This window comes from Thalassospira sp. (assembly GCF_002709775.1).
In the GTDB taxonomy this organism is placed as follows: domain Bacteria; phylum Pseudomonadota; class Alphaproteobacteria; order Rhodospirillales; family Thalassospiraceae; genus Thalassospira.
Genome location: NZ_PAQR01000007.1, coordinates 173015 through 226316, shown reverse-complemented (window position 1 = coordinate 226316; position 53302 = coordinate 173015). Strand labels below are relative to the sequence as shown.

The window sequence follows — 53302 nt, the reverse complement described above, 5'->3', positions numbered from 1 at the left end:
CTAAACCAAATCGATCCGTCGTCTCCAGGATGCACAGACTTTAGCGCCATAACGCTGCCCGCGCATCCCTTCCTTCTGATCTACAATGTCAAAGAACTCCGGGGCCGAAGCCCCGAACCGTCCGTTCCGCGTCGCCGTCTCGTTAGCGCCGCACCCCGTCGGTGGAGGCGGGTTATAGGGCCCCAATACAAACCTGTAAACACCTTTTTCGGAAAAAAGTGCATTTAATCGGCATTTTTATAAATACTGTTGTTTTTCAAGGCGATAGCCAAAAAGCCATATCCAACCATAACAGTCAGACAGCATTACACCGAAGACCCGTGGTTGAAAAATCCCGCAAAGGCCCTGAAAACAGCCCCTAAAGCCTAGGCTTTTAGAAGCCAAAAAACATTGCGCCGGATCAAAATGATTCGAAAAAGACCTGATCGCAGCAGCTGTGATTCTTCGTAGATCGTCAAATCAGGGGCAAAACCGTTTGATTTGGTGCAATGCGCAACGTCATATTGCCCCTGATAGTTCAAAGCGCGCTTTGCCCTTACGGGCATCGGATCCGGGTAAGGCCGCAAAATGCCGCAAAAGCGAATATGTGAACCTTTCCTTTACATTATCGCCCGATGATAAGGCGAGATAGAGATACCCCTCTTAGACGATGGGCATCAGGGGACCGAAGGAAGATGATGAGACTGCGACAATATCTTATATGTGCCGCCGCCTTTGCGGGGCTCTCTCTTGCCGGGTGCTCTGGCACCAATCTTGTGCCCAACACGGGTACGGGCAGTAGTGATGGCAAAGGTGGCCAACCGGGTCCGTCCTTCACACAGTTTACCGATATTCCGATGCCGTCCAATTCGTCACTGGATATGGATAGAAGCATCATCTTTGGCGCATCCGATGCCTGGCACGGACGTCTTGTCCTGAATGCCGGTGGCTCGCAGGCACAGATGTATGATTTCTATGAGCGCGAAATGCCCAATTTCGGCTGGAGCAAGGTGACCGTGGTGCGTGCCGATATTTCGGTTCTGGTCTATGACCGCGAAAATCGGGTTGCGACCATCAAGCTTACCGGCGGTTCCTTTGCCGGATCGGTGGTCGATATTACGGTGTCGCCGAAAGGCTGATCGCAAACCCGATCAGATCAAAAAACAAAAGGGTGCCAAACGGCACCCTTTTCTTAATGCAAAAGCATCGGCTTTGATCACGTGGTTTAGCGCGTCCCGAACAGACGGTCACCGGCATCGCCAAGGCCCGGCACAATATAGGCCTTTTCATTGAGCTTCTCATCAAGGCCGGCGGTAAAGATCGGCACATCCGGGTGCGCGTCCTGAAAGACTTTGACACCTTCAGGTGCTGCGACCAGCGCCATGAAGCGGATGTCCTTGTCGGCCACACCATATTTATTGAGCGTATCGATCGCTGCCACTGCCGAGTTGCCGGTTGCCAGCATCGGGTCGACCAGAATGAAGGTACGGCCTTCAACTTCCGGCAGTTTGACGAGATATTCGACCGGCATGTGGGTTTCCGGATCGCGATAAAGGCCAATATGACCAATGCGAGCCGAGGGCATCAGTTCGATCAGGCCATCGGCCATGCCCGAACCGGCGCGCAGGATCGGCACGACCGCCAGTTTGCGGCCCTGAATGACCGGCGCCTTCATCGGGCAGATCGGGGTTTCGATGTCTTCGAAGCTGACAGGAAGCTCGCGGGTGATTTCATAGCCCATCAGAAGGGCGATTTCCTTGAGCAACTGACGGAAAGTCTTGGTCGAGGTGCTGACCTTGCGCATGTGGCTCAGCTTATGCTGGATCAGCGGATGATCAAGAATATGAAGGTTCGGGAAATCCTTGTGCGTGCTCATGTGCTTTCGGCCATCCTGTCTTGCTTTGCAGCCGTCCGAAACATGCGGCTGCCCATCTGATGTTTGCGAACCTAGCGCGTAGCGCCTTTGTCCGAGGATGGCAAGTAGAATGCCCCAATCAGATGACAAAAACAAACCCGATGAGATGAATTTGGCAATTGAAGGCGCCAAGCCCAATAGAAAAGCGGGGTGGCCTCTATGACCACCCCGCTCTGCATTCTGACATCACTGTATATAAAGTGTGTGCGTTAACCGTTCCCGCGCATCAATTCACCACGCGGTCGTTCGGCTCTGCCCGGACCGGGAAGCCATCAAGCGAATGATCGGCCTTGATCTTGGCTGCGTCGTCACGCGCAGCAGCGAGCGTGGCGTATGATCCGATGCGGACATAATACCAGGCACCTTCATCTTCCGGACCACGAACGACGACAGCGACTTCAAGTCCCTCGCCGCGCAGTTCCTCTGCCCGCTGGCTGGCATTTTCATGCACCTTGAAGGCGCCGACCTGAACCGAGAAGGGTTTGTCAGCATTCGCAGCAGACTCAGTCGCCGGAGCAGATGGAACCGACGGGGCCGGTTCCGGTGCTGCGGCGGTTTCGGTTTCTTGTGCGGCCGGTTCTTCGGCTTCTGCCTCGGTCGCCTCGGTTGCGGCGCTATCCTGTGCGCTATCAACAGCCGGTGCTTCCGGGGCCGCCGGTGCGGCGGGCGCATCATCGGTCGTACCGGTCACGTCGCGGATTTCAGGTGCAGCGATTTCGGTTGAAGCAGTTGCTTCGGCCGCGGTTTCTTCTGCGGTCTCCGTTGCTTCAGTTGCCGCCTCTTCGCTGTTGGCAGCATCATCTGCAAGGGCCTCGGTGCGCTGGGCAATCAGATCACCGACCGGATCGTCGCTATCCGCGGCTAATTCCGGGGTGGTGGCCGGCTCAGAGGCCTCGGGGGCTGCCTCTTCGATCACGGCAGGTTCTTCCGGGGCGGAGGCCAGCATTTCGACTTGTGGCTGTTCGGTTTGCGTGGTGCGGGCCGCATCATCAGAATCCATAAACAGGCCTGCGCCGACCAGCATGCCAGCAAAGAACAAGACAAGGCCCAGCATGCCGGCGCCCGTGACCAGGCCAAGAAGGGTTTTGCGATCCATATCCGCTATCCGTGCATTAAGGTTTTGCCGATCACCGGGGTTCTTGCCCCCGCGTGCGTTGCCGTCACCCTGCCCGTCCCGGCCATAGATAAAGGCCGGAAGTGGTGCATCCTTTTGCCCGGCATCCGGATCACCTTGCGGTTCCGGGGTTGCGCGCAAATCAGGTTTGTTGGTGTGGTCTTCGCCAGCCATGGATTTGGCCATCCTTCACGACATCAAAGTTACCCTGCGTTTTTAACCGCCAGCACCTTTATAAAACGCTAAAGCCGTGCGCAGACCTGCAACCGCACCGCTCGTGCCCTGCCAAGTGGTGGTCGATATGGATCGTTCGTTTTGGATAAAAAAAGGGGGACTGGTATGTTCCCCGGCATTGTCCCGCACAATGATCCGGATACCAGCCCCCTCGAGTGAGAGAGATCGACCTTCGGGGAGAGAGAGTCCCGAAGATAGAAGCCATCAGGCACGCCATGTCAGCCTGATGGCCGGTCACAAACGACGTTGTCGTCTGCATTTGACAAACACAGTCATAGAGCATCGATTTTGCAAATGCAAACGATTATCACACACATTCGCAGAAAAAATTTTAATGCGTCGAAAACGCGCTCGCAAATCGGGGCTAAGCCCCCCAACCAAAACGAGAATTTCGAAATTGTAGACAATTTCGAACCGGCTGTAAGCCGCAGCTATCCTCAAGAACAGCGAACTAAGGGATTGTTTTCCAGATCAAGCTCTGTTTGGATCAGGGAAACTACTCATAGAAGTAGCGGTGTGAACGGGAGCGACGCGAGCCAACTGAACCAATACAAAAATAAACACGGTTTGCTCTGGAGTGACGAATATGACGGGAGACAAGGCCGCGAAGACGGCTATTGCAGGGGGCGCTACCAGCCTTCTGACGTTACGGCGAATCTTGCTTGTAACGGGGTTACTGGTTTCGGGTGCTGTTACATGGATGCTGCTTTGGACCGGTGACACCTATCGCAACTTTGCGATTGAAACGCTGAACAATTCAGTCAGTGGTACAGTCAATTTCTTTGTCGGGTCGCGTATTGCCGCCGACTATGCCGACAAAATCACCCCCATCGCCAATGAATGGTCACGCCTTGGCAGTCTGGTCAAAAGCTATCAGGAAAATGACCAAACCCGCATGAAGGCCGAGCTCAATATCCTGTCGAATGCGCGTGAAGTGGTTCAGGGGGATGTGAACCTTCTTGATGCGGTTTCCTATGATCAGGAATTCAATCAACTGGCCACGTCGGATGCCAATCTTGGCGCCAGCGTTACGGATAATCCCGACGTCAAAGCCTTTCTGATCGGTCGCGAAAAGGCCGAAGCCCGCAAACCGGCAAGCTTTATGTGGGCGACCCCGGACGGGCGCCCGGTCTTTAGCCTGATCCTGCCGGTGGGTGGTTTCCGTGCGGTCGGCTTCCTTGAAGTCATTACCGATCCCCTGCCCCAGCTTGAAGGCATCGGCAAGGTTCTGGGCGGAAACTTCCAGATTCTTGATAATTCCGGCACGGTTCTGTTTGAAAGCCTTGAGGCCCCGGCAGAAGCACAAGCCGAAGCCGCTCCCGCCGGTGATGCCGCCGCGGAAAATGCCGATGCTGCAGCACCAGCGGAAAGTGCTGAGGCACCTGAGGGCGAAGCCAAACCGGCTGATGTCGGCGGGACACACCGCGCAGCAGTCGACGTTGTCATCAGCGATGGCCGTGGTGGCGTCTGGGCCGAGGCCCGCTTTGACCGCGATGTGTCGGACTTCTATGCCCAGACCGATAGTCTGCGGTTGCTGTCGATCGAGATCCTGGTCGGCGTGCTTCTGGCGGGCTGGATTGTCGGCTGGATCCTGTTGCGGACCACGGTCTTGCGCAACCTGCGTGCCTTTGCCCGTGCGATGACCTCGATCTCGAACGGGGACACCAACGTGACCCTGCCCGATGTCGGCAAGGACGAGATCGGCGAGATGAAAAAGGCGCTGATTGCGCTTCGTGAATCGGTGCGTCAGGCCATGATCCTGCAAAACATGGTCGAAAACACGCCGACCATGACGGCGATGATCCTGCCTGATGGCAAGCTGAGCTACCTTAATGCTAGTGCGCAGGACTATCTTGGCGGCACGACTGAAACGATTTCGGGTGATTTCCTCCATCTTGGGGCGGAGTTCCAAACCAAGCTTGCCAACCCGAACAACCTGCCGTTCTCCGAGATCATACAGACCGAGCGTGGCTATCTGGATGTTCTGGCAGCCCCTGTGCGCGACAAGGACAATGTCCTTTTGGGCACCATGCTGGCCTGGAACGATGTCAGTGAGCGCGAGGAAAGCAAGATCGCGGTCACCGAGATGATGGCCGAGGTCGCCCGTGTCGCGCAATCCGTGACCGAACAGTCCGAGGGGTTGCTGAGCCTTGCCAACGAATTGACAAGTCAGTCGGAAAACACCGTGCAGCAATCTGGCAGTGCTTTGGAGGTATCGCGTGACGCTGCATCCAACACCCAGAACGTTGCCACGGCAGTCGAAGAACTTTCATCCTCGATTGCCGAGATCAACCGTCAGGCAACCGAGGCATCCAACGTGACCGGACGGGCACGGGAGGAAGCCGAGGAAAGCCAGCGCAATATCGGATCGCTTGAAAAGGCCAGTGCCGAGATCGGATCAATCATTGATCTGATTAACGATATTGCGCACCGCACCAAGCTTCTGTCGCTTAACGCAACGATTGAAGCCGAACGTGCTGGCGAACTTGGCAAGGGCTTCGCCGTGGTAGCCAACGAGGTCAAATCGCTTGCCGATCAGACCGCGAATGCGACCGGACAGATCGGTGATCTGACCGCGGCCATTCAGCAGGAAGTGCAAAAGGCTGCGCAGTCGATCAGCACGGTTGGCGAGGTCATTCATCAGGTCAACGACATTCAGTCGACCATCACCCATTCGGTGGATGAGCAGCGCCGCGCAACCGGCGAGATTTCCGAAAACGTGCAGCGGATTGCGGCCGGTGCCGGATCAATGGATGAAATGATCACGTTTGTGAATGACGGGGCACAGGGAACGGGCCGCAACGCCCATGACCTGAACACAGCAAGCCACAACCTTTCGGAAGTGGCGCGCAACCTGTCAGAAAAAATGCGCGAATTCAGCGAGCGGATGAAGCTGACCTGATCAGCCTTTCGATCAGAATGCGCAACAATAAAGGGCGGCACTTTGCGGTGCCGCCCTTTGTCATGTTCAACTGGTCCTGTGATCAGCTTGCAACCGACTTCGATGCGATTTCATACAGATCGCGCGAGAGTTCCGGTTTGGCGAGGATGCGGTTCAGGGCCGCCTTCATCTTATCCGCCCGATCCGCATCATATTTCGCCCATTTACCCAGCGGCGAGCACAGGCGTGCTGCGACCTGCGGGTTGATGTCATCAAGCTCGATCAGGCGATCGGCATAGAATTCATAACCCGAGCCGTCCTTGGCATGGAAATGACGCGGGTTGGCCATGGCAAAGGCGCCGATCAAAGCGCGCACCTTGTTGGGGTTGCGCATGGTAAAGGCCGGATGGCTCATCAGATCCTTGACGCGCGCCAGGGTATCGTCACGCGATGACATGGCCTGCAGCGAGAACCATTTGTCAAGCACGACCGCATCACTGGCAAAGCGTTCCTCGAAATCGGACAGTGCAGTTCCACGGCCCGGATGATCAAGGTTATTCAGCACCGAAAGGGCTGCCATCTGATCGGTCATGTTATCGGCTGAGCCATATTGCGCGGCAGCGATATCGGCATATTCATCCGCACCGCTTGCCACCAGATAGGCCAATGCCATTGCCCGCAAGGCGCGCTGCCCCGCCGATGCCGCATCCGGGGTAAAGGCCGCATTTGACGCATTCTGGTGATAGGTGTTGGCGAAATCATCGCCAAGCGCCTGGCCGATGCGTTTACGAAGGGCCGTGCGGACCTGATAGATCGCCTCGGGATTGGCGGGGCTGCGTTGTTCAGACAGGAATGCCTCGCCCGGCAGGACAAGCGCATCAGCACGAAACGCCTTATCAAGATCGTCATTGATAAGCGTTGCGCGCATCGCAGCGACAAAGGCGTCCACCCGGTCCTGCTCGCCGGCAAAGGCAGAATCGACATCGCCGCCATTTGCTTCATACGCCGCAATGACCGACAGCATCAGTCGGGTTGCGTATTTCTGCCCGGCTTCCCAGCGGTTAAAGGCATCGCTGTCATTGCCCATCAGGAAGACAAGTTCGTCATCAGGCTGATCGGTGGTGATGTTGACCGGTGCGGAGAATCCCCGGTTAAAGGACAGCACCGGCTTTTCAGAGACGCCGTCAAAGACGAATTCCTGGCTTTCCTTGGTGAGTTCGACCGTTTTCGCCACCAGATCAGAACCATCTGCCCCTAGAAGACCGATTGAAATCGGCATATGCAGTGGCTTTTTGTCTGGCTGCCCCGGGGTTGGGTCGGTTTTCTGGGTGATGGTCAGACGGTATTGTTTGGCATCCGCATCATATTCGCCCTGCCAGCCGAGTTTCGGTGTACCGGCCTGTGAATACCAGAGTTTGAGCTGCGTGAAGTCCGCACCATTGGCGTCTTCCATTGCCTTGGCGAAGTCATCACAGGTCACTGCCTGCCCGTCATGGCGATCAAAGTAAAGGTCGATACCCTTGCGGTAGTCATCCGGGCCCAGCAGCGTATGCATCATGCGGATCAGTTCCGCGCCCTTTTCATAGACCGTGGCGGTATAGAAGTTGTTGATTTCCATATAGCTGTCCGGGCGTACCGGATGGGCCAGCGGCCCGCCATCTTCGGGGAACTGGGCCGCGCGAAGGGCATTGACGTCCTTGATGCGCTGTACCGGGCGGGAGCGTTGATCGGCCGAGAATTCCTGGTCGCGGAAAACGGTCAGGCCTTCTTTCAGCGACAGCTGGAACCAGTCGCGGCAAGTTACACGGTTGCCCGACCAGTTATGGAAATATTCGTGTGCAACAATGGATTCGATGCGTTCATAATCAACATCGGTCGCGGTATCGGGCCGTGCCAGAACAAACTTGGCGTTGAAAACATTGAGGCTTTTGTTTTCCATTGCGCCCATGTTGAAATCAGACACCGCGACGATATTAAACAGATCAAGATCGTATTCGAGGCCATAGACCTCCTCATCCCACTTCATGGATCGCTTGAGGCTGTCCATCGCATAGTCGCAGCGATCTTCATTGCCATGTTCGACAAAGATACGAAGCGCCACATCCCGGCCCGACATGGTCTTGAAGCTGTCTTCAACACAGGCGAGGTCACCGGCCACCAGCGCAAACAGATAGGACGGCTTGGGGAACGGATCTTCCCACACCGCGAAATGACGGCCACCTTCCAGATCGCCACTATCGATCAGGTTGCCGTTTGACAGCAGAACCGGGCAGCTTTCCTTATTCGCATTGATCGTGACCTTATAGGTCGCCATGACATCCGGGCGATCCGGGAAATAGGTGATGCGTCGGAAGCCTTCGGCCTCGCACTGGGTGCAAAACGCACTTTGCGAAACATACAGCCCTTCAAGGCGGGTATTGTTGGCCGGTGAAATCTGGGTCTCAAGCTCGGCAATGAAGGTTTCGCTTGGTGCCTTGAAACGCAAACCTTCCTGATCGACACTGAAATCACTTGAAGCCAGACGCGCACCATCGAGTGTCACGGAAAGCAGCTTCATATCCTCGCCATGCAGGAAAACTTCGTCGCCCTTGCCGGTACCGCGCACAGGATTCGCAGCCATAAACAGGCGCGATTTGACATTTGTGACGTCCCGATCAAGGTCAAAAACCAGTTCGACCTTTTCGACAATAAAGTCAGGTTCCTTATAGTCTTCGCGACGGATCACTTGCGGCTGTTCAGACATTGAGGTGTCCTTTTTTCCTTGGGCTGCGCGGTTTTGGAACGGATTGTATAAATTCGCCAATTTCGCATTGCAGTGTGGTGTTTCAGTACTGAATTTCGGTCAGTGATATCACTGATAGGATAAATTTCATTTTTCCTCAAATGCGGAGTTTACGGCACCGATTTTAATGGGCATACTCTCAAACGGTGGCGCGAGGGGGGCCAAGGTTTCACATTTCGTGGGGCGAGAGTGATCTTTGGTTTCCCTCAACCTTTCTGCCCGTTTTTCCAGACAAAACCTTCGATGCAGATTGGCGCCAACCGGGTCGCATCCACACCCAAATCAAAATATCCCAACATTTTCTCACCTATTTCTTTGTGAGTTCCGATTGATCGGGATAGAATAATTGCGACCTGTCGGGGAACGATAACTTTCAGGGGAACATGGCCAATGTCCGATAACTTCCAGATTCTGATCGCCGATGACCATCCGCTCGTACGCGGAGCACTCAAACAGGCCTTGAGCTCAGAACTGGAAAATGTATCGGTCCTCGAAGCCGGAAGCCTTTTTGAAGCCATCGATCAGGTCGAAGCTCACAAGGGCGATATCGACCTTGTCCTGCTGGATCTGCATATGCCCGGCATGAACGGCTTTACCGGCCTGTTTACCCTGCGCGCATCCTATCCCGACATTCCGGTTTCCATCGTTTCGGCCAGTCAGGAACTCCCGGTCGTGCGGCGCTCCATAGAATATGGTGCGTCGGCCTTTGTGCCAAAATCAGCCCCGGTTGATCAGATCGGCCTTGCGGTCAAGACCGTGCTTGATGGTGGCATGTGGATGCCCGATTGGGCACGTGAAGCCATGGAAAACGGCCCGGCCGATGATGAGGCAACCGGTTTGGCCGAAAAGATCGGCCAGCTCACACCGCAGCAATTGCGTGTGCTGAACATGCTGACCGAAGGCAAGCTCAACAAGCAGATCGCCTATGAGCTTGATGTTACCGAGGCGACCGTCAAGGCCCACGTATCGGCCATCCTGCGCAAACTTTCGGTCCATAGCCGTACCCAGGCCGTGATCATCGCCCGCGAGCTGCAGCTGCAGGAACCGGCGATTGATGCCTGAGGCACCCTGCTCTCAGAGCTGATCCACGCCTGATCCAACACTGATCCTCCTCACATAGCTGACGGAACCTTGTTCCGATCAGAACGTTTAACGCAGATAGACCTTTATCTGCGGGCCTTGTCCCGTCCAAGCAGGAGCTTCTGCATGACAACGCCCGTGGCCGGGAATGATCCCGCCAGTACCAACACCAGCAATACAGAGAACGACACCGCAACGCCAAGCAGTCGCGGCACGACATCCGAGGACCGGATGCGGACATCGCGGGCGCTTGTTTATCGCCGGGCGCGGACGATCTCGGTGATCGGGACGTTTGGCATTCTGTTTCTCGGCTGTCTTTACATTGCGCAAAGCCTGCTTTTGCCGGTTGTGCTGGCCTTTTTGCTGTCGCTTGTCTTCTCGCCACTGGTGCGCACACTTGCGCGGTTTCGCATTCCTCGCGCGATCAGTGCGCTTGCCATTGCACTGACTCTGAGTGCGTCGGTCATTGCCGGGATTTACGGGCTGAGCGGGCCGGTATCAGGCTGGATCGAAGAAGCCCCGCAGATCGAGCAACGCCTGCGTTTACGTCTGGCAGACCTCAGCGAGCCGCTTGATAAGCTCCGCGATGCCCAGCAGCAGGTGACCGAAGCAACCGAACAGAATGATGGTGATGAGGATGTGCAAAAGGTCGTCGTGACCGAGCCCAACCTGATCAGTCAGGCCGCACAGGGTGCGCCCGATATTCTTGCCGGGATCGCGATGATGCTGGTGTTGCTGCTGTTTATCCTGACCGCTGGCGATCTGGTTTACGAGAAACTGGTGCGTGCCCTGCCGACCTTTGGCGACCGGCGCAAGGGTTTGCGCATTGCCCATGATATTGAACGCGAAGTCTCGCGCTATCTTGCCACCATCTCGGCGATCAATATTGTGCTGGGTATTGTCATTGGCACGCTGATGGCGGTGATTGGCCTGCCCAACCCGGTTCTATGGGGGATTGTTGCGGCGGTTCTGAATTATGTGCCGGTTCTGGGGGCGCTGACCGGGGTGGCGATTGTTGCTGTTGTCGGGCTTGTTTCAATGCAGACCACGGCCGAGGCGCTTCTGGCCCCTGCCCTTTATTTCGCCTTTACCGCCCTTGAAGGCCAGATCATCACCCCGGCCCTTGTTGGCAATCGGCTTCGCATCAACTCGATCGCGATTGTGCTCGGTGTGGCTTTCTGGGGCTGGATGTGGGGTGTGATGGGCATTCTGGTTGCCGTCCCGCTTCTGATCGTGACGCGTGTGATTGCCAATCACGTTGATGGCTTGGGCGGATTGCGTGAATTGCTGGGGCCACATGCCATGGGCAGCGGGTCGGAGCGAAGCCTTCCCGAACGCATGCCGCCACAGCGATCATCATAACGCGCACGAACTCGTATCGCGCATTGCCAAACGGGCCAAACACTGCCACCTTTGGCCGATGAACAAGGTCGAAATCGTTGCCCATGATTGTTTGGGTGTTGAAGCCGTCATGGCCGAAACACGCCATTCCTTTGCCAAACACACCCACGAGGCGTTTGGCATCGGCTTCATGTATTCCGGTGCGCAAAAATCCCTATCCGGGCGCGGCATGGTCGAAGCCGGGGCTGGCAATATCATCACGGTCAATCCGCGCGAAGTCCATGACGGCCATCCGATTGGCGATGGGCCGCGCGGCTGGAACATGCTGTATTTTGACCCGGCCCTAATTGCGCAGGCAGCACACGACCTTAGTGACGCTGCGACCGATCAATACGAGTTCGCCCGTCCCGTGATGGACAGCCCGGAAGTCCGGCAATGCTTTGGCGCATTGTTTGATGCCATCACCAATGGATCGGAAGAAATTGCTGCGCTTCGGCGTGAAGAAATGCTGTTGCTGATGCTTCATCACGCCATGATTTCACCGGGCGAGCCCGAACCAAAATCAAGCGCGGGCACCGCCGTTGCGCACGCCCGGATCAAACGCGCCAAGGCGTTGCTTGATGACAGCCCAACACTTAGCCACAGCCTTGATGACTTGGCAGACGCCGCAGGACTCAGCAAATTTCAAACACTGCGCAATTTTACCCGGGCCACCGGGCTTACCCCGCACGCCTACCTGATCCAGCGGCGCATTGATCTGGCACGCGCCATGATCAAATCGGGCGAAACGCTTGCCTATATCGCGAGTGCCGCGGGCTTTGCCGATCAAAGCCACCTCAACCGCCACTTTGTCCGCGCCTTTGGCCTGACACCGGGCCGCTATGCGCGGGCGATCCGCACGAACTACCCCATCTGCACGTCCTGCAATTCCGTTCAAGAATGCTTGGCTCACCATCCGTAGATTGAGGGCAACACAGTCAAACGAACGGATGGACCATGATCAGCCTCGACTTCCTGATAACCTCCCTCATCATCGTCGCCCTGCCCGGCACCGGCGTGATCTATACTCTTGCCCTTGGACTTGGGCGCGGCATGAAAGCAAGCATCTGGGCGGCCTTTGGCTGCACCCTTGGCATCGTGCCACACATGACCGCCAGCATCCTTGGCCTCGCCGCCCTGCTGCATGCCAGCGCGGTTGCCTTTGAAATTGTGCGTTATCTCGGTGTGGCCTGGTTGCTTTATATGGCCTGGGGCATGTGGCACGGGACGGGTGCGATGAAAGTCACCGCCAATGAAAGTGCTGCGGGCGTTCTTAAAATCATCCGCGACGGGATATTGCTCAACCTGCTGAACCCGAAACTCTCGGTCTTCTTCCTCGCCTTCCTGCCACAGTTTGTTAGCGCTAACACCCCCGAGACAACACTTGAGATGACCCTGCTCGGCCTTATCTTCATGGCAATGACATTTGCGGTGTTTGTGGTCTATGGCTGCTTTGCAGGCGCACTTCGCAGCCACATTATCGAACGACCAAAGGTCATGGCCTGGATCGGCAAAAGTTTTGCCGGCACCTTTGTTCTGATGGGCCTAAAGCTGGTGCTTACGGATCGTTAAAGTGGCAGCCAACCAAAGTAAATGTCGAACATCTATTCGACATTTACTTCCAATTTCTTCTTCAACCTTCGGTTAATATCCTGTTGAGACTGTGATTTTTTGAAATAGTTATTTAAGTTTACCAGTGGCTCAGCATTTTCAACCAACATCATTTGCATTTCGTTCTTTGCTTTTTCGTATGCTTTTTCAATTTTCTCGTCATCTGATCTAATTAAATTGACCAAGTCCAAAATTGGTAATGCGGACATTTCGTCATCTTGCTCAATAAACCACCAGAGAACCCTAGTTATGTGAAATACGCCGTAGTTGAGAATACTTCTTGTCGGATCCGAGTCCGCCAATTCACGATATGCCCTACGACCACGAACATCGCAAAACTTGTACAACTCATGCGCCAATACTAATTGAGAAGGCTTAGCTTTCCCAAAGATGTCACTGTATAGCTCGTTAGAATACACTTTGTATTTCTGAGCACGGCTTACGGTTGGCTGCCTCAAGAATACGGCAAGGTACGCTTGACCTGCCTTCTCCAACTTAATTACGTCACTTGGAGAAACCCTAGCGCTTTTAGATTCGCCACGCTTTCGCTCATAAAACAAACCAAATTCTTCGTGAATTTTTTGCTGTATAAGCTGCTGTATTTCGTCGTTCGCATGAAGATCTCGTGTATTAATGGAATTTTGATTATTTGTTGCAATCACAACATTATTAACAAACGACTCGTCGTTTGAAGAGTATATTTTGACCTGAAGTTTAACCTCTCCACGCAAAACGCCATCTTCGTAAGCCGATCGAATGGAAGACGTAGTTTGACACCCGTTGATTATCTGAAGGTTTTTTATTTTAACGCTCGGGCTATCTGGATCTCTAACAATATCAAAATGGTCGCATACCATTGTTATCCCATTATTCATGAACCAGAAAAGCTTTGACTTGTCCTCCACTGTTGAAGACTCATGAATATTTTTGTTCACTTGACCACCAAGCCCAAGGTTTCCCCTTACGTTGGCATCGAACACCGCATCCCTAGGCTCGGATTGAGCAAGTTTAGCCAACTCGATACCACTAACCGTACATAGAAGACTTTTGACCCCGGCAGCATCAAACTCGACTACAGACGCACGGTTTGCATCATATACAATGGGCAAATTGTAGTTGATGGTTCTCTTCTGGTTTCGACGCAAATTCATCAGCCTATTGAGTTCATGCGCCCCCACAAAATCAAAGCTAAAATCACCGAAAACTTGAGATTCTGCGAACTCGCGGCGGATGTTATCGGCATTTTGCAACGCTTCTTCTGAAATCCCCTCTTCATCACCTAACGTTACGAACATACAACGGACAGAAACGCTTGTATTACCATACTCAGCAATGACTTCCCTTACATTGCTGATTTTTTCAACAAACAATTTATTGGAAATTTTTTGGTATTCTGCTCTCTTTACTTTAAATATAAAGTCCAATGCTGCCTTCATTAAAGACACTGTATTGGCAGAAAACCCCGAAGTATTTTTTACTTGTATAATATCGACAACTACTTTTTGCGTAGATTCATCGACACCAATATGAAAGATGTCCGTTTGCCGTTCACCAGAACCGTCTACTATTTCATCCAAGGGGACATCGTCATACTCAACATCGTAGATCAGACAATAAAACCAATACATGAAGGCATCATCATCATTAAGACCCGTTTCATCTGAAAACCTTCCGATTGCATCGGAGACGAACCCTAATTTCAGATCAAAAGACATCTCTCACCCCGGACTAGCTATTGAAAATTGACATACACGCTTTTCTTGAGACTAGTCGGATCAACCAATACATGTCCAGAGCATAGCGCCCACTCGTTAGGGTGGTCATGCCACCGCATCACTCTCCAACCGGTTAAGCGCCCGTGTCATCAGGGCGCGCAGCTTGGCCGGACGGAGGGGTTTGTTAAGCAGGGAGAATCCTTGCTCGGCGATCAAGTCGGCGGTTTCGGTTGAGCGGTCGGCGGTGATGATGACGCCAGGAACGTTAACACCGTGAACATCACGCAGCCGCATTAAGACATCTAGGCCGGTTTGGCCGGAATCAAGATGGTAATCGGCAAGGATAATATCCGGTGCAAAGGGTTGTTTACCGTCCTCGGCCTTGGTCAGGGCATCTTCGGCCAGCTTGCCGGATTGGGCGGTGACAACGACGCAATCCCAGTTTTCCAGCATGGCGCGCATGCCATCAAGGATATCGGGTTCGTTATCAAGGCACAGCACGCGTAAGCCGCCCAACTCGCCCGCCATGCGACGTTTGGGTTTTGGAGTGGCGGTTGTGTCGGCAACACCAAGCGGCACTTCGACCGAGAAGACCGTGCCACGACCGGGGCGGGAGCGCACCGAAACCGGGTGACCCAGCGACTTGCCAAGACGGTCCACAATGGCAAGGCCAAGGCCAAGTCCCTTCACATCCGCGGTTTCCGGGCCTTCAAGGCGATGGAATTCGCGGAAGATGATTTTCAGTTTGTCTTCGGGGATGCCCGGCCCGCTATCCCAGACTTCCAGTTTCAGCTTATCCCCACGGACACGGCAGCCGACCACCGCCCCACCAGTGCGGGTATAGCGCATGGCGTTGGAAATGAAGTTCTGCAGGATACGCCTAAGCAGTCGACTGTCACTGCGCACCCAAAGATCGCGTTTATGGACCTTGAAGCTGAGCCCCGCATTTTCGGCAATCGGGCCGAATTCGGTTTCAAGCGCGCCCAACACATCATTAATGGCAAAGTCCCGCACGGTCGGCTGCATCGCACCTGCATCGAGCTTGCAGATATCAAGGAGTTCATTGAGCAACTCCTCAACGCCCTTAAGCGATAGGTCGACCTTGCCGACCAGATCCAGCACGTCTTCGGCCAAGCCCTGCTTGCCGCCAAGTGCTACCGTAAACAGGCGCGCGGCATTCAGCGGCTGCAAAAGATCGTGGCTGGCGGCGGCAAAGAAGCGGGTTTTGGTGTCGTTGGCGGTTTCGGCCTGCTCCTTGGCATCCGAGAGTTCGGAGTTCAGGACTTCCAACGCGTGCGTTCGTTCGGTCACGCGGGCTTCGAGGCCCTCGTTGGCTTCCTTGAGTGCCTGTTCTGCCGTCTTGCGCTCGGTGATGTCATGATAGATGCAGAAATAGCCCAGCACTTCGCCGGTTTCATCAAAGTGCGGGATATAGGTGCCCTCGGCATAGCGGCCTTCGCGCACGCCAAGGGTGGCGCGTTCGTCATTGCGGTTGCGCGTGATGGCGGGGAATTCGATCTCGAAACTTTGGCGATAGCCCTGCAGCACCAGCTCGATCATGGGTGCGAGATGGACATAGCGCTCCTCGCCCACCGCTTCGCGGACCGACATGCCGTGTGCCTCAACCCTTCTCAGGCCAAACATCCGCTCATAAGGGCGGTTGGTAAAGCGCAGGCGCTGATTTTTATCGGCATAGGCAATCATCACCGGGATGTTGTCGGTATAGATCCGGATGTTGCGTTCACTATCACGGAGCGCTTCTTCGGTGCGCACGCGCGCAGTGATATCGGCAATGGTGGCGACAAAGCCGCCATCAGGCATCGGGTTGGTGCGGACTTCAAGCACCATGCCATCGGCACGCTTGCGCTCATAGGTGTGGGGCAAACGGCGCATCTGCGGGGCGGCATTCCGGCCAAGCAGGATATCAATGTCGACCGCCCGGTTGCCGTTATCGCGGCAGATATGAACAAGTTCGGAGAGCGGTAGTGTTACCTGAATATCGCTGGTCGAAATGCCCAGCAGATCAATGAAACGATGGTTCCATGTCGCAAGGCGCAAGTTCTGATCAAACACCCCTACCCCTTGCGAGATGTTTTCAAGCGTGTTGAGCAGAAGGTCGCGGTTGAACTTGATGGCCTCGGACGCTTCATCAAGCAGCTCCATCGCATCACGGCGTGAAACAGCCTTATCCGGCAACAACAACGCCATCACCACGCGCGAGGATGCAGCCCCCACAGCACCCGACAGCAAATGTTCGGTAAAGTTCGCGGCATCGACGTCGGCAATATCGGAACGCTTGGTTTCACCGTCACGTGCTTGCAGGTAATTGCGAAAGGCGCGCTGTGCCCAGTGTTTACCCAGGAAACGCGCAGCCAAGTCTTCAAGATCGCCCAGCGTCACCCGGCCCGGCCAGGTATCATTGCGTGCCCGCGTATCCTTGCGCCAGACATCGACAAAGACCTGTGCCTGACGGCGTTGGGTAACACCCTGCACCCCAACGGCAGAGCCAACAAACATCAAAACGAAGTTGACCCCAAGCGACCAGACAACCCCGTGGGTCAAATGATCTTCAATCCCAACCCCCAAAAGCGCCTGCGGGTTCAAAATGCCAATGCCAAACGGTCCGTCTGTCAGGATCGAGGATGGCAGCAAGCCCCCCTGCACAAAGGTCGGCATCAGAAGCGTATAGGCCCAAAGGCCGAAACCGGACAGAAGCCCCAACCGCACCCCGGTCCGGTTGATGTTTTTAAGATAGATCGCCGCCAGAACCGCCGGGCCGAACTGCGCCATGGCGGCAAAGGACAGGATGCCGATATCGGCCAGTGCATAGTTTTCCGCCAAGAAGCGATAGAAGCCATAGGCCAGAAACAAGATGACAATGATGGCCGCACGGCGGATTTTCAAAAGCACCTGACTGACATCGCCAGACATGCGTTTCTGAAGGCGCTCGGAACGCAGCAAAAGCGGCATGACCAGATCGTTACAGACCATGGTCGACACCGCGACACAGGACACAATCCCCATGCCGGTGCTGGCCGAAAGCCCGCCGATAAAGGCAAATACCGCCAGCCAGTTCTGCCCGCCCAGCAAGGGTAAGGTCAGAACAAAGGTATCGGGATTGACCGCCGGGTTATGGCCAAACATGAACAGACCGGCAATCGCAATCGGCACGACAAAGATGTTGATCGCAATCAGATAGGCCGGGAACAGCCAGCGCGCGCTGGTCAGGTTGCGGCTGTCATCATTTTCAACAAAGGTGACGTGGAACTGACGCGGCAGACAGAAAATGGCAAAGCCCGCCAGCATGGTGGCGATAAAGAAGTTCGATGTCAGCCAGGTATCAGGCAGGAAAAGTTGCCGTACCGTTGGATCAGCCAACGCCCGTTTATTGATATCGGCAAAGCCATCAAACATCCCGTAGACAACAAAGAAGCCGACCATCAAAAGCGCAGCCAGCTTGACCAGGCTTTCAAACGCCACCGCCAGAATAAGTCCGTCGTGATGTTCGGATGCGTGGATATAACGTACACCAAACAGGATCGCGAAAACCGCCATCAGGATGGTGACATAAAATGCGGTATCCTTGGAAAAATGGCCTTCGGAATGGCGGACAACCTGTTCGCCAAGATCGCCGATCAGCACATCAAAGGACATCGAAACGGCTTTGAGCTGCAGCGAAATATAGGCAAGCACACCCACCACCGCGATGAGGGCCACCAGGGCGGCGAGGCTTTGGCTTTTGCCATAGCGCGAGCCGAGGAAATCGGCGATGGAGGTGATGTTTTGCTTATGACAGACGCGGGCGATCTTGGTCATGATGCCAAAGCCGACAATCATCACCACAATCGGGCCGATATAGATCGGCAGGAACGCCCAACCGTCTGTCGCAGCCGACCCCACCGAACCAAAAAACGTCCAGCTTGTGCAATAGACCGCCATCGACAGGGCATAGATCGATGGTTTGAGCTTGGATGAGCGCCACTTGTCGGCGTATTTGTCGCCATAATGGGCAATGGCAAACAACAACCCGATATAGGTCATGGCAACAATAAAGATCAGTCCGCCCTGGATCATCCGCGCGTAGCCCTGTGTGTCATTCTGTAACCGGCTTCTATTCCGGCCGCCAATTCAGGCGGTTAGGATAAACTCTGATCGGGGACTATACCACGGGGGCGTTATTGTCTAAAACGGCGCAAATCGATTTGAGACCAAAGATCAAGGAAAGCGTGGTTCAGATGGCTTCTGATTATGGCTTTTACGCCGGTATCCTGCGGTTCGTTGCCAAGAAAACCGAAACCGATGACGCGGAAATCCGTATCATGATGGGCCATCTGGCCGGGATTTCCGATGCGATTGAACAGACCGGCCGCTTCATGGTTGAGCGCAACAATTGCGAAAGTGCCGCACGCGCCTTTGCCGGTGTCGCCAAGTTCCTGCAGGAACGCATCCTGCCAGAGGCGCTTAATGCCGGGAATGAAGGCGCTGTCGAACAGCTTAAATGGGCGATTGAAACATCGCTGGTGCTGGCCGCCGAACTGGTCAAACGTGCTGCGAACGAAGATCTCAAGGATCAGGACAGGTTCACCTTTGACCTGCCCGCCGCCCCGAACGCGCCGACAGTTCACTAAGCCCGATTAAATCGCGAAAACAAAAAAGGCCGACATCCGAAGGTGCCGGCCTTTCTCATTTGGATGTGCGTAAAGCTTAGTAGTTGCCGTTGGCAAAGACGTTGGCGCGCTGGTTAAGCGCGGTTGCCTCGAATTCCTTGCCGTACGGGGCGGCTTTCTTGGCGAAGTCCATCAGCGACGCATAGATGCGGCCATTGAGGTCATTCTTGCCGGCAATTTCTTCAACCGCTTCTTTGGCAGCACCGGCAAAGGCATTGATCAGATCGTCATTGAAGTGACGGATCTCGGTACCTTTATCAAGGATCGCCTGATAGGACTGAACGTTGTTAAACGTGAAGTCCGACAGGGTCTGCTCAACATTGGCCTGCGCGGCAACAGCAACGATTTCCTGCAGGTCTTCGGGCAGTTCTGCGAACTTGTCCTTGTTGATGAAGACTTCGATGCCCGAACCCGGTTCGGCGAATGCCGGGGTGTAGTAGTATTTGGCAACCGATGCGAGGCCAAAGGCATAATCGTTCCAGGGGCCAACCCACTCGGCCGCGTCAATCGCACCAGACTGCAGGCTTGGCAGGATGTCTGCAGCCGGAAGCAGCGACGGGGGCGCACCCAGACGGCGCATGGCTTCGCCACCGATACCGGCATAACGGACTTTGAGACCTTGCAGGTCTTCGACCGAGTTGATTTCCTTATTGAACCAGCCACCGGCCTGAAGGCCCGTGTTACCAGCCAGGAACGGCTTGACGTTGAACTGGGCATACAGTTCATCCCAAAGCGCCTGACCACCGCCAAAACGCAGCCAGCCGGAAAGCTCCCACGCCATCAGACCAAACGGAATGGTGGTGAAGAACGAAACAGCCGGGTCCTTGCCAAACCAGTAATACGGGGTGGCATGTGCCAGATCGGCAACGCCCTGCTCGACCGCATCCATGCATTCAAGAGCCGGAACCAGTTCGCCCGCACCGTAAACGGTGATGTTCAGGCGACCGCCGGACATCTTGTTGACACGCTCGGCAAACAGTTCGCCGTTCGCACCAAGACCCGGGGTCCCTTTTGGCCAGGGCATAACCATACGCCAGTTGATGGTGTCATTGGCTTTGACGATCGATGGTGCGGCGGCAGTGGCGGCAAATGCGCCTGCGGCAACGCCAGCGCCGCCCAGAAACGCGCGACGTTTCATTGTGGGGCTCCCAATATTGGTAAAATTTTGCGTAAAAAGTTCACGAAGCTAATTTCGTAACCTTGTTTGCGGCCAAAGTTACGGTTTTTGGCGCAGGCAACAATTAACGATTGCGGGATGCTGCATCGCACTGAGCGCATGACATCGACATTTCATCGACAAATCTTCAACCATAAGACCAAACAAAAAGGGACTGCCAAGCTGGCAGTCCCTGATCGGGGGTCGAACCGTTAGGTCCGACAAAGATTTAAAGTCTGGTCTTAGTAGCCCCAGACCTTTGCACGGTGCAGAAGTCCGGTAGCTTCGAACTCCTTGCCATAACGTGCAGCTTTCTTGGTGAAATCAAGGTAGCTGGCTGCAATCCGACCCGACAGATCGTTTTGGGCAGCGATTTCATCAACAGCAGCCTTGGAATGTTCGGCCAGCGTCATGATGACTTCATCAGGGAACTGACGCACTTCAACGCCCTTGTCGATCAGCGGCTGATAGGACTGGATGTTGTTGAAGGTGAAGTCGGCAAAGGTGTTTTCGGCAATCGCCTGTGCGGCAAAGCGAATGATCGCCTGCAGATCAGCGCCAAGTTCGTTGAACTTGTCCTTGCCAACGAAGATCTCAAGACCCGGGCCAGGCTCATGGAAGGCCGGGGTGTAGTAGTATTTAGCAACCTGATAGAGGCCAAAGGCCATATCGTTCCACGGGCCAACCCACTCGGCCGCGTCAATTGCGCCCGACTGCATCGCCGGCAGGATTTCACCCGGCGGGATCATGGTGGCGTTGGCGCCGGCACGGCGCATTGCTTCGCCGCCAAGACCGGCATAGCGCATTTTCAGGCCCTGCAGGTCATCAAGGGAATTGATTTCCTTGTTGAACCAGCCACCGGCCTGCATGCCGGAGTTACCGGCGTAGAACGGAACGACATTGAATTCGTTGTAGGCTTCTTCCCAAAGCTTCTGGCCATCGCCAAAGCGGATCCAGCTTGAAAGCTCCCACGCGGTCAGACCGAACGGAATGGTCGAGAAGAAGTTGAGAGCCGGGTTTTTACCCTGCCAGTAATAAGGGGTACCGTGCGCCATTTCGACCACGCCCTGTTCGACCGCATCCATGCATTCGAACGGCGGCACCAGTTCGCCAGCACCATAAATGGTGATGTTCAGGCGACCACCCGACATCTCCTTGACCATGGCGGCGAATTTTTCGGCATTGGTGCCAAGCCCCGGCGTGCCTTTCGGCCATGGCATAACCATGCGCCAATTCAGCGTTTCCTGCGCGGATACGACAGCCGGTGCTGCAACAGAAGCAGCAACCGCACCTGCACCCAATCCCGCCCCTTTAAGGAACTGACGACGTTTCATTTCGATCCCCTTAGATTCTTGTGTTTTGGTGGTTTTTTGCGCAACCACCGGCCTGCGGAGGGGGATTTTGGCTAAAACGGTCGCCGTTTTCCACTATTTTTGCGGAAAATGGGAAATATTTTTCCGTGACGCTACGGAATTAAGGCTTTCGGGCCGTCTTGGTACTTTTACGACCCAAGGTAGCGATTGTAATCGGCGACAAACTGTTCAACCGTCCCGGCGCCTTGGGGGGTGTTGTAGTACTGCTTCCAATAGGCAGCCAGCCCGTTGACGTCATTCGGATCGGTCGGCATCGCGGTCGGTGCGCGGTAATAACGAATGCGGCACAGGGCGGTCGCGTAAGCCAGATTGGTCGCCAGTTGGGCATCCTTGTTCGGTGTGCCATCCGACTGTGCCGGTTGAGGAGCCAAAAAACCATCGACCTTGGCTTTCAGGTCAGCACGGTAATCAAGGTAATTTTCATAGCAATCATGAAGGGTTGCCGGCTCCATCTGAAAAATTCCAAGGGCCGGACCTCCGCCGACCTGTTCGATGTAATCGCCAAGATGGCTCTCATGGGCAGCCGTCCCCATGATCAGGTTTTCCGCGACATCAGGTGCAGGCAATCCAAGAGCGGCCAGAACCGGTTTGACAACAAGGGTACGCAGCTGCGTGGCATTGATAGGCATAGGGGCCTCCGATCAACCAAAGGTATACACACCCCTATGACGTCGCAGCGTTGGAAATGAGAAATTTTTTCCAGATTTTCGCGCTATCCGGGCAAATTTATCGAAAAAACCGCATCCAGCCCCCCTTAAAAACATAAAAATATAACCTTATGTATAGTCGAACTATTCATCTTCAGACCAACCTAAAGTTAGATCGCCCCGTTTTGAAGTGTTCCAAGCTATTCGCCGTTTGTGGGGGACCAAAAGTGATGCATCCAGAGCTAAAACGCCGTCTTGACTTCATTGGACTGGACGAACCGAAGATCAAACAGCTCATTCGGGCATGGCCAGTGATCGAGAAAAACCTGCCCGCCATGCTTGATGAATTCTATCGAAAAGTGATGGGTAACGCCGAGCTGGCCAAAATCGTTGGCGATCCGTCCAATATCGACGGCCTCAAGAACGCCCAGCGCAAGCACTGGGCAAAACTCTTTGACGGCACTTTTGACGAGGAGTTCTATGAAGAGGTCCGCCGCATCGGCAAGGCCCATGAACGCATCGGATTGACGCCGGAATCCTATGTGTCGGCCTATAATTTCATGTTGGGCGAAATCACACTCGTCCTGTGCAAAAACTTCCACCGCGATGCCCAACTCCCCACTATGGTCATCGCTTGCACCAATGCCCTGTTGGTCGATGTCGAAATGGCCATCACGGTCTATTACGAAGAGACCGAAAAAACCTATTACAAGAAGCTGCAGGAAATGTCCGATGAGTTCGAAAAGATCATCGGGACAGTTGTTTCTGCCGTTTCCAGCTCGGCCTCGGATATGTCACAGGCATCTGAAACCCTGATGACCAGCATGCAGGAAACCCAGGGCGAAGTTGAAAAAGCCCGCGGTGCTGCAGAGATTTCCGCCGACAACGCGACCACGGTTGCCGGTGCGGCGGAGGAACTTGATAGTTCCATTCGAGAAATCTCAAGCCAGGTCTCGCGCGCATCGACCATTTCCAGTGATGTCGAAGATTCTGTGCGTCAGACCTCGGATACGATTGAGGCCCTTAATACCGCCGCAGAGCAAATCGGAACTGTGGTGGACCTGATCGACAAGATCGCAAGTCAGACCAACCTGCTTGCCCTTAACGCGACAATTGAGGCCGCGCGTGCAGGCGAAGCCGGTAAAGGTTTTGCCGTTGTCGCAAGCGAGGTCAAAAACCTTGCCAACCAGACAGCCAAGGCCACTGGCGACATTACCGAACAAATCAACAATGTGCAGCAAAGCACGGTGGCGGCGGTTAATGCCATCCATGGCGTTGCCGGTCAGATCAGCAGTATTGTTGATTCTGTTACGGCGATCTCGGCCGCCGTCGAACAACAGGCTGCAGCAACCACGGAAATCAGTGGCAACATCAACGCGGTATCGTCGGCCAACCGCGAGGTCAACAGCAGCCTTGAGACCGTCAATGGCACAGCAACCCGAACCAGTTCGGTCGCCTTGAACGTTTCAGAAGTATCGCAGACACTAAAACAGAATTCCGAGCAACTGCGTAGAGATGTCGATGCCTTCATCACCAAACTGACATCTTAAACCTCCCCTGTTCCGAGGTTTGCGACCCTAGCGGTCGCGCGCCTCGGACGGGGTAATGCCAAACAAAAACGCCAGCCCCGAAAGGCTGGCGTTTTTTGGTTCTAGTGCAGCTGATAGGCCACCGGCACGGTCCAGGTGACCTGTTGCTCGGTCATCTCATCGGGGAATGGCGGGAATTTCCGTACCCGTTCGATTAGCCGTTCGGTTTCGCGATCAAGGATGCTTGATCCGCTCGACGTCACCATGGTTGCTTCAAGCACCGTGCCGTCACGCGCAATGACAAGACGAATGCGGTTCTCGCCTTCGATCCGGCGGCGCATGGCGCGTTCGGGATATTCGCGGAAGCGCGCCAGTGTCTCAAGCACCGATGACTGATAATCGACCATCATCGCCTGACTTGCGGCACCGCCACCACTACCGGTCGATGAGCTTGCTGCCTGGCTTTCCGATGTCTCGCCAACCGTCCCCTCAGACTTGACCGAGTTCGTCAGCCCGGAGGGCTGTGGCGTTGGCTGGGCGGCCTGTTCGACCGGCTCGGGCAGCTTGGGGGCTTCGGGCTGTTCCACAGGCGGTTTCGGCTTCATCCGCACCGGCAGGACTTCGGCCAGCTCCTGTTCGACAACCGGCTCGGGCTCAGGCTCCGGCTCGACGACCTCTTTGACAACCGGTTCGGGTTCAGGGATCGGCTCGGGCTGTTCTTCGACGATTTCGGGTTCCGGCTCCGGCTCAGGCTCCGGGATCACTTCCGGCTCGGGTTCCGGTTCAGGCTCGGGCTCGACCACTTCTTCGGGGACCGGTTCAGGTTCTGTCTCTTGCTCGGGATCGGGTTCGACGATTTCCTCGGGCACCTCGGCCGCGGTGCTGTCCACCGCCTCGGCACTTTCGGCATCGGTTTGGGCCTCGCCCGTTTCGGACTGCCCGGCACCAAGCGAAATGCTGATGCTTTGCACGGCCCCTGCCCCGCCCCAACCCGATGGCTGCGGGTCTGGCATGGCAAGGACGATGCCACCCGTCAGGACAAGGCCGGTCAAACCGGTTGCAATCAAAAGGTCAACGCGTTTGGACATGCTATTCCTGACCCGGCTGCATTGCAGTCATCAACTGGACCTTCTCGATGCCAAGTTCCTGAAGGCGTGCCAGAAGGGTCACGACCTTTGCCCCTTCGACCTCACGGTCGGCACGGATTTCAACCGGACGGCCGATATAATCAGCGGGCAACATCGACGACAGGCGATCAAGCCCGCCGGTCAGATCATCAATCCCGATCTCGCCATTGCTGCCAAACCAAAGAACAATCGTGTCTTCGGGTTGGCCTTCAGCGGTCTGGCTGGCCGGTGGGTCGACTTCAAAGGGGCCAAGCTTTTGCAAACTTCCGGCAATCATGAAAAAGATCAAAAGCAGAAAGACGATGTTGATCAAAGGCAACATCGGTTCCTGAACCGGTCCGTCTTCGGCAATCTGGATGCGGCGCTTCATTCGATGAACTCCACATCCGTCACACCACCACGCCCCAGCGTATCCATCACTTCGACCAGTCGCTGCAGATTGGCGCCATTGACCGGGCGCAGGCGAACCGGTGCGCCGTCATGATTGCGCAGAAGTGTCGGTGCCAGGTTGGATAGCGCAATCGCATTGCCATTGATCGACAGGCCGCCATTCACATCGACCTCGACCGTGACCGGGCGGGTATCGCTTTGGCTGGTGGATCTGCCATCGGTGATACTGACCGACATCTCAAACCCCTTCCAATCAAGGAAGCTTGAGGCCAGCATGAAAAAGATCAGCAGGATAAAGACAACATCAATCAGCGGGGTCAGACCGATCATCGGTGATGAACCGCTGTTGCGTTCGCGCAGCTGCATGGGGCGACTTCCGGAAACGGGGGTTATTCGGCGGCGTGGCGCAGTTCGGAAACGTTGGAAACGCGGTGCAGTGCCTTCTGGGCCAGTTCACCACGATTGACCACCAGCGTGCAGACATCTTCCATGGTGGCCGCTGCACGGCTAATCACACCCTGCATCCACATATGGAACGCGGTTGCCGGGATCGCGACCACAAGGCCAATGGCCGTCGTCAGAAGTGCCAACCAGATACCACCAGACAGCACAGACGGGTCAATACGGCTTCCGGCCCCCTCCATGCGCTGGAACGCCTCGATCATGCCCATAACCGTCCCCAGCAGGCCCAGAAGCGGGCTGAGCACCGCAATAGCAGACATAATGCGCAGTCCACCATTCAGCCCATCGATTTCCTTGCGTGCACGTGCTGCAATCAGATCCGATGCTGCTTCACGGTCATCAGCAGAATTTACCGGCAGCGTCATGCCCGAAAGACCGATACGGGCCGCCGGATGGCGACGACGTGCCAGAACCTCGGCAGCCTGTTCTTCGTCACCTGAGCTCAGGTGACGTTCGACGTCCTTTACAAAGCCATCGGCAAAAACACCGCGCCGCAGGAAACCCACCAGCTTGTAAAAGAAAACCACCAGGCCGATCAGGGCCATGGCCGCCAGCACCCAGCCGACAACACCGGCCCGGTCGACCTGTTCGATCACCGGCAGACCGACAAAGCCGTCAAGCATGCCATTTGACTGGGTCGTTGCACTTGCATCAATGGCAAGCCCGGTATTCGGGTCCACCATGACAGAGCCGTCCGCATTCAGGTTTCCGGTCGCAGTGTCAGCGCCCACCGGGGCCAGTGCGCCATCGGAAGAAAGCGGGGTTTGCGCATCCGTGGATGCGGCCGATGAATTTACAGGGTCAGACATGTAACTTTCCCGATCACAAAATTGATCATCACCAGAAGTCCTGCTCTGGTGCATTTGAAACTGATTTGCATTCTTTACAGTAAACGGCATTGCGATGCAATCGCAACCAGCAAGCCGGACAAGATTTTCATGTCATTGCTCCCTGCCCCAAACGGATCATGCAGGGACGTACCGGACAAGGCGAGAATGGCGTTATCGGACGAGGAAACAGGGTGGCAAAAGCCGGATATGCAAAACCCCCGGAACTTCTGGGTTCCAGGGGTTTTGAATTGGTGAGCCCGACAGGATTCGAACCTGTGGCCAACTGATTAAAAGTCAGTTGCTCTACCAACTGAGCTACGGGCCCTCAACGTTGGTGAGCGGCGTTTTAATGGGCTGGGCGGCATCGGTCAACCCCCCTTTTTATGCGAAGATGCACATCAGCCATGAAAAGATCGAAAATGCCGAAAAATCACCCTCAAAAAACATCCTGAAATGCCATGACGAGGATCGTGATATCACCACGGCGAAAACAGCGCCGGGCCATCAGGATCGGAAAATTCGGGAAGGGAATTTTGAACAAATAAAAAGCCCCCGAAACCGGTTAGGTTTCAGGGGCTTATTGGTGAGCCCGACAGGATTCGAACCTGTGGCCAACTGATTAAAAGTCAGTTGCTCTACCAACTGAGCTACGGGCCCTCAAGGTTGGTGAAGCGCGTTTTAATGGCACAGGCGGCATCGGTCAACACCTGTTTTCCATATTTTGGCTCTTTTTGCGCATTCAGCCCCAAAAACGCGAAAGCCGCCCCACAAAGGGACGGCTTTCGGTTGCAATGATTTGATAGCTGCGATTATTGCGCGTCAGCAGCAACCTGCATTTTGACGATCTGATCCGGGTCGGCAACGCTGCCATTGGCCCAAGGTGCACCCTTTTTGATCATGTCGACATATTCCATGCCCTCGGTCACTTCGCCCCAGATGGTGTACTGGCCATCAAGATGCGGTGCATCGGCAAAGACGATGAAGAACTGGGAATCCGCGCTGTTCGGATTGGCCGAGCGCGCCATGGAAACGGTGCCACGCACGTGACGTTCGCTGGAGAACTCGGCATCGAGTTTCTGGCCCGAACCGCCGGTACCATTACCCTTGGGATCACCCGTCTGGGCCATGAAGCCTTCGATCACACGATGGAACTTCAGCCCATCGTAAAAGCCTTCACGGGTGAGTTCCTTGATCCGGGCAACATGGTTCGGTGCCAGATCCGGGCGAAGCTGGATCACAACGCGGCCATCTTTCAGGTCAAGATAAAGCGTGTTCTCCAGATCCTGTGCGACGGCGTCGTTTCCAGTGGACATGGTGATAAATCCTAGTACGAGTGCGATAATTGAAAATAGACGAAAAAGACGCATGGCCTGCGTTATTCCTTTTCTTCTGCCAGCTTTTCGTGCAGGCGTTTAAGCACGTTCGCGGGCACAAATTCAGTGACATCCCCGCCCAGACGGGCGATTTCCTTCACAAAGCGCGAAGAAACAAACTGCTGTTTGTCAGACGCCATCAAAAACACGGTTTCAACTTCCGGCGACAGCCGGGCGTTCATCCCGGCCATCTGGAATTCATATTCAAAGTCCGATACGGCGCGCAGGCCACGGATAATGGTGCTTGATCCGTTTTCCTGCGCAAACTGCATCAGAAGCGAAGAAAATGGCTTTACTGAGGTACGGGCGGCAACTTCACCGCCCGCAGCCTTGAGCGCACCTTCAACCAGTGCGCAGCGTTCCTCGACCCCGAACATCGGGCCTTTGCCGGCATTGATCGCAACACCGACAATCAGCTGATCGACGATCCGGGTCGCCCGACGAATAATGTCCATATGCCCCTGGGTTACCGGGTCAAAGGTGCCCGGATAAATCCCGATACGCGATACGGTAGAAGACGTTTCAGTCATCAGACTTTCCGTTATTCGTCGCGGTCCGCTTCATCAGATGCCGATGCCTCAGCAACATCTTCATCAGATGCCTCTGCGGCCGGGTCGGCGTTTTCAACGGCACCTTCGGCACCCTCGATCACACCTTCCTCGCCATCGATGATCTCATCATCTTCATCGCCAAGGTTTGACAGACGTTCGACTGCGACGACCTGTTCGTCCTCGGCCGTACGGAACAGCGTCACACCCTGCGTCTTGCGCCCGGCAATACGGATGTCATGGGTCGGCATACGGATGACCTTGCCACCATTGGTGACCATCATCAGCTCGTCGCCTTCTTCGATGACAAACGATGCGGCAACCTGACCATTACGTTCAGACATCTCGATATTGGCAAAGCCCTGACCGCCACGCCCCGTCACACGATATTCATAGGCAGACGTACGCTTGCCATAACCGTTTTCAGTGACCGAGAGGATCAACTGATCACCATCATAGATTTCCTGATAACGCTCAGAGGTCAGAATTTCGAGCGGCAGGCTGTCTTCGGTGACTTCCTCGCGGCGCAGTTTGCCTGCGATCGAGAGGTATTCGTCACGCTCTTCCATGGTGACATGGTTGCCAAACAGTACCGACATCGCAATGACGTCGTCCTTATCGGCCAGACGGATACCACGCACACCGACCGAGTTACGGCCGGTAAAGACGCGCACGTCACTGACACGGAAACGAATGCACTTGCCCTGACGGGTTGTCAGAAGAATGTCGTCATCATCGGTACAGGTCTGAACCGCAATCAGCTTGTCGCCACGCTCTTCTTCAAGCTTCATGGCAATCTTGCCGTTTGATTTCACATTCACGAAATCAGCAAGGCTGTTACGACGCACGTTACCGGTCGAGGTGGCAAACATCACATGCAGGTTCGGCCATTCTTCCTCATCGGGAAGCGGCAGCACGGTTGTGATATATTCACCTTCAGACAGCGGCAACAGGTTCACAAGCGCCTTGCCGCGTGATTGCGGCGTGCCCATCGGCAGACGCCAGACCTTCATTTTGTAGACCATACCTTCGGAGCTGAAGAACAGAACCGGGGTGTGGGTGTTGGCAACAAACAGCTTGGAAACGAAATCTTCCTCGCGGGTTGCCATGCCCGAACGGCCCTTGCCACCGCGACGCTGTGCGCGATAGGTCGACAACGGAACACGCTGGATATAGCCGCTGTGCGACACGGTCACGACCATGTCTTCGCGGGCAATCAGATCTTCGATGTCATGCTCGAATTCTGCTTCCTGAATTTCGCTGCGACGCGGGTCGGCGAATTCATTGCGCATTTCGCTCAGTTCGTCCTTCAGAATCGTAAGCTTGCGCTCTCGCGAGGCAAGGATATCAAGGAAGTCCTTGATCTTCTCACCCAACTCGGTCAATTCGGCCGCGATCTTGTCACGTTCCAGACCGGTCAGGCGATGCAGGCGGAGTTCAAGGATCGCACGCGCCTGCGCTTCGGACAGGCGATACATGCCATCAGATGAACCAACCTGGTTCGGATCCGCAATCAGTTCGATCAGCGGAACGATATCGCCCGCCGCCCAATCGCGTTCCATCAGCTGTTCACGTGCAACGGTCGGATCGGCTGCGTTGCGGATCAGCTTGATGACTTCGTCGATGTTGGAAACCGCAATACCCAGACCAACCACGACATGGGCACGATCACGTGCCTTTTTCAAAAGGTGGATGGTACGGCGGGTAATGACTTCTTCGCGGAACTCGACAAAAGCCTGAATGATGTCTTTCAGGTTCATCAGTTCCGGCTTGCCGCGGTTAAGGGCCAGCATGTTGACACCAAACGAGGTCTGAAGCGCTGTGAAACGGAACAGCTGGTTCAGGACAACGTCGGAATTGGCATCACGCTTGAGCTCGATCACCATGCGGACACCCGAACGGTCGGACTCGTCACGCAGATCGGAAATGCCTTCAAGCTTCTTGTCACGGACCAGTTCGGCGATCTTTTCCATCAGGGTGGCCTTGTTCACCTGATAGGGAACTTCGGTCACAATGATGGCTTCGCGGTTGGCACGGATTTCCTCGACATGGGTGCGTGCCCGCATGACGACAGAACCACGACCGGTCTTGAAGGCCGAATGGATGCCGGAACGGCCGAGAATAAGCGCACCGGTCGGGAAGTCCGGACCGTGAACGTATTCCATCAGGCCTTCGACGGAAATATTGGGATCATCGACATAGGCCATGCAGCCATCAATGACTTCGCCAAGGTTATGCGGCGGAATGTTGGTCGCCATACCGACCGCAATACCACCGGCACCATTGACCAGCATGTTCGGGAAACGCGCCGGGATAACAGACGGTTCCTTGGTGGTCTCGTCATAGTTATCGCGAAAATCAATCGTATCCTTGTCGATATCATCAAGCAGGAAGTGCGCGGATTTCGCCATGCGTGCTTCGGTGTAACGCATGGCGGCGGCTTTATCGCCATCCATGGACCCGAAGTTCCCCTGCCCGTCAATCAGCGGCAGGCGCATGGAGAAGTTCTGCGCCATACGGACCATTGCGTCGTAAATCGCGCTGTCGCCGTGCGGGTGATATTTACCCATCACATCCCCGACCACACGGGCCGATTTGCGGAACGGTTTGTTATATTCAAACCCGTTCTCGTGCATGGCGTACAGGATACGACGATGTACCGGTTTCAAGCCGTCTCGGACGTCAGGCAGTGCGCGGCTCACGATCACGCTCATCGCGTAATCAAGGTAGCTCCGACGCATTTCTTGTTCGATGGAAACCGGGAAGATATCGCGGTTCTCAGGATTGGTCTCTTCGGTAGACAAAGGCCGTGACCTCTTAAACGCTTGATCAGAAATGATTCAATCGGCGTGACATGCCCCTGTTTTCAGGCACATGCCGGACCAGAAAGCCGGAAAGTATCAGGTTTGTCGCGCACAAACAATATTGACAAATCCTATCCTTCACGGTTGGGCGAGAAAGTTCGAAATTTATCGCGAATTCAGGGATTTCCGAGCCCCGAAAACCGTCATTTTTGTGCTGATTTTTCGCTTTCGGAAACTTCCATCACCGGCGCTATCGGGTCGGCCTTTGTTGCTGCCGCCTCGGTACTTGCCGATTTGCGCCCGAAACGCATCTGCGATGCGGCAATCCCGCCCAAAATAATCGCAAGTGCAAGCAATGCATTTGGCTGGGGCACCTCGCCCAGGACAAAGAAGCTGATCAAAACGCCGACGGCAGGCACCAGATAGTTGTTAAACACAAGGAAGCTGGCGCCTGCCATCGCAATAATCTGCAGGATCAGGAACATGGCAATACCGGTCGGGAACATGCCGAGATACATGATCGAAAGTGCCCCTTCGAGATCCCAGTCCATCGTCCAGGGCTGATCAATGATCAGGGTAAAGGGCATCAGCATCAATGTTGCAAATGTCAGGATGACAGCGGTTGATCCGATGCGCGGCTGATCACGCAGATTACGCGCAACAAGGGATGAGATCGCATAGCCAATGGCGGCAACCAGAATGGCCAACTGGAACAGGAATTCGCCCCCGAGCCCCGAAAGCGTTTCCGGCCCGACCAGAACAACCACCCCGATCGTGCCCAGAACAATCCCGATAACCTTTCCGGTCGAAAGCTTTTCATCATGGGTAAAGAAGTGTGCGAGCACGACGGTGGTGAGCGGCACGGTCGACATCAGGATCGCAGCCAGACCGGCATCGACCTTGGTCTCGCCAAAGCTGATCAAAAAGAACGGAATGGCATTGCCGATCAGCGCGATCATAAAGGTCGATATCCAGGCGCGCTTCCCCTTGGGCAGTTCGGATTTGCGAATAGCCGCAAGGCACCACAGCACAAGTGCGGCAAAGGCCAGACGCCCGCTTGCGACCACCAGCGGCGAATAGGCATGCACACCAATCTTGATGAAGGTGAACGAACTCCCCCACATCAGCGCCAGCAGCACAAGCAGCACATATTCGCGTATTCCCGGACGTTTCATTTTGTCAGCCTATTTTTGCCATACTTGTTGGGCCTCATCGTCTGTACGAAAAGACCAGTTCTCTGCGTTAAAACCCAGAAGGTTTTTATGCAAGCAAATAGAGTTTACGCCGTTTTATCCGGACACCCCGAACGGAAATTGCCATGTATCGCAGTTTGCGAAAATCTCGCACAAATGCCCCTGTCTTAAGGCAGATCAAAGCGTTACAGGGTGGAAAATGAAAAAAGTCACCATCGACATAGAATAGTTGTTGCGAATGAATGTCAATTGCATTACATTGCGTACAACAAAAAAACCGGGATATGAGATGATGAGTTATGTTGATCAGGAATTGACGGTCGAAGACATGCTTGCCGACCCGATCGTTCAGACATTAATGCGCTATGATGGCGTTTCTGCCAGTGACGTCCGTCACACCATTGACCAGGTAAATCAGAATCGCCCGGAAAATGCGGTTGATGATCTGGTGAGCACCACTTGGGCAACCAGCCCTGACGCGGCAGCACCGACCACACAGGTCGCAGTTCACCCCCGCCTGCACGATACAGCTGCCTGAACGCAGCACCTGCTTGTTTGGGTGTTACCGCGCGTTCAGCGCCCAGTCATACTCATAATCGGCGATATCAAGTTCCGTGGTATCGCCCAGAATGGCCGCCAGTTTCGGCCCGGCAAACGCCCTCAGATGCGCGATAAAATCCGCATCACTTTTCCTGAAATCATCCCGATACCAGTCATAGAGGCTTGAAAGCACAAGCCCGCCATCTGCGCCCACGCGCACCGCACGCGAATGGTTGATAAAGCCTTTTGCTGCCTGATCAAGCTGGTCATCAAGCTTGCTTGCTTCATACGCCTTGAGCGCCAGCGCCGGACAACCGATCGACGCGCAGTTCACCGCATAATGAATGCGCGCATCACGCCAGATCGGGCGCAGGATGCGGTGCTCGATATCATCAAGGCTAAGTGTTCTGCCCTCGACCATGATCAGCTTCTTGCCCCATGGGCCGGATGAAAACAGCCCGGGCGAGATATCGATATCGCGGATGCTATCCACCGGATAATGATCCAGAACCACTTTGACGGTCAGCGCATTATATAGATTCACCCAATAGGCAAACTGCTGATCGCGGTTAAGCTGATCGACCGTGACCTTGGTCATGGCCTCAACATACGCGTTCACCTTGGCAGCCCCACCATCCTGACTTGCCGACGCATAGTCAAAGCTGGTCACACCGGGTTCTTGTACCGTCACGTAACGATCCAGCAGCACTTGCCAGGCATCATGATCAATCTCAAGCGTACTTTGCGGATCATGCGCCTGCCAGTCTGGCCATAAGTCGGCCTCCGGCGCTGCCAGTGCTGGGTGCCGCGGCACAAGCGTCCCCACAGCCATCAGAAAAAGGGATAAAACAACAATCGGCGCACGCATGATTAACAAACCATCTAAAACATTTGCGCCCACCTTACCCGCCATGCGCCAAACCACCGCATCAAACCGCCGTGATCAGGCCTGTGAACGCCCTGCCATCCCCTTGATCTGCTTATGTACATTTAACCCAGAGTTGGGCTATAATGACCGCCATGATACAGGCAGGTGCAATACAGGTTATCCCCGGAAGTGGTGGGCAACTTGGCCAGATTATAGCCACACGCGCCCTGCCCGGCTCCGGGAGCCAACCGCCGACCAACGGGTCGGGCGGAATGGCTGCGTCTGCGCCGCAAACATTGCCGGCCGCCGTGGCGCTGGTTCCGCTTTCAAGCACGCTTTCCGCTCAACAAGCCCCCGCAAACCCGCCCAGTTCGCGAAGTGAACCTGCGACGTCACCGCAAACAGCGGGCAGCACAGGTGCGGGTGAACAAGCGCCACCACAACCGCCACCACAACCGGCACAAACCGCACCGATCAACAGTGCGGCATCTGTGGTCACCATCATCCAGCAGCTTGATCCGCGCGACATCAATGGCGGCGCGCCGGAAGAACCGGAAACCCAAAGCCCGACACAGCGTCAGCAGCAAGAACGCGAAGCCACCCCTGAAAGCGCGCGTCAGCCGACATCCAACCCGGCCCTTCTGACCGCAACCGAACGCGAAATCGTCCAGGAACTGCGCGCCCGTGACGCCACTGTCCGAACAGAGGAAGAAAGCCATCAGGCCCTTGCCGGTGCCAATGCCGGCATGATCAGCTATAGCTACACCGCAGGCCCGGACGGACGACTTTATGCCACCGGCGGCAAAGTCAGCATCCGCCCCATTCAGGGCCTTGATGGTGTAGCCGCCATCGCCAATCAGGCCGCCATTTCCCGCGCGGCTTCCGTGCCCGGAAGTTCGGCCGCTGATTACAATGTCGCCAAGGGCGCATCGATGAACATCTCGGCCATGATTTCAGCACAAGCTTACGCAGCCGCAGAAAGCTACCGCATGACGCTGGGCCTTAATGCAGCACCCGGCACTGTCGATCTGAGCGGCTAGGCAGATCCCACCCCGTCATTCCCGCGCAGGCGGAAATCCATTATCGGCCACGGCATAAAGATTCCGGCCCAACACCATGCGCCGTCCGGAATGACGAACACCCACGAAAAAAGCGGCCCCGATGGAGCCGCTTTTGCTTTGTCTTCGAATATCCGCTTACGCGTAATGCCAGAACACATCAAAGCCCGGATTAAACACCGTCACAGGCCCTTCGCCGGTTTCGATTTTTTCGGCGAATTTCGCCGGCTCGCTGCGCTTTTCCAACGTGATCTGATCACCATTAAGCGGCAGGCCGTAATATTGCGGCCCATGCAAGGAGGCGAAGCCTTCAAGCTTATCAAGCGCCCCTTCTTCCTCAAACACGTGGGCCAGAAGCTGCACAGTGTTATTGGCGGTAAAGATACCGGCACAACCGCACGGGCTTTCCTTGCGCTCGTCAGTGTGCGGCGCTGAATCGGTACCCAGGAAGAAGCGCGCATCACCGGATGTTGCCGCCGCACGCAGCGCCAAACGATGCTTTTCACGCTTGGCGACCGGCAGGCAATACATATGCGGATGAATGCCGCCAACCAGAATGGCATTACGGTTAATGATCAGATGGTGCGTCGTGATCGTCGCACCCAAATTCTTGTCATTGGCTTTGACATATTCCACGCCGTCTTCGGTCGTGATGTGCTCCATCACCACCCGCAGTTCCGGCAGACGCTTGCGCAACGGATCAAGAACCCGGTCGATAAACACCGCCTCACGATCAAAGATATCAATGTCCGCATCGGTCACTTCGCCATGCACACAAAGCGGAATGCCAAGCTCTGCCATACGCTCAAGCGCCGGCATCGCATTATCGAAATTGCGCACGCCACTATCAGAGTTCGTGGTGGCCCCTGCCGGATAAAGCTTCAATGCTGTGATCACCCCGGCCTTGTAGCCTTCCTCGATATCATCGGGATTGCTGCCCTCGGTCAGATAGAGCGTCATCAGCGGCGTAAAATCATGGCCCGACGGGATGGCGGCCGTAATCCGGTCGCGATAGGCCACGGCATCAGCCGTCTTGACCACTGGCGGCACCAGATTGGGCATGATGATCGCACGGGCAAAATGCTCGGATGTCTCGCCAATCACACCTTTCAACATCTCGCCGTCACGCAGATGCAAATGCCAGTCATCGGGACGGCGAAGAGTAATGCGGTTGGTCGACATGCGGCGATCTCCTGGCAAGCAATGAACCCGTTTGGGAAATATGGAGCGTTACCTAGCAGATTGGCGTGGAATTGGGAATGTAAACTCTTAGAATTATCGCCTTCCGCTGTCCATTCTAGACTATGTCATTTAATCTAGTGCCTTATTTCCTGACTGAATGGAGCAAACGTTGGCAGACACAAATTTAAACGCAGCAGCTCTTATCTTAACAGGATTTGTAACGGGCACAGTCCTAGGAACCACTATTGTTTTGGAGTTTGGTGACTACATGCCTACAGGCTTTCCATTCTCACCGTCTGAACGCCTGCAATGGGAAACACTTCTTGCTGGCTTTGCAGCACTCGTCGGTGGATATCTTGCTTATCGCTCCACAATGCTACCGTTAAAGCATCGCCAGAGACAAAAATCGAACAAGCTAGCAATGCAAACATTGTCCAAGCACTACGATGCTTTTGGTTTTTACATCAGTCTCATAAGGAATAATCCGAACCCAGAAGAGGTCGAATTTGCTCTCAAAAAAACAAAAGAACATACGATAAAGAACATCCAAAATTTGCTTGGGCATATGCAAAAACTGGACTTAGACACTGATATTTACAGCGACAAAGCAGAGATGAATCGTGAAGTAGTAACTTATGCCCTCTCGGATGTACTGCGAGCAAAAGAAACAGAGAGATTTCTTCGGAAAATACGTGTCGCCGAACAGGCCAGTCGACGATTTATCAATTTGTTTGCCCCTGAGGAGTTTGAATTGGTCGAAACAGACACAAGCGACCGAACAAGTAATTCTTAGCCCATAAACGGCTTCGCTAGCTAACAAGTTAAGCGAGTTTTCCTACAACAACAAACCAACTTCAGAGAAAGGGGACAGACTCGTTTCCAGACCCAACCTGCGCACAACCTTGTTTTTACATGCTCTTTGTCGCCAGCCTCAGGCCAGCGAAAGCACCGGCCCCTCAAGCAGGTTCATCAGTTGCCCAAAATACCCGCCTGATCGTGCGGGCGAGGTTGGGTCGGAGGTGATGGCCACCGCCAGATTCTTTTCCGGGTGTGCCGCGATGATCTGGCCGCCATAGCCGCGGGCGATAATAAAGCCGCTGCGGCTCAGGAACCAGCCATAGCCATAAGCAAGCCCCGAATAAGGGGATCGGGTGTGGGCCTGGGTTGATTGGTCGATCCAGTCGGCCTGGATGATCTGATCACCATCGAACCGGCCCTGGTCGCGCATGAGCGCCCCGATGCGCAACATTCCGCGCGGGGTCAGCGCCATCTCGTTCCCGCCGAAATAATAGCCCTGCGGATCCTGTGTCCAAGCCGGAATTTGAATACCAAGCGGCTCACCAAGGGCAGCGCGCGCCTGTTCCAGCAGGCTTTTCCCCGTCGCAACCGTCAGCACCGCACCAAGGATATGCGTGGTGCCGGTGGAATAGATCATACGCCCGCCGGGGCTTGCGACCATCGGTCGGCGCAGCGCAAAGGAAACCCAGTTATCGGAATTGACCCAAGCGCCGTAGTTACGCCCTGATGTACCCTCAAGCCCCGCCCTGAGCGTTACCAGATCTTCGATGGTCAGATCTTCGACACCGGGGGTGGCGTTCGACGGAATGATGGACGGCGCGATTTCGCCGATGGTGGCTTTGACCGAGGGGATCGCACCTTCTGCGATCGCGTTGCCCGTCAGCAGACCGATGATGCTTTTAGAGCAGGACTTGATGTTCGCAACCCGATCCAGCCCCGGCCCGCGCGGTGCCTCAGCCACAATGACCTCATCACCGCGCTGAACCATGATTGCATGAAGCTGGGACATGTCGGCAATTTTCGACCGGATGTCGCTTGGTGTTTGCGCAAAGGCCCGACCCGCAAAGGGAACAGCTGCAGCGCCCAAAAGGGTCGCTGAGAAGGCACGGCGGGTCAGCATCGTAACGGGTCTGTCGCTGGGCATATCCATCAATCTTTCAAAGTCGGGATCATCTGCGTGCTCAATCTATTTGCAGTCCCTATAACAACGGGCTGCAACGCATAACGTTCCGGCCCATCGTGCCGGAAGATCAATCCCTTATCTGGAAGTAATTCGTCAGGAATGTGACATCAGATCACAATAGATCCTGCCCCTAAACACTCACTGCAATATCCGAGAGTTCTTCACCGGCCAGTCTTTGCGCAAAGGCACGCTCCAGCCCCTGTTCAAATCCGCGCGTGTAGCCCTCGGTATCAAAGAGCGGCTTGGTCTCGCGATTGGCGGCAAGCTTGGTGCGAAGGTCTGCCAGCATGTCGGGGGTTTGCGCGAGTTTGAGGATGAGTTCTTCATAGGCCTCTGGCGTTTCGGTGATCAGCTCCGGCAGACCGATAGCCGATAGCAGGCTGGCGGCAACGCGCGCAGCGAACTGTTTACCCGCCAGCGTGACCACCGGCAATCCGGCCCAAAGCGCGTCGCTTGCGGTCGTGTGGGCGTTGACATTGAAGGTATCGATAAACAGATCGGCGTGGCGCAGGCGCGCGAGATGTTCGGATTGCGGCATGTAACCGGCAAAGATCAGGCGATCACCCGAAATACCGTGCTTTTCTGCAGCCGCGCGCAGATTGGCCTTGGCCCCATCATCATTGCACCAAAGCCAGAGCACACTGCCTTCGACCTTTGCCATCACGCGCATCCAGATGGCGAATTCCTGCGGCATCATTTTGTAATTGTTGTTCAGACAACAGAAAACAAAACCGTCTTCGGGCAGGTCCAGTTCGGCACGCGTCATCGATCTGGTCGAAATTTCGCGCGTGTTGTCGTTGGGCTGATAGCAATCGGGAAGATAAATGATCTTCTCATGATAACCGCCACGCTGTTCGGACGGAACAACCACCGGGTCGGCAACGATATAATCGATGAAATCTGCCCCCAGTGTGCCGGGATAGCCAAGATAGCTGATCTGAAGCGGCGCCATGCGCCCGGTAAATGGCTCCAGCCGGGCATCGCGGGTATAGCCCTTGAGATCAATCGCGATATCAAGGTTTTGCTCGCGGGCAAACTGCGTCAGATCGCCATCGGACATGTCCTGCACATCAAAGAACTGATCAACATTTTCAAGCACCTGATCACGGTTCGCATCGGTTTTGCTTTTGCCATAGCTGAACACGAAGATTTCGAACTTTGACCGGTCATGATGGCGCAAGATGCCCGCCATCAGGAACATGGTCGCATGATCATGAAAATCGGCCGAGAAATAGCCAAGCCGGATTTTGCGCCCGTCGGCAGGGATTGGTGCAATCGTCGAAATCGGGGCGGCTGGCGAGAATTGGTTTTGTGCCCAGTTGCGCGCGCGCTCAAGCTGGTGCGCCGGATGATCTTCAAACGGCAGCAGCGGGAATGGCACCGCCGCCTCCCCCGTCACGCCAAGCTGATCAGCGTATTGATCAAACAGCTCACACGCCCGCCAGTCGCATAGTTGGCTTTGTTGACGCAGTTGCTCGACAATTGCCGGGACGTAGCCGGGCTTGGCCGCCAAGGCCCGTTGGTAAGCCTCAATCGCTTCGGGCGCGGATTTAAGTGCTGCCATGGTTTGGCCAAGGCCGTACCAGGCCTCCGCCAATTTTGGCTGCAGCTTGAGCGTCTTGAAATATTGCTGTTTGGCATCCTCAAGCAATTCGCGCTCACGCAACGTATTGGCAAGATTATAGTGCGCATCGACATAGTCTGCCTTGCGCGCAATCGCGTTCAGATAGCAGCCTTGGGCTTCTTCAAGCTTGCCTGCAGCTTTAACGATATTGCCAAGATTGTTGTGCGCCTCCGGGAATTCAGGCGAAGCGGCAATTACCGCGCGATAGCATTCTTCTGCCTCAGCCAGCTTGCCCAGACGTTCGAGAATGACACCAAGGTTGCTTCTGGCTGCAACCATGTTGGGCTGCAGACGCACAACCTGACGCAAGGCCTGCTCGGCATCGTTAAGCAGGTTGAGGTTGCTGCTCACAGCCGCGCGGAAGTTCCACAGCTTGGCGGAATTGCCATATTGGCCCAAAAGCTGCCCGGTCATGGCATGCACGTCTTGCAGGCGACCGGCCTGATAGGCTTGCGAAAGCTTGGCAAACACCTCGGCTGGCGGCTCGCCAGCGGCAGCAGCGCCGACCTTCGCCCCCGCTACGGGTTTGACCGGACCACTGAGCTCAGCCATGGCGGTTTTGACGCGTTCATTTTTGGGGTAATCGGCAAGGATGGCTTCGTAAAGTGCACGTGCCTCGGCCATTTCACCTTTGCGCATATGCGCCTTCGCGCGCTTCATTGCCTGATCAACTTTGAGCTTCGCCATACGTCCCCGAACCTTGATATTTTTGGGCAGTCTAGATGATAAACCGCCAAAGGCAACCGGGGCGCGGCAAAAAGGCCATCAAAAGACATTAAAGTCAGACATTTCCGCAGGAACCGTTCCGCCCTCCTTTTTCCCTGACTTTCCCCGCGGACGCAAACGAACGCTCCTCTATCGCATGTCCATTTTGCTATTTTTGCCTTTTGTGGGAACTGTTTGCGCGTTCCTGTCACTTACTGTGAGTACGGCCGCATTCGGGCTTGGTCGCCTCATATGCAACAGATTGGGATATGTGGCGCAACGCTTGAGTGCGACGGAAGTCACGTCGGAGCGCTCATGACATCAATCCCAGAACAAACCTGTACGGCTTTGCCTCGCCCAAAAAGGAAATCGCCTTGATACGGCTCCTGCAAGAAATTGAAGAATAAAGAAAATTCGGCATGGAATGAAAAATCACACGCGAATTTCCCACGACAGCGAGCATCTGGTTTTCAAAGTACCCGGAACGCGCGGCTATGTCAGTCGTTCAGCCTTGGCCAACGCCTTGACGATTTACCGTGCTGAACTCAAAGCGCTTGAAGACTGCCACATCACCGTCTGCCCCCCGCACGATGAACCAAGCGTTGTTTTCAGCAAGTGTCTTGTTGGCGAAGCGGTTCTGAACATACCGCAACAGCAAGAAATGTCTCAAAATCCGGACATCGCTCTGATAAAGCGTGTTGATCAGATCAAAACAACCTACAGCCTGCAAAAGGGTGAAACCATCCGCTATGCGGCGGTGATGCTCCCTGCCCGTTTTTTGGCCGAACAAATTGGTCAAAATGTTCCGTCGTTTCTGGATCCGCTTGTTTCAACACGGCACAACATTTGTCATGTGCATGTAGCGCCCTCAAACCGGAAAATTCACAATCTTGCGATGCAGCTTTTCACAGCGAAGACGACCAACCCTGCCCAGAACCTGCTAGCGAATGGTTTGGCGTCGCTTTTTATCGCCGAAATTTTTGCAATTCTGTACGGGAAAGATCAGACAAAGCCTGACGCAGAACGTGAATGGGAAACACATGTTTTCGCTGATCTAAAGGCGTTTATTGATTGCAACCTTGGAAGCCCGTTGTCCCGGGCACTTCTGGCCACAAAGTTTGATATTTCCGAAAGCAACCTGAACCGGCTGTTTGTGAAACACACAGACCAGAGCTACGGCGATTATGTGCGTGAAAAACGGATGGAAGCCGCACATCTGGCATTAAAAGATACAACGATGTCGGTCAGCCAAATCGCGCAAAGTGTCGGCTACAATCACCTCAGCAACTTCAGCCGTGCGTACCGTAAACGTTACGGTGAAATCCCTTCCCGCGCCGTACAGCGTTCACGTTCATAAGGTATTACATTAGTTTTTGATGACTTTTCGGGAACCCAAAGCCCCCTTTGGTTACTTATCAATAAGCGCAAGTTGCCCGGAGCTAGTCCAGGTGTGCTGTTGAAGGTTAATCAGAAAGAGAGTGGCTATCCGATGAATCCGACACCGATATCCAACAACTCCGCGATTAATGCCGCCCGGACGATCCCGCAGGACAATGTCGCCCCCAACGTTCATCAGGAAGATCCATCTGTACAGAATGACCGGCCACAAAATGCCGGGGGTCCAGTTATTGCACAACGCCCGCGCGGCGTCGCACAGAACGATATCTCACAACGTTTGATGACGTTTGAAACGCTGTCGGAAAAGCTAGGAAACTATCAGCCTAAAGAAGACATCAAAATTGGCGGGCTGACACTCTACCGCCGAAGCAGTGAATTCAAGGCGATGTCCAGTGCCCTGCAGCAATATCACGTAGCACTCAGAAATGCGCCCAGCGACAATCGTCAAGAGCAGTTTATGAGCCTGCGCAACCAGCTTGCCGACATTCGTGAAAGTGCAGACGCCTATATCGCCAAGCACGAAAAGAACACGTCAAAGCAGGAAAATGTTTCTGCGATGCGTGAAATCGTCAACCAGATCGCCAGTGAATTCGGGCTACTGCAATCCATCGAGAATGACCTTAATCGCGTCGGTGATAACACCCAGCAAGGTGTTGAGATCAATGACATGCTTCAAGCAAAGCGATTTGGTCTTTCCCTTGCAGACTGCAACTTCACGGCACTGAACGACAACAACATTGATCCGTCCGGCGTAAACGAAGAATTTGGCAAGGGTGCGATGAACACCGTTGCCAAACTGACCTACAATGATGGTGAAACACGCATATTCAAAGCGTTGTCGACTGTCCCCGAAGTTGAGGAAGGGCTCGCCAGTTCGGTTCATGCCCGTTTCGAGCTACCGCGCTTTGCCGCACGTAATCTCGCAGCCTCCGCAATTGATCAGGCGTTGGGGCTGAACGTGCTGTGCAAAGTTGAGGTTGGCACACATAACGGCCAAGTGGGCCTGATGATGGAAGAAGCCACTGGCGTGCATGCCATGAAAACCGAAAAGCAGGAAGTCGATGACGAAGACTGGAACCGGTTACTCGGCCAAAAGGCATTGATGGAAGCCGACGACTGGAAGATGATTCTGGAATCACAGGGCTTTACATTCGACGAAAACGGCAACGTTGCGCTTAATGAAAACGACAAGCCATTTGTCGTGAAAAAGCTTTCGAACAATGTCATTGACGCGTTTGACGCCCCCATGACGAACAATCAGCAGGCCGATCTTCAACGTCAGCTCTGTGATTTGCAGCTTCTGGACTGCATTGCCGGGCAACTTGATCGCCACGCTGGCAACTACATGGTGAGCCTGAAAGACGACGGGGTAAAACTTGTTGGCATTGATAACGACGCGGCGTTCGGACATAACAGCGATGCCCTGCTTGGAGCCCGCAGCCTGAGACGGCAGCACAGCCGCGGTGAGCCCGTACTCCTTGACAAACAAACGTTCGACACTCTCAGCGGTATCGATTTCAACCGGGATATTGCGCCTGGACTGGGCGGCCGGCTTGACGCGCAGCAAATAGACGCCACGCGCGCTCGTTTCGAAACGGTTCTTGAGCGTATCGGTAACCTTGACCCTGATTTTATTGTCGAGGATTGGGCGCAATGGCGTAGCCCGAATGGCGAAACAGCAGGCGCGTATCTTGAGGCACGCGGTGAAGACGCCTCCTATTGGGCGCGGGACATTGCAAGTGCGCGAGACGAAGCAAATGCACTTGATGAGCAGGCGCGTTCAGCATGATAAACTCACAGAACACCACCCCGCCAGAGGCCCTTGGAAACGACTCAATGCTCACCGCGCTGGAGGAGGCTTTTATTGAATGCCGCGCCATAGGCCTTCGGTGCCCGGCCGTACCACACGCGTTTGTCGACAAGCTCAGAAGCGTTGGAAAGTTCGGCTTTTGCAGCCTTGACTACGATCCAGCATCAGATCTTCCGACATTCCTGAACAAGGTCGGATCATCGTCACACCGCGATGGTGTATGTTTCGCTTTGCAATCGGGGGGGTTTGCGTCCAACCGACTGATTTATCAATTATCTGTCGGGCAAGTTCATATGTGGCTGCGCCTTGAGTTCGGGAACATCAACAATGACATCGAAGCCGAACGACTGGCTGTGAACCAGACATTTCTCCGACTTGAAGAAAAGCTCAGCCAACTTCTCGATTATGCAGAAAGTGGACAGACAGAATCGTCACCGCACATTGTTGTTGCTTACGCCCCAGGCGATAGAATTGATCATCTCTTATTGTCATATGATGGGATATTCAACGACAGTCTCGAAAGCCCGAGTGATAAACCTGTCTTCAACAGCTCTCGGAAAATCACCGAATTTCTTCCGCCCAAAAGAGCTGTTTTCCACCACAATCCGGCCTGAAATCGCACTTTCAAGTTGAAGGCGCCGTACTCCCATCCCGTACGAAAATGATAAATTCTCCAAAAATGATAAAACTTAAACATTCACTTACAGTGACTTCTGGTGATAGCCTCTTCCCTGTTCAAATTAAAATGATCAAAAAATAAGCACACGTAAAAATACGGTGCGTATTGGTTGGGGTAGCCATAGCCCTCTTGGGGCGATACTGGCATTCGGGCAGACACTGGTGTTTCAATGAAGGCTGAGCAACACTTAGACGTTGCCGAGGACTCGGCGCGCGACCGCGTTGAAGTTGTGTCGGAGGAAACGTTTATTTCCTGCGTACAGGATTGCCGTGCGAGTCTTTATCACTTTGTACTAAAGCACATTGGGAATCCCACCGATGCCCAGGACTTGACCCAGCAGGCGCTGACGGAAGCCTATCGTTCACTTGCCAAATTCAAGGGTGAGTCAGAACTCGCGACGTGGCTGTTTGGGATCGCGATGAATATCGTGCGCAACTTTATTCAACGAAGCCCCCACAAGAAGTACAATTTCGTCAGCGAAGATGCCCTGACATATCACCCACACGAGTCCGTGGGACAAGATGAGCAAATCGCCTTTGAAAAAGTGATGCGCGATCTTGATGCAGAACTCAAAAATCTGCCTGATGAATTGCGCAACATGATCATGATGGTCGCGGTAGACGGCCTGACATACGACGAAGTTGCCACGATGTTGTCCGTACCAATCGGAACTGTCCGTTCCCGCCTATCGCGTGTTCGGGCTACATTAAAAGAAAAGATGCCGGAAATAGACGATTTGCTGTCGTAATCGCCTATCCGTTCCGGACCCATTTCCCGGCTATCCTTCCAACGCTTCCTTTGCTTCGCTTTCGCGATCATAGACCTTTAGGATTTTAAGGAATCCTGTCATTTCAAATACTTCGCGAACCGACGGTGACATGCCGCAAATTGCCATCGCGCCACCCGATTTTTGCATGTTTTTTGCCGCAACCAGGACAACCCGCAAACCAGCACTCGATATGTAATCAAGCCCGGACATATCGATCAAAAGACGGGTTGCACCTTGATCAATCACGGCTTTGACGGTCGTCTCAGCCTCGCCAGCCGAAGAGCTGTCAAGACGGCCAACCATCAATATGATATGCACCGAACCGTCGATCTTTACTTCCAAAGCCATCCCAAATTCTCCTTTGACGGGCGCTTGTTTCCAATAGGACAACGCATCGCAATGAGGATTAACACCCACTCTCGATCATCATTGTCTTTACTTTTTCGTTTGCCAAAGCCGTTGCCAAGGGCAAGTTCACGCCAAAGGCGCGGCATGCACTCCCCCCAAACCCGTCAACAGAACGGCCAGAAGGTTGAAGGCTTTCGGTGCTCGCGATATTTTTCCAGCGCTGAACGACAGGTGACAATCCAAGAACACCATCGGCATCAAGTTCGGCAATAACCGGTAAGATATCCTGCGCTGTATCTACCAGCGCCTGAAGCTCCGCGCTTGTTTCAAGAACCTTTACCTGATCCAGGCCACCTTCCAATGTCGAGATCAGATTTCGTCCAGCGCCGTCGATACGTTCCAGTTCCCGCACTGCTGTGACGGTAAAGGCCCAGCGAAAATCATCGCCGAATTCCGAGGAATAAGAACCCGCCATGGCATGCATCCTGAATGCAGTACTAAAATACGCGACATAGTCCGGAGCCATCAAGTGACGCGGCCCGGCCCCCTGCCCAAACAGCAGATCACTCATCGTCGTGATTGCCGATTGATCAAGAATCTCAGACACGGCCCCTTGGGCGCTTCCAGCAAGATTGCGGACATTACGATAATATTCGCCCAACTCAAGCGCACGCGAGATATCCTCACTGGACGGGAGACCATCCGCACTCGGTCGCACAATTTCTTGCCCGACACGGCCCAGTATTTCACGCCCCATCTGGTCCTCATTTAGCGACAGCAGTTGCGCTACAGCCCGTGAATTATACCCATCGAAACGTACAACGTTGGTTCTTTCGTCACGATGAGACGAAGACAGTTCAACCTGATTAAGGGCAGCCTCAAGCTCCAAACTTGCCTTGAGGCGCAACCTGAACAGCCAGCTCTTGTCCAGCAGAGGCGTAGCATTCAGTTCCGCAAACAATGGGTCTTGCCCGCTGGCATCATCCGATAACAGACCAAGCTGCTTTTGACTGTCAGCGACCGTCCCGTAGGCTGCCAAAAGATCACCAATAGTCTTTTCACTCACCGTTTCAGGCCGAGATGCAATCTGATCATTCAGGGCGAACCAAGCATTACCTGCTGCGACGATCTCGGGGCCGCGCCCGACACCCCACTGATAGCCAACGACTGTCTCCAGAAGGGACTGAACACGATTGGTGATTTCGTGCTGCCAATCGGGCGAAACACCCCACCTGCTTCCGACAATGTCAGACAGGACGGGCGGCACGCCATCGGCACGAGCCCGATCAATCACCCCGTTTTCAGCCAAAAGCGTCCACCATGGATCGATTATCGGTTCTTGGGTAACTTTACCGGCCGCCGTACCTGCCCCCGGATCGGTTGATTGAACCGGCCCACTCAAATAAGTCGTCAGCTCTGACAGGAACTGGACAGAACGGTTCACGACCGTTTCAGTGTTGGCGGTCAATGCCGTTTGCTCGATGCCGTCGAGGCGCAACTCGAACGCCCTGCGCGCTGGATCCTGAAGCACCGTCTTGCTCAGAGCGATGATTTCGGACCGCAAGGCTTCAAACTGTGTCCCCGGCACAACTGCAATCAGATCCGCACCCTGTGTCTGTTGCAGGGTTTCCCCCAAATGCCACAAACGCGACGCCGCATCAATTTGCGAATGCGGTGACAACGCATTACGCAAAGCCGCCCCGTGTTGCCAGGCAACCCCACCACCAACCATCAGCGCCAGAAGCGCCGCCACGGCCAACAAACCTTTGCGACCAGATTGTTTGCTATTGACCCAAGCATAAAGATCTTCTGCCCCTGCAAACCGTTCGAGCTCGTGATAAAGACTGACCTGCCGGCTCCGGGCCACGTCGCCTTGCACCACATCGCCGGTCAGGAAAACACCCGACGGTTTCCAAGCCGGCCGTGATGTTTCAATAAAAGTATCGAGAGCCTGCAAAACGGAATGCCACCCCAGGACAGCATTTTGCACCGGAAGGTTTGCAGAATATCGCGTATCTGATTGATCGGAAATCAGCCTGTCTGAACGGGAGATTGCTGCCTGATAGTTGGTTGAAAGCGCCAACGCTCTGATTCCGGTGTCCACATTCTCGCCAAGCCATCCGATAACAGCCTTGCCGGACGGCAAAACACCGGCCTTGGTCAGCCCCGATGAAACATCGTGATCACCAGTACCACACAACAGCAAAACAATCGGCCGCCCCAAGGATTGGAACGTGGCCGCAAGTCGATGAACATAGGATCCGATACGGGCGACGTGCTCAGACTGTCGCAAACCACTGGTTGGAATTGCAATGACCAATCCCCGATACTTCCCGGCGTTCACATTGCGTTTCGATCTTCCCCAGACACCATCAGCCTTAAACCAGTGCGGGACTGCGTTATCGGCAAGATCACGAAACAGCGTTTTGCGATCGACACCCGGACAAACATGGCAGAACCACTGTTTCATACGGGCTCCTGAATGCTATCGATCGCACCGGCGTGTGCCGTGATTTGCCCCTGATACACCCACCCAAGAACAAAGCCAGCAAACAGGCAGAGCAATATCATTGCACCAATCAACAGTGACCGACGAAACACAGCTGTTTTCGAAGGTCGCGTTTCTGGTGTTTCCAGGAGACGTACGGATTGCTTCCGCCCCGTCACTGACAATGGAAGGGAAACCACACAGTTAAAGTCACGGATATAGGAAGGAAAACAGGCCGACAGTTTGGCATCAGTGGTCACCGGGACAATATCACGCCCCGAAGACGTTGATCTTGTGTGTCGTTCAAGACCGCCATAAACCTGCTGCGCCAAACCATACAGCTTCGCCAGTTCATCTGTCAGCGGCAGTTGCCGACAAGCCAAAACCTGTTGCACGGTCGGTGGATTTGGACAGTAGCGATCCGCCAGCATCCCGGAAGCCCAGCGCACACCGTTGCTCATCGCAATCCGGGCTGCTTCGCCATCAAGCACAACAAGCGCAAGCCAGACCGAACAGGTCTTCTCTTCGTGGCAGGTGCGAGAGTCTTTTGCCGAAAATTGCTCGTATTGCCCGAACATTTCCGGCGGTGAAGCAATCTCGTCGAGATGCTTGCCGAAGTAGCGCGCAATGACCAGGTCAACGCGCTCAGCCAGTGCGTCGGGCCTCATTGGTGCATTCTGATCTGCAGCTTGAACTAGATCAGCAATGGCCGCCATCAAGACGGATAGAATTCTGTTGTCGTCGGCACCATCCAAAAGCTCGGCAGAAGACTGCGAAGGGCGCAATTCTTCTACCAAGGCAACAGATTGTCTTCCTGCGCTCATTGTCTGGCACCGCTGACAAATCAGTTCATTTTCTGGATGACACCGCGCAATGCGTCGCCAAGCGCCTTGATCGTTGACGTCTGCATCTGAACAGACAAGGTCCATTCCTGCATCTTGCGTTGCATTTCGATCATCTGGCTCGGATCAGATGAATCCATGTTCTGCATGAAGCTTTCGAAATCTGCTTCATTGGCCTTCATGTTATTGCCAAGCGACTGGCCAACGGAGTTGAAGTTCAACGACATTTCAGAAGTTCCTTTCAGAAACGCACACCCGCAAGGGGTATGTATGACGAATTGGCAGTTTCATTCACATCCCGAAAGATTTCGGGTTAGCTCTTCTGGGCTGTGCCCGATACCATCCGAACGACTTTTTGCGCGGCCTCGTACGATTCAAGCAAGCCTGACAAAACGCGGTACTGGTCCGGGGCTACGCCCTGATCAAGTTGACGCTTCACTTGCATCGCGGCAGCTTCAAGACGGTCGCAATATTGATCTGCGTGATCAGCCCGATCTTCGCCGGCCAGTTTTTCTTCGATATCCAGAATATGTGTCGCAGTTTGCTCGTTCATTCTGTCTCTCTGATATCAATCATGTATTCGCTGTCATGACGCTGAAGCACCAGCGCACCATCTGTAACCGACTTCAGGGTGAACCCCGGGGCAACTTCGCCGCCGATATGCACCTTTTCCTGCCCGGAAAGCAGCAAGAACCCGTTGTCCCCGCCCACGGCGGCAACCAATTCAAAAGGCATATTGTCGCCGTCCAAAACCACTGGACGGGCATCACGGAAGTTCAACCCATATTCATCAGTCCACTGCGCCAGAAGATCTTCCCAGTCATTCAGCTTCGACCATTCCAGACGACCCGATACGATGATCTCGTCACGCAAGTTTCGAAGCGAAATCTGGGAAATTCCCTGACGTTTTAATTGGTCACCAAAGACGTCAATCAGTTCCCTGATCTCATAAATTTTTTCTGCATCGACACCTGCGGCACCAACAACCTCTTCCTGAACGAAGGCAACGAGCTGCTCTTTTGCGCCCGGATCGGAGACAACACTGCTGACATAAACGACACCATCTTCGACCTTGTCGACCTTTACACCCCTGCCCGAAAGCACCGATGCCGCACGCTTTTCAAGTTCACTGTCTGCAATCACATCAATCCGGGCCTCGGGCGCAATGCCGTATACAGCGGTCGATATCATCTCTACCGTCTGGGTCGTAGGTGCGTAACCGGCAACATGGGGAATGCCGTCGATCAATGTCGCCTTAAGGTCACTAACCTCGGAGATACCGGCAAGAAGTGTTGTAATTTCACTGAACTCTTCCTGCCCTGGAACCATCACCTGGCCAGGAGCAGGCGTGGCAATGCTTTCATCATCACCGGCAATAAAGACCATCAGCAAACCACCGATGACCGCAACCGTTGTCACCACAATCGGGATCAGCATCACAGACCGGGACGACTTTCGTTTCCTGCCATCGTCCGAAATAGCGACTGCCTCGTCTGTGGCAGCGTCGGCTTCCCCTGTAGCGCCTGTCGCATCATCCGTCAGACCGCCCTGACCTAGTAGCGACGTTTTATCCCCTGCCCCACCTTCGAGCGCCTCTGCTCCGTTATCAGACGGCTTGTTTGCGTCATCAGAAACAACAGATCGATCAACCGCATGCGGGGACTCTTCAAACTTCGGTTCGTCCCAACGGGTTTCGAGACCACCAATCCCGATAACAACATCACCGATCCAGAATTTCTGAGGCAGGGCAATCTCGTCATTCTCAGAAAGCGCATGTGCACCTTCTGAAAAGACAGTCTTTTCACATTTCAGGACTTTCAGTCGCCCAGCGGCCTCATCAATCGCAAATCTGAAATGCGCATTTGCAACACCACGCCCCATGACCACAACATCGTCTTCTTCACCACAGCCGACAACATAGTCGCCTGAGTGAAGGGTAACATGCGCACCGGCCTGAGGGCCGAAAAGAACGACAAATTGCACCTGAAATCTCACCGGTTAAATCAAGAATCCTTGGTCAAATATTCGCAAACAAGGCCTTGGCTACCAAGCAAAAAAAGTGTGGAACTCTATTGGTCTGCTTGTCACTAAAGGTGTGGAAATGGTGCATCTGCCCGAATGAAAAACGGGTGCGCCATAACGTCGAATTCGCCGCAAATCGGGAAGTTCCATGTCTGAAAAAGAACTCACCTCACTTGTTTCTGAACTTGCCCGTTCCCTTCGGATCGAAACACCTGCGAAGCGACGGGATGGATCATACCGTCTTCGGTTCGACGGGCGGCATAACGTGACGCTTTCGAATGTTCCGGGCGGACAAATTCTTCTTTCCAGTCGCCTGCGACGCTTGCCGGCAGATACCGATACAAAAACGTCGATGTTACGAAACAGCATGCAGTTTGCACTTGGTCGGGCAGCAAGCAGTCAGTCCTGCCTTTCACTCGACAAGCAAACGGACACCCTGTTCATCCACCAGCTCATCGAGGGAAACACCCGTCCGATGGATTTTGAGGAAATCGTTGGTGATTTCGTCAATGACCTTTTCTGGTGGAAAGACAATCTGGCAGCTGCCCCTTCGGCACCTTCCGCGCGGAAGCAGGCCAACGTGACGGCACAGCCCCAATTCATCCAACCAAACTTGCTGGTCAGATAAATGCATTTTGCTGCCACTTTGAATTTTCTCTCGATCACGCGTGCCGCACATTCTCAGAAGCGCGTATCATCACCACTGCGCCATTTTGCACGTGCATTGTTTGTTGCCGGGTCGACAACTGTCGCCGCCTTCGCATTCCACCCTGCCACAGCGCAGGCGCAGGAGACACTGCAGTTCGGTGAGACTGCTGCACCGACCCCGGACTGGCCGCAAACCAGCTTTTCGGTCTATGCACGTAACGAACCTATTCGCGATATCCTGCAATCATTTGCCGCAGCCTATGGCATTCATCTGGTTACCGGCCGCAATGTGACCGGTGTTGCAAACGGGCGGCTGTTTGCGCCCACCCCACAACAATTTCTGGATGATCTGGCGCAAACTAACGGTCTTGTATGGTTCTATTACGGTGGCACGCTTTACGTAAATCCGCGCAGCGAAATCACACGCAGCCGCATTGATTTGCCGCGCGGTGCCGCCCGCAATGCCCGCAGCGCGCTAGAAGAACTTGGCCTCGTCTTTCCACAATTTGGTGTCACTGCATTTCCGGAAAACGATGCTGTCATTGTTTCCGGGCCGCCACCTTATGTCGGACTGGTGCGTGAAGTACTCAGCATGCTGCCCGAAGACGCAGAGTCAGCCGAGACATCAATCTATGTCTATCGGCTCAAACACGCATCAGCCGAAGACAGAACGTTCTTTTATCGTGACAAGGAAGTTACCATTCCTGGTGTCACCACCATTCTGCGCAATCTGATGCAGTCCGGAAATGCCGGGGCGGCCATCAAGGTGCGCGAGACGCCCGGATCGCCTGAAAGTGCCGTGGCGCTCGAAGGACTGGAAGGGGAAGGCCTGAACGGTAAGGAGCGTGTTTCTGCTGCCGGCAACCGCAACCAGAACTATCAGAATGATGCTCCGTCCGGCCCTGCTCAAATTCGGATACAATCCGATCCCCGCCTGAACGCCGTCATTATTCGCGACACCAAGGATCGGATAAGCCAGTACGAAGCCCTGCTGTCAACGATCGACATTCCGGTCGCCTTGATCGAAATCGAAGCGGCAGTTGTCGACGTTAACGTGTCCAAACTGGAAGAACTTGGGGTCGACTGGCGCGGTCAGAACGGCAATGTATCTGGCGGATTTGGCAACATTGAAACGGCAACACCCGGCGAGAACGAACTCTCGGTCGCTGTTGGTCCGGATGCCAATCTCAATACGATCCTGACGTCAGCAGGCAGTTACTTCCTGACCAAGATCCGTGCACTTGAAAGCAGCGGCGATGCACGAATTTCTTCGCGACCGTCTGTCCTGACGGTCGACAATCTTGAAGCGGTACTTGATCTGAGCCGCACGATTTATGTCCGCGTTTCTGGTGAACGGGTGGCGAACCTGTTCCCTGTCACGGCGGGCATCATGCTTCGCGTGACACCGCGCCTGATCTCGCAAAGCAACCAGCATTCCGTGCAGCTTGATGTCGATATCGAAGATGGCACGATTGATGACCAGACAACGGTCGATGAAATCCCGTCAGTTCAACGCAGCACGATTAGCACACAAGCCGTCGTTGGCCGGG

General features: G+C 54.5%; 43 protein-coding genes and 2 tRNA genes (1 of these 45 only partly in view). 17 read left to right on the top strand and 28 right to left on the bottom strand.

The features are described from left to right. Positions 1–674: 674 nt before the first annotated feature. Positions 675–1118 (top strand): hypothetical protein, encoded by a 444-nt coding sequence (locus CMO10_RS04175; RefSeq protein WP_297019006.1) that lies wholly within the window; start codon positions 675–677, stop codon positions 1116–1118. 86 nt (positions 1119–1204) lie between these two features. Here CMO10_RS04175 and upp read toward each other — a convergent pair whose 3' ends face one another. After that, entirely contained in the window at positions 1205–1855 is a 651-nt protein-coding gene (gene upp, locus CMO10_RS04170) for a uracil phosphoribosyltransferase (protein WP_044826678.1), read from the bottom strand. 265 nt (positions 1856–2120) lie between these two features. Then, positions 2121–3182, bottom strand: coding sequence for an SPOR domain-containing protein (locus CMO10_RS04165; protein ID WP_297019005.1), 1062 nt, complete (start codon positions 3180–3182; stop codon positions 2121–2123). A 760-nt stretch (positions 3183–3942) separates the two neighbouring features. On the opposite strand from CMO10_RS04165, the gene CMO10_RS04160 reads away from it, so the two are divergent. Beyond that, entirely contained in the window at positions 3943–6144 is a 2202-nt protein-coding gene (locus CMO10_RS04160; protein WP_297019004.1) for a methyl-accepting chemotaxis protein, read from the top strand. A gap of 82 nt (positions 6145–6226) precedes the next feature. On the opposite strand, the gene pepN is transcribed toward CMO10_RS04160, so the two are convergent. Further along, positions 6227–8866: an aminopeptidase N gene (gene pepN, locus CMO10_RS04155; protein WP_297019003.1), complete on the bottom strand. Its 2640-nt coding sequence runs from the start codon at positions 8864–8866 to the stop codon at positions 6227–6229. A gap of 429 nt (positions 8867–9295) precedes the next feature. Here pepN and CMO10_RS04150 point away from each other — a divergent pair, with 429 nt between their 5' ends. From CMO10_RS04150 to CMO10_RS04135, 4 genes are all read left to right on the top strand, one after another. Further along, positions 9296–9967 carry a response regulator gene (locus tag CMO10_RS04150; RefSeq protein WP_044826673.1) on the top strand — a complete coding sequence of 224 codons (672 nt, stop codon included), beginning with the start codon at positions 9296–9298 and terminating at the stop codon, positions 9965–9967. A gap of 144 nt (positions 9968–10111) precedes the next feature. Beyond that, positions 10112–11347 (top strand): AI-2E family transporter, encoded by a 1236-nt coding sequence (locus tag CMO10_RS04145; RefSeq protein WP_297019002.1) that lies wholly within the window; start codon positions 10112–10114, stop codon positions 11345–11347. Further along, positions 11283–12287, top strand: a complete 1005-nt coding sequence (locus CMO10_RS04140) for an AraC family transcriptional regulator (protein ID WP_297019001.1) — start codon at positions 11283–11285, stop codon at positions 12285–12287. Before CMO10_RS04145 ends, CMO10_RS04140 begins: the two co-directional genes overlap by 65 nt. 35 nt (positions 12288–12322) lie before the next feature. Beyond that, a complete protein-coding gene (locus CMO10_RS04135; protein ID WP_297019000.1) occupies positions 12323–12937 on the top strand; it encodes a LysE family translocator in 615 nt (204 codons plus the stop codon). Positions 12938–12969: 32 nt separating this feature from the next. Here the strand turns inward: CMO10_RS04135 and CMO10_RS04130 are convergent, their stop codons facing one another. Both CMO10_RS04130 and CMO10_RS04125 read right to left on the bottom strand, forming a co-directional pair. Next, positions 12970–14691: an AIPR family protein gene (locus CMO10_RS04130; RefSeq protein WP_297018999.1), complete on the bottom strand. Its 1722-nt coding sequence runs from the start codon at positions 14689–14691 to the stop codon at positions 12970–12972. Between the two features lie 105 nt (positions 14692–14796). Beyond that, positions 14797–18765 carry a hybrid sensor histidine kinase/response regulator gene (locus tag CMO10_RS04125; RefSeq protein WP_297018998.1) on the bottom strand — a complete coding sequence of 1323 codons (3969 nt, stop codon included), beginning with the start codon at positions 18763–18765 and terminating at the stop codon, positions 14797–14799. A 161-nt stretch (positions 18766–18926) separates the two neighbouring features. On the opposite strand from CMO10_RS04125, the gene CMO10_RS04120 reads away from it, so the two are divergent. Continuing rightward, on the top strand, positions 18927–19319 hold the full coding sequence (locus tag CMO10_RS04120; protein WP_297018997.1) for a hypothetical protein: 393 nt from the start codon (positions 18927–18929) through the stop codon (positions 19317–19319). 76 nt (positions 19320–19395) lie between these two features. Here the strand turns inward: CMO10_RS04120 and CMO10_RS04115 are convergent, their stop codons facing one another. From CMO10_RS04115 to CMO10_RS04105, 3 genes are all read right to left on the bottom strand, one after another. After that, positions 19396–20496 carry a TRAP transporter substrate-binding protein gene (locus tag CMO10_RS04115; protein ID WP_297018996.1) on the bottom strand — a complete coding sequence of 367 codons (1101 nt, stop codon included), beginning with the start codon at positions 20494–20496 and terminating at the stop codon, positions 19396–19398. Positions 20497–20756: 260 nt separating this feature from the next. Next, complete coding sequence (locus CMO10_RS04110; RefSeq protein WP_297018995.1) at positions 20757–21848, bottom strand: TRAP transporter substrate-binding protein; 1092 nt, start codon at positions 21846–21848, stop codon at positions 20757–20759. A 167-nt stretch (positions 21849–22015) separates the two neighbouring features. Continuing rightward, entirely contained in the window at positions 22016–22516 is a 501-nt protein-coding gene (locus tag CMO10_RS04105) for a hypothetical protein (protein WP_297018994.1), read from the bottom strand. A gap of 248 nt (positions 22517–22764) precedes the next feature. Between CMO10_RS04105 and CMO10_RS04100 the strand changes: the two genes are divergently transcribed. After that, complete coding sequence (locus CMO10_RS04100) at positions 22765–24084, top strand: globin-coupled sensor protein (protein WP_297018993.1); 1320 nt, start codon at positions 22765–22767, stop codon at positions 24082–24084. Between the two features lie 101 nt (positions 24085–24185). Here the strand turns inward: CMO10_RS04100 and CMO10_RS04095 are convergent, their stop codons facing one another. The 10 genes from CMO10_RS04095 to CMO10_RS04050 form a co-directional block, all read right to left on the bottom strand. Then, entirely contained in the window at positions 24186–25151 is a 966-nt protein-coding gene (locus tag CMO10_RS04095; RefSeq protein WP_297018992.1) for an energy transducer TonB, read from the bottom strand. A 1-nt stretch (position 25152) separates the two neighbouring features. Continuing rightward, positions 25153–25560: an ExbD/TolR family protein gene (locus CMO10_RS04090; protein WP_008892304.1), complete on the bottom strand. Its 408-nt coding sequence runs from the start codon at positions 25558–25560 to the stop codon at positions 25153–25155. Then, on the bottom strand, positions 25557–25946 hold the full coding sequence (locus CMO10_RS04085; protein WP_297018991.1) for an ExbD/TolR family protein: 390 nt from the start codon (positions 25944–25946) through the stop codon (positions 25557–25559). Before CMO10_RS04085 ends, CMO10_RS04090 begins: the two co-directional genes overlap by 4 nt. A gap of 23 nt (positions 25947–25969) precedes the next feature. Further along, positions 25970–26851 carry a MotA/TolQ/ExbB proton channel family protein gene (locus CMO10_RS04080; RefSeq protein ID WP_297018990.1) on the bottom strand — a complete coding sequence of 294 codons (882 nt, stop codon included), beginning with the start codon at positions 26849–26851 and terminating at the stop codon, positions 25970–25972. 270 nt (positions 26852–27121) lie between these two features. Then, a tRNA-Lys gene (locus CMO10_RS04075) sits at positions 27122–27197 on the bottom strand. Between the two features lie 256 nt (positions 27198–27453). Further along, positions 27454–27529: transfer RNA gene (locus CMO10_RS04070), tRNA-Lys, on the bottom strand. A 152-nt stretch (positions 27530–27681) separates the two neighbouring features. Then, a complete protein-coding gene (locus CMO10_RS04065; protein WP_297018989.1) occupies positions 27682–28185 on the bottom strand; it encodes a peptidylprolyl isomerase in 504 nt (167 codons plus the stop codon). A gap of 62 nt (positions 28186–28247) precedes the next feature. Further along, positions 28248–28775, bottom strand: a complete 528-nt coding sequence (coaD, locus tag CMO10_RS04060) for a pantetheine-phosphate adenylyltransferase (RefSeq protein ID WP_044826656.1) — start codon at positions 28773–28775, stop codon at positions 28248–28250. A gap of 11 nt (positions 28776–28786) precedes the next feature. Then, a complete protein-coding gene (gene gyrA, locus CMO10_RS04055; protein WP_297018988.1) occupies positions 28787–31597 on the bottom strand; it encodes a DNA gyrase subunit A in 2811 nt (936 codons plus the stop codon). 203 nt (positions 31598–31800) lie between these two features. Then, positions 31801–32772 carry a DMT family transporter gene (locus CMO10_RS04050; RefSeq protein ID WP_297018987.1) on the bottom strand — a complete coding sequence of 324 codons (972 nt, stop codon included), beginning with the start codon at positions 32770–32772 and terminating at the stop codon, positions 31801–31803. A gap of 307 nt (positions 32773–33079) precedes the next feature. Between CMO10_RS04050 and CMO10_RS04045 the strand changes: the two genes are divergently transcribed. Beyond that, positions 33080–33328, top strand: coding sequence for a hypothetical protein (locus CMO10_RS04045; protein WP_297018986.1), 249 nt, complete (start codon positions 33080–33082; stop codon positions 33326–33328). A 24-nt stretch (positions 33329–33352) separates the two neighbouring features. Here the strand turns inward: CMO10_RS04045 and CMO10_RS04040 are convergent, their stop codons facing one another. Continuing rightward, a complete protein-coding gene (locus CMO10_RS04040; RefSeq protein WP_297018985.1) occupies positions 33353–34198 on the bottom strand; it encodes a DUF547 domain-containing protein in 846 nt (281 codons plus the stop codon). A 272-nt stretch (positions 34199–34470) separates the two neighbouring features. Between CMO10_RS04040 and CMO10_RS04035 the strand changes: the two genes are divergently transcribed. After that, positions 34471–35238: a putative metalloprotease CJM1_0395 family protein gene (locus CMO10_RS04035; RefSeq protein WP_297018984.1), complete on the top strand. Its 768-nt coding sequence runs from the start codon at positions 34471–34473 to the stop codon at positions 35236–35238. 156 nt (positions 35239–35394) lie between these two features. Here the strand turns inward: CMO10_RS04035 and pyrC are convergent, their stop codons facing one another. Next, on the bottom strand, positions 35395–36438 hold the full coding sequence (gene pyrC / locus CMO10_RS04030; protein ID WP_297018983.1) for a dihydroorotase: 1044 nt from the start codon (positions 36436–36438) through the stop codon (positions 35395–35397). A gap of 169 nt (positions 36439–36607) precedes the next feature. Here pyrC and CMO10_RS04025 point away from each other — a divergent pair, with 169 nt between their 5' ends. Then, positions 36608–37231 carry a hypothetical protein gene (locus tag CMO10_RS04025; protein ID WP_297018982.1) on the top strand — a complete coding sequence of 208 codons (624 nt, stop codon included), beginning with the start codon at positions 36608–36610 and terminating at the stop codon, positions 37229–37231. A 138-nt stretch (positions 37232–37369) separates the two neighbouring features. Here CMO10_RS04025 and CMO10_RS04020 read toward each other — a convergent pair whose 3' ends face one another. Both CMO10_RS04020 and CMO10_RS04015 read right to left on the bottom strand, forming a co-directional pair. Then, positions 37370–38386, bottom strand: coding sequence for a serine hydrolase domain-containing protein (locus tag CMO10_RS04020; RefSeq protein ID WP_297018981.1), 1017 nt, complete (start codon positions 38384–38386; stop codon positions 37370–37372). Between the two features lie 163 nt (positions 38387–38549). After that, positions 38550–40730: an O-linked N-acetylglucosamine transferase family protein gene (locus CMO10_RS04015; protein ID WP_297018980.1), complete on the bottom strand. Its 2181-nt coding sequence runs from the start codon at positions 40728–40730 to the stop codon at positions 38550–38552. Between the two features lie 442 nt (positions 40731–41172). Here CMO10_RS04015 and CMO10_RS04010 point away from each other — a divergent pair, with 442 nt between their 5' ends. From CMO10_RS04010 to CMO10_RS03995, 4 genes are all read left to right on the top strand, one after another. After that, a complete protein-coding gene (locus tag CMO10_RS04010; protein WP_297018979.1) occupies positions 41173–42105 on the top strand; it encodes a helix-turn-helix transcriptional regulator in 933 nt (310 codons plus the stop codon). A gap of 99 nt (positions 42106–42204) precedes the next feature. Further along, positions 42205–43935 (top strand): hypothetical protein, encoded by a 1731-nt coding sequence (locus CMO10_RS04005; protein ID WP_297018978.1) that lies wholly within the window; start codon positions 42205–42207, stop codon positions 43933–43935. A gap of 47 nt (positions 43936–43982) precedes the next feature. Beyond that, positions 43983–44570 carry a hypothetical protein gene (locus CMO10_RS04000; protein ID WP_297018977.1) on the top strand — a complete coding sequence of 196 codons (588 nt, stop codon included), beginning with the start codon at positions 43983–43985 and terminating at the stop codon, positions 44568–44570. Positions 44571–44804: 234 nt separating this feature from the next. Next, entirely contained in the window at positions 44805–45383 is a 579-nt protein-coding gene (locus CMO10_RS03995) for an RNA polymerase sigma factor (RefSeq protein WP_297018976.1), read from the top strand. Between the two features lie 30 nt (positions 45384–45413). On the opposite strand, the gene CMO10_RS03990 is transcribed toward CMO10_RS03995, so the two are convergent. The 6 genes from CMO10_RS03990 to CMO10_RS03965 form a co-directional block, all read right to left on the bottom strand. Next, positions 45414–45752, bottom strand: a complete 339-nt coding sequence (locus CMO10_RS03990; protein WP_297018975.1) for an STAS domain-containing protein — start codon at positions 45750–45752, stop codon at positions 45414–45416. Positions 45753–45810: 58 nt separating this feature from the next. Then, the gene (locus tag CMO10_RS03985; protein ID WP_297018974.1) at positions 45811–48222 is read right to left on the bottom strand and encodes a hypothetical protein; all 2412 of its coding nucleotides are present in this window, start codon (positions 48220–48222) and stop codon (positions 45811–45813) included. Next, positions 48219–49064 (bottom strand): hypothetical protein, encoded by an 846-nt coding sequence (locus CMO10_RS03980; protein ID WP_297018973.1) that lies wholly within the window; start codon positions 49062–49064, stop codon positions 48219–48221. Before CMO10_RS03980 ends, CMO10_RS03985 begins: the two co-directional genes overlap by 4 nt. A 20-nt stretch (positions 49065–49084) precedes the next feature. After that, the gene (locus tag CMO10_RS03975) at positions 49085–49309 is read right to left on the bottom strand and encodes an EscF/YscF/HrpA family type III secretion system needle major subunit (RefSeq protein WP_297018972.1); all 225 of its coding nucleotides are present in this window, start codon (positions 49307–49309) and stop codon (positions 49085–49087) included. 86 nt (positions 49310–49395) lie between these two features. Next, positions 49396–49635: an EscE/YscE/SsaE family type III secretion system needle protein co-chaperone gene (locus tag CMO10_RS03970; protein ID WP_297018971.1), complete on the bottom strand. Its 240-nt coding sequence runs from the start codon at positions 49633–49635 to the stop codon at positions 49396–49398. Further along, entirely contained in the window at positions 49632–51065 is a 1434-nt protein-coding gene (locus tag CMO10_RS03965; protein ID WP_297018970.1) for an FHA domain-containing protein, read from the bottom strand. Before CMO10_RS03965 ends, CMO10_RS03970 begins: the two co-directional genes overlap by 4 nt. A 187-nt stretch (positions 51066–51252) precedes the next feature. Between CMO10_RS03965 and CMO10_RS03960 the strand changes: the two genes are divergently transcribed. After that, positions 51253–51732 (top strand): CesT family type III secretion system chaperone, encoded by a 480-nt coding sequence (locus CMO10_RS03960; protein WP_297018969.1) that lies wholly within the window; start codon positions 51253–51255, stop codon positions 51730–51732. Next, a protein-coding gene (gene sctC, locus CMO10_RS03955) for a type III secretion system outer membrane ring subunit SctC (protein ID WP_297018968.1) crosses the window boundary here: on the top strand, positions 51733–53302 show its 5' portion. 185 nt of this gene lie beyond the right edge of the window; the window shows 1570 of its 1755 coding nt (coding positions 1–1570); it begins with the start codon at positions 51733–51735; its stop codon lies beyond the right edge, outside the window.

Excerpts from the sequence above, each read along its gene's own strand:
- CMO10_RS04125 (WP_297018998.1), bottom strand. The coding sequence starts at position 18,765 with ATGATCCAGGGCGGACTGATCTTTATTGTTGCCATGACCTATATCGGG.
- CMO10_RS04010 (WP_297018979.1), top strand. The coding sequence starts at position 41,173 with ATGAAAAATCACACGCGAATTTCCCACGACAGCGAGCATCTGGTTTTC.
- CMO10_RS03995 (WP_297018976.1), top strand. The coding sequence starts at position 44,805 with ATGAAGGCTGAGCAACACTTAGACGTTGCCGAGGACTCGGCGCGCGAC.
- CMO10_RS04065 (WP_297018989.1), bottom strand. The coding sequence starts at position 28,185 with ATGTCCACTGGAAACGACGCCGTCGCACAGGATCTGGAGAACACGCTT.
- CMO10_RS03980 (WP_297018973.1), bottom strand. The coding sequence starts at position 49,064 with ATGAGCGCAGGAAGACAATCTGTTGCCTTGGTAGAAGAATTGCGCCCT.
- CMO10_RS04090 (WP_008892304.1), bottom strand. The coding sequence starts at position 25,560 with ATGAAGCGCCGCATCCAGATTGCCGAAGACGGACCGGTTCAGGAACCG.
- CMO10_RS04120 (WP_297018997.1), top strand. The coding sequence starts at position 18,927 with ATGGCTTCTGATTATGGCTTTTACGCCGGTATCCTGCGGTTCGTTGCC.
- CMO10_RS04000 (WP_297018977.1), top strand. The coding sequence starts at position 43,983 with ATGCTCACCGCGCTGGAGGAGGCTTTTATTGAATGCCGCGCCATAGGC.
- pepN (WP_297019003.1), bottom strand. The coding sequence starts at position 8,866 with ATGTCTGAACAGCCGCAAGTGATCCGTCGCGAAGACTATAAGGAACCT.
- CMO10_RS04035 (WP_297018984.1), top strand. The coding sequence starts at position 34,471 with ATGGCTGCGTCTGCGCCGCAAACATTGCCGGCCGCCGTGGCGCTGGTT.
- CMO10_RS04175 (WP_297019006.1), top strand. The coding sequence starts at position 675 with ATGATGAGACTGCGACAATATCTTATATGTGCCGCCGCCTTTGCGGGG.
- CMO10_RS04115 (WP_297018996.1), bottom strand. The coding sequence starts at position 20,496 with ATGAAACGTCGCGCGTTTCTGGGCGGCGCTGGCGTTGCCGCAGGCGCA.
- CMO10_RS04020 (WP_297018981.1), bottom strand. The coding sequence starts at position 38,386 with ATGGATATGCCCAGCGACAGACCCGTTACGATGCTGACCCGCCGTGCC.
- CMO10_RS04040 (WP_297018985.1), bottom strand. The coding sequence starts at position 34,198 with ATGCGTGCGCCGATTGTTGTTTTATCCCTTTTTCTGATGGCTGTGGGG.
- CMO10_RS04095 (WP_297018992.1), bottom strand. The coding sequence starts at position 25,151 with ATGTCCAAACGCGTTGACCTTTTGATTGCAACCGGTTTGACCGGCCTT.
- CMO10_RS03975 (WP_297018972.1), bottom strand. The coding sequence starts at position 49,309 with ATGTCGTTGAACTTCAACTCCGTTGGCCAGTCGCTTGGCAATAACATG.
- CMO10_RS04165 (WP_297019005.1), bottom strand. The coding sequence starts at position 3,182 with ATGGCTGGCGAAGACCACACCAACAAACCTGATTTGCGCGCAACCCCG.
- CMO10_RS04130 (WP_297018999.1), bottom strand. The coding sequence starts at position 14,691 with ATGTCTTTTGATCTGAAATTAGGGTTCGTCTCCGATGCAATCGGAAGG.
- CMO10_RS03985 (WP_297018974.1), bottom strand. The coding sequence starts at position 48,222 with ATGAAACAGTGGTTCTGCCATGTTTGTCCGGGTGTCGATCGCAAAACG.
- CMO10_RS04105 (WP_297018994.1), bottom strand. The coding sequence starts at position 22,516 with ATGCCTATCAATGCCACGCAGCTGCGTACCCTTGTTGTCAAACCGGTT.
- CMO10_RS04100 (WP_297018993.1), top strand. The coding sequence starts at position 22,765 with ATGCATCCAGAGCTAAAACGCCGTCTTGACTTCATTGGACTGGACGAA.
- CMO10_RS04135 (WP_297019000.1), top strand. The coding sequence starts at position 12,323 with ATGATCAGCCTCGACTTCCTGATAACCTCCCTCATCATCGTCGCCCTG.
- CMO10_RS04015 (WP_297018980.1), bottom strand. The coding sequence starts at position 40,730 with ATGGCGAAGCTCAAAGTTGATCAGGCAATGAAGCGCGCGAAGGCGCAT.
- CMO10_RS04080 (WP_297018990.1), bottom strand. The coding sequence starts at position 26,851 with ATGTCTGACCCTGTAAATTCATCGGCCGCATCCACGGATGCGCAAACC.
- CMO10_RS04150 (WP_044826673.1), top strand. The coding sequence starts at position 9,296 with ATGTCCGATAACTTCCAGATTCTGATCGCCGATGACCATCCGCTCGTA.
- CMO10_RS03970 (WP_297018971.1), bottom strand. The coding sequence starts at position 49,635 with ATGAACGAGCAAACTGCGACACATATTCTGGATATCGAAGAAAAACTG.
- coaD (WP_044826656.1), bottom strand. The coding sequence starts at position 28,775 with ATGACTGAAACGTCTTCTACCGTATCGCGTATCGGGATTTATCCGGGC.
- CMO10_RS04050 (WP_297018987.1), bottom strand. The coding sequence starts at position 32,772 with ATGAAACGTCCGGGAATACGCGAATATGTGCTGCTTGTGCTGCTGGCG.
- CMO10_RS04110 (WP_297018995.1), bottom strand. The coding sequence starts at position 21,848 with ATGAAACGTCGTCAGTTCCTTAAAGGGGCGGGATTGGGTGCAGGTGCG.
- CMO10_RS04085 (WP_297018991.1), bottom strand. The coding sequence starts at position 25,946 with ATGCAGCTGCGCGAACGCAACAGCGGTTCATCACCGATGATCGGTCTG.
- pyrC (WP_297018983.1), bottom strand. The coding sequence starts at position 36,438 with ATGTCGACCAACCGCATTACTCTTCGCCGTCCCGATGACTGGCATTTG.
- CMO10_RS04145 (WP_297019002.1), top strand. The coding sequence starts at position 10,112 with ATGACAACGCCCGTGGCCGGGAATGATCCCGCCAGTACCAACACCAGC.
- CMO10_RS04045 (WP_297018986.1), top strand. The coding sequence starts at position 33,080 with ATGATGAGTTATGTTGATCAGGAATTGACGGTCGAAGACATGCTTGCC.
- upp (WP_044826678.1), bottom strand. The coding sequence starts at position 1,855 with ATGAGCACGCACAAGGATTTCCCGAACCTTCATATTCTTGATCATCCG.
- CMO10_RS04140 (WP_297019001.1), top strand. The coding sequence starts at position 11,283 with ATGCCATGGGCAGCGGGTCGGAGCGAAGCCTTCCCGAACGCATGCCGC.
- CMO10_RS03990 (WP_297018975.1), bottom strand. The coding sequence starts at position 45,752 with ATGGCTTTGGAAGTAAAGATCGACGGTTCGGTGCATATCATATTGATG.
- CMO10_RS04160 (WP_297019004.1), top strand. The coding sequence starts at position 3,943 with ATGCTGCTTTGGACCGGTGACACCTATCGCAACTTTGCGATTGAAACG.
- CMO10_RS03960 (WP_297018969.1), top strand. The coding sequence starts at position 51,253 with ATGTCTGAAAAAGAACTCACCTCACTTGTTTCTGAACTTGCCCGTTCC.